The 54,849-nt window shown below is 70.2% G+C and carries 52 protein-coding genes, 4 tRNA genes, 1 other RNA gene and 1 pseudogene (1 of these 58 only partly in view); 27 read left to right on the forward strand and 31 right to left on the reverse strand.

Translation table 11 applies throughout. The features are described 5' to 3' along the window. Positions 1-255 precede the first annotated feature (255 nt). Positions 256-1,011: an IS21-like element helper ATPase IstB gene (gene istB / locus KBZ08_RS13495; RefSeq protein ID WP_254973648.1), complete on the reverse strand. Its 756-nt coding sequence runs from the start codon at positions 1,009-1,011 to the stop codon at positions 256-258. Further along, complete coding sequence (gene istA / locus KBZ08_RS13500; protein WP_254973649.1) at positions 938-2,536, reverse strand: IS21 family transposase; 1,599 nt, start codon at positions 2,534-2,536, stop codon at positions 938-940. Before istA ends, istB begins: the two co-directional genes overlap by 74 nt. Positions 2,537-2,918: 382 nt before the next feature. On the opposite strand from istA, the gene KBZ08_RS13505 reads away from it, so the two are divergent. Continuing rightward, the gene (locus KBZ08_RS13505; RefSeq protein ID WP_254973651.1) at positions 2,919-5,051 is read left to right on the forward strand and encodes a hypothetical protein; all 2,133 of its coding nucleotides are present in this window, start codon (positions 2,919-2,921) and stop codon (positions 5,049-5,051) included. A 928-nt stretch (positions 5,052-5,979) separates the two neighbouring features. Beyond that, positions 5,980-6,666 (forward strand): recombinase family protein, encoded by a 687-nt coding sequence (locus KBZ08_RS13510; RefSeq protein ID WP_254973653.1) that lies wholly within the window; start codon positions 5,980-5,982, stop codon positions 6,664-6,666. Positions 6,667-6,686: 20 nt separating this feature from the next. Here the strand turns inward: KBZ08_RS13510 and KBZ08_RS13515 are convergent, their stop codons facing one another. Then, the gene (locus KBZ08_RS13515) at positions 6,687-7,898 is read right to left on the reverse strand and encodes a hypothetical protein (RefSeq protein WP_254973654.1); all 1,212 of its coding nucleotides are present in this window, start codon (positions 7,896-7,898) and stop codon (positions 6,687-6,689) included. A 75-nt stretch (positions 7,899-7,973) separates the two neighbouring features. Here KBZ08_RS13515 and KBZ08_RS13520 point away from each other — a divergent pair, with 75 nt between their 5' ends. Beyond that, positions 7,974-9,137 (forward strand): aminotransferase class V-fold PLP-dependent enzyme, encoded by a 1,164-nt coding sequence (locus KBZ08_RS13520; protein ID WP_254973656.1) that lies wholly within the window; start codon positions 7,974-7,976, stop codon positions 9,135-9,137. Between the two features lie 48 nt (positions 9,138-9,185). On the opposite strand, the gene KBZ08_RS13525 is transcribed toward KBZ08_RS13520, so the two are convergent. From KBZ08_RS13525 to yidD, 5 genes are all read right to left on the reverse strand, one after another. Continuing rightward, complete coding sequence (locus tag KBZ08_RS13525; protein ID WP_254973657.1) at positions 9,186-9,992, reverse strand: mechanosensitive ion channel family protein; 807 nt, start codon at positions 9,990-9,992, stop codon at positions 9,186-9,188. Between the two features lie 178 nt (positions 9,993-10,170). After that, entirely contained in the window at positions 10,171-10,893 is a 723-nt protein-coding gene (gene aqpZ, locus KBZ08_RS13530; protein ID WP_094585402.1) for an aquaporin Z, read from the reverse strand. 68 nt (positions 10,894-10,961) lie between these two features. Then, positions 10,962-12,491, reverse strand: a complete 1,530-nt coding sequence (locus KBZ08_RS13535) for a UDP-N-acetylmuramoyl-L-alanyl-D-glutamate--2,6-diaminopimelate ligase (RefSeq protein WP_254973781.1) — start codon at positions 12,489-12,491, stop codon at positions 10,962-10,964. Between the two features lie 55 nt (positions 12,492-12,546). Next, positions 12,547-12,813, reverse strand: coding sequence for a glutaredoxin family protein (locus KBZ08_RS13540; protein ID WP_254973659.1), 267 nt, complete (start codon positions 12,811-12,813; stop codon positions 12,547-12,549). Beyond that, a complete protein-coding gene (yidD, locus tag KBZ08_RS13545) occupies positions 12,813-13,145 on the reverse strand; it encodes a membrane protein insertion efficiency factor YidD (protein WP_254948272.1) in 333 nt (110 codons plus the stop codon). The genes KBZ08_RS13540 and yidD overlap by 1 nt, the downstream gene beginning before the upstream one ends. 65 nt (positions 13,146-13,210) lie before the next feature. Between yidD and rpsD the strand changes: the two genes are divergently transcribed. Together rpsD and KBZ08_RS13555 are read left to right on the forward strand one after the other, a co-directional pair. Further along, positions 13,211-13,819 (forward strand): 30S ribosomal protein S4, encoded by a 609-nt coding sequence (gene rpsD / locus KBZ08_RS13550; protein WP_094585400.1) that lies wholly within the window; start codon positions 13,211-13,213, stop codon positions 13,817-13,819. A gap of 108 nt (positions 13,820-13,927) precedes the next feature. Further along, entirely contained in the window at positions 13,928-14,731 is an 804-nt protein-coding gene (locus KBZ08_RS13555; RefSeq protein ID WP_254973660.1) for a class I SAM-dependent methyltransferase, read from the forward strand. A 39-nt stretch (positions 14,732-14,770) separates the two neighbouring features. Here KBZ08_RS13555 and trpC read toward each other — a convergent pair whose 3' ends face one another. The 5 genes from trpC to KBZ08_RS13580 all read right to left on the reverse strand — a co-directional run bounded on the left by trpC (position 14,771) and on the right by KBZ08_RS13580 (position 18,363). Further along, positions 14,771-15,655, reverse strand: a complete 885-nt coding sequence (trpC, locus tag KBZ08_RS13560) for an indole-3-glycerol phosphate synthase TrpC (protein ID WP_254973662.1) — start codon at positions 15,653-15,655, stop codon at positions 14,771-14,773. Position 15,656: 1 nt separating this feature from the next. Next, positions 15,657-17,144: a dihydrolipoyl dehydrogenase gene (locus tag KBZ08_RS13565; protein WP_254973663.1), complete on the reverse strand. Its 1,488-nt coding sequence runs from the start codon at positions 17,142-17,144 to the stop codon at positions 15,657-15,659. 21 nt (positions 17,145-17,165) lie between these two features. After that, on the reverse strand, positions 17,166-18,023 hold the full coding sequence (locus KBZ08_RS13570; protein WP_254973783.1) for an RNA methyltransferase: 858 nt from the start codon (positions 18,021-18,023) through the stop codon (positions 17,166-17,168). Next, positions 18,020-18,268, reverse strand: a complete 249-nt coding sequence (locus tag KBZ08_RS13575) for a hypothetical protein (protein WP_106220599.1) — start codon at positions 18,266-18,268, stop codon at positions 18,020-18,022. The genes KBZ08_RS13570 and KBZ08_RS13575 overlap by 4 nt, the downstream gene beginning before the upstream one ends. An 11-nt stretch (positions 18,269-18,279) precedes the next feature. Next, positions 18,280-18,363, reverse strand: a tRNA-Leu gene (locus KBZ08_RS13580). Between the two features lie 177 nt (positions 18,364-18,540). Between KBZ08_RS13580 and murA the strand changes: the two genes are divergently transcribed. From murA to KBZ08_RS13605, 5 genes are all read left to right on the forward strand, one after another. Beyond that, complete coding sequence (gene murA, locus KBZ08_RS13585; RefSeq protein WP_106220598.1) at positions 18,541-19,848, forward strand: UDP-N-acetylglucosamine 1-carboxyvinyltransferase; 1,308 nt, start codon at positions 18,541-18,543, stop codon at positions 19,846-19,848. Positions 19,849-19,860: 12 nt separating this feature from the next. Continuing rightward, positions 19,861-19,942: transfer RNA gene (locus KBZ08_RS13590), tRNA-Leu, on the forward strand. 38 nt (positions 19,943-19,980) lie between these two features. Then, entirely contained in the window at positions 19,981-21,159 is a 1,179-nt protein-coding gene (locus KBZ08_RS13595; RefSeq protein WP_254973666.1) for an aspartate aminotransferase family protein, read from the forward strand. An 11-nt stretch (positions 21,160-21,170) separates the two neighbouring features. Next, positions 21,171-22,499: a folylpolyglutamate synthase/dihydrofolate synthase family protein gene (locus KBZ08_RS13600; RefSeq protein ID WP_254973668.1), complete on the forward strand. Its 1,329-nt coding sequence runs from the start codon at positions 21,171-21,173 to the stop codon at positions 22,497-22,499. Then, positions 22,496-23,044 carry a pentapeptide repeat-containing protein gene (locus KBZ08_RS13605; protein ID WP_254973670.1) on the forward strand — a complete coding sequence of 183 codons (549 nt, stop codon included), beginning with the start codon at positions 22,496-22,498 and terminating at the stop codon, positions 23,042-23,044. Before KBZ08_RS13600 ends, KBZ08_RS13605 begins: the two co-directional genes overlap by 4 nt. Positions 23,045-23,060: 16 nt before the next feature. Here the strand turns inward: KBZ08_RS13605 and KBZ08_RS13610 are convergent, their stop codons facing one another. The 3 genes from KBZ08_RS13610 to KBZ08_RS13620 are packed head-to-tail and all read right to left on the reverse strand — an operon-like array spanning position 23,061 to position 26,216. Continuing rightward, entirely contained in the window at positions 23,061-24,461 is a 1,401-nt protein-coding gene (locus KBZ08_RS13610) for an FAD-binding oxidoreductase (protein WP_254973672.1), read from the reverse strand. Next, entirely contained in the window at positions 24,454-25,728 is a 1,275-nt protein-coding gene (locus tag KBZ08_RS13615) for an amidohydrolase family protein (protein WP_254973674.1), read from the reverse strand. Before KBZ08_RS13615 ends, KBZ08_RS13610 begins: the two co-directional genes overlap by 8 nt. Before the next feature lie 53 nt (positions 25,729-25,781). Next, the gene (locus tag KBZ08_RS13620) at positions 25,782-26,216 is read right to left on the reverse strand and encodes a DUF4359 domain-containing protein (RefSeq protein WP_106220594.1); all 435 of its coding nucleotides are present in this window, start codon (positions 26,214-26,216) and stop codon (positions 25,782-25,784) included. 47 nt (positions 26,217-26,263) lie between these two features. On the opposite strand from KBZ08_RS13620, the gene KBZ08_RS13625 reads away from it, so the two are divergent. Further along, positions 26,264-26,336 (forward strand) — tRNA-His (locus KBZ08_RS13625). A gap of 14 nt (positions 26,337-26,350) precedes the next feature. Here the strand turns inward: KBZ08_RS13625 and KBZ08_RS13630 are convergent. Both KBZ08_RS13630 and KBZ08_RS13635 read right to left on the reverse strand, forming a co-directional pair. Continuing rightward, a complete protein-coding gene (locus KBZ08_RS13630; protein WP_254973675.1) occupies positions 26,351-27,430 on the reverse strand; it encodes a DUF1611 domain-containing protein in 1,080 nt (359 codons plus the stop codon). Beyond that, the gene (locus KBZ08_RS13635) at positions 27,417-28,496 is read right to left on the reverse strand and encodes a dipeptide epimerase (RefSeq protein WP_106220593.1); all 1,080 of its coding nucleotides are present in this window, start codon (positions 28,494-28,496) and stop codon (positions 27,417-27,419) included. Before KBZ08_RS13635 ends, KBZ08_RS13630 begins: the two co-directional genes overlap by 14 nt. 79 nt (positions 28,497-28,575) lie before the next feature. Here KBZ08_RS13635 and miaB point away from each other — a divergent pair, with 79 nt between their 5' ends. From miaB to ftsZ, 5 genes are all read left to right on the forward strand, one after another. Then, positions 28,576-29,985, forward strand: coding sequence for a tRNA (N6-isopentenyl adenosine(37)-C2)-methylthiotransferase MiaB (gene miaB / locus KBZ08_RS13640; RefSeq protein ID WP_254973677.1), 1,410 nt, complete (start codon positions 28,576-28,578; stop codon positions 29,983-29,985). A 26-nt stretch (positions 29,986-30,011) separates the two neighbouring features. After that, positions 30,012-31,124 (forward strand): D-alanine--D-alanine ligase family protein, encoded by a 1,113-nt coding sequence (locus KBZ08_RS13645; RefSeq protein ID WP_254973679.1) that lies wholly within the window; start codon positions 30,012-30,014, stop codon positions 31,122-31,124. After that, positions 31,121-31,531: a hypothetical protein gene (locus tag KBZ08_RS13650; protein ID WP_106220590.1), complete on the forward strand. Its 411-nt coding sequence runs from the start codon at positions 31,121-31,123 to the stop codon at positions 31,529-31,531. Before KBZ08_RS13645 ends, KBZ08_RS13650 begins: the two co-directional genes overlap by 4 nt. Beyond that, positions 31,528-32,457, forward strand: a complete 930-nt coding sequence (locus KBZ08_RS13655; RefSeq protein WP_254973681.1) for an FtsQ-type POTRA domain-containing protein — start codon at positions 31,528-31,530, stop codon at positions 32,455-32,457. Before KBZ08_RS13650 ends, KBZ08_RS13655 begins: the two co-directional genes overlap by 4 nt. Positions 32,458-32,684: 227 nt before the next feature. After that, positions 32,685-33,773 carry a cell division protein FtsZ gene (ftsZ, locus tag KBZ08_RS13660; protein WP_015108978.1) on the forward strand — a complete coding sequence of 363 codons (1,089 nt, stop codon included), beginning with the start codon at positions 32,685-32,687 and terminating at the stop codon, positions 33,771-33,773. A 69-nt stretch (positions 33,774-33,842) separates the two neighbouring features. Here the strand turns inward: ftsZ and ffs are convergent. After that, positions 33,843-33,939, reverse strand: an RNA gene (ffs, locus tag KBZ08_RS13665) — signal recognition particle sRNA small type. 44 nt (positions 33,940-33,983) lie between these two features. Here ffs and panB point away from each other — a divergent pair. After that, positions 33,984-34,826 carry a 3-methyl-2-oxobutanoate hydroxymethyltransferase gene (gene panB, locus KBZ08_RS13670; protein ID WP_106220742.1) on the forward strand — a complete coding sequence of 281 codons (843 nt, stop codon included), beginning with the start codon at positions 33,984-33,986 and terminating at the stop codon, positions 34,824-34,826. Here the strand turns inward: panB and hemW are convergent. Next, on the reverse strand, positions 34,738-35,976 hold the full coding sequence (hemW, locus tag KBZ08_RS13675) for a radical SAM family heme chaperone HemW (protein ID WP_254973683.1): 1,239 nt from the start codon (positions 35,974-35,976) through the stop codon (positions 34,738-34,740). The genes panB and hemW overlap by 89 nt on opposite strands. Positions 35,977-36,069: 93 nt before the next feature. Between hemW and KBZ08_RS13680 the strand changes: the two genes are divergently transcribed. The 6 genes from KBZ08_RS13680 (at position 36,070) to cbiB (ending at position 41,812) form a co-directional block, all read left to right on the forward strand. After that, positions 36,070-37,233 (forward strand): PIN/TRAM domain-containing protein, encoded by a 1,164-nt coding sequence (locus tag KBZ08_RS13680; protein WP_106220587.1) that lies wholly within the window; start codon positions 36,070-36,072, stop codon positions 37,231-37,233. A 31-nt stretch (positions 37,234-37,264) separates the two neighbouring features. Continuing rightward, entirely contained in the window at positions 37,265-37,936 is a 672-nt protein-coding gene (locus KBZ08_RS13685; RefSeq protein WP_106220586.1) for an ATP-dependent Clp protease proteolytic subunit, read from the forward strand. Positions 37,937-38,011: 75 nt separating this feature from the next. Next, a complete protein-coding gene (locus KBZ08_RS13690) occupies positions 38,012-38,623 on the forward strand; it encodes an ATP-dependent Clp protease proteolytic subunit (RefSeq protein WP_106220585.1) in 612 nt (203 codons plus the stop codon). Between the two features lie 75 nt (positions 38,624-38,698). Next, positions 38,699-39,694: a ketol-acid reductoisomerase gene (gene ilvC, locus KBZ08_RS13695; protein WP_106220584.1), complete on the forward strand. Its 996-nt coding sequence runs from the start codon at positions 38,699-38,701 to the stop codon at positions 39,692-39,694. A 10-nt stretch (positions 39,695-39,704) separates the two neighbouring features. After that, positions 39,705-40,802, forward strand: a complete 1,098-nt coding sequence (locus KBZ08_RS13700; RefSeq protein ID WP_254973686.1) for a hypothetical protein — start codon at positions 39,705-39,707, stop codon at positions 40,800-40,802. After that, positions 40,799-41,812: an adenosylcobinamide-phosphate synthase CbiB gene (cbiB, locus tag KBZ08_RS13705; RefSeq protein WP_254973688.1), complete on the forward strand. Its 1,014-nt coding sequence runs from the start codon at positions 40,799-40,801 to the stop codon at positions 41,810-41,812. Before KBZ08_RS13700 ends, cbiB begins: the two co-directional genes overlap by 4 nt. Before the next feature lie 25 nt (positions 41,813-41,837). Here the strand turns inward: cbiB and KBZ08_RS13710 are convergent, their stop codons facing one another. Then, positions 41,838-42,554, reverse strand: coding sequence for a sugar transferase (locus KBZ08_RS13710; protein WP_106220581.1), 717 nt, complete (start codon positions 42,552-42,554; stop codon positions 41,838-41,840). 65 nt (positions 42,555-42,619) lie between these two features. Continuing rightward, positions 42,620-43,813 carry a glycosyltransferase gene (locus KBZ08_RS13715; RefSeq protein WP_254973690.1) on the reverse strand — a complete coding sequence of 398 codons (1,194 nt, stop codon included), beginning with the start codon at positions 43,811-43,813 and terminating at the stop codon, positions 42,620-42,622. Positions 43,814-43,920: 107 nt separating this feature from the next. Between KBZ08_RS13715 and KBZ08_RS13720 the strand changes: the two genes are divergently transcribed. After that, positions 43,921-44,163, forward strand: coding sequence for a hypothetical protein (locus tag KBZ08_RS13720; protein ID WP_015108989.1), 243 nt, complete (start codon positions 43,921-43,923; stop codon positions 44,161-44,163). Positions 44,164-44,206: 43 nt separating this feature from the next. Here the strand turns inward: KBZ08_RS13720 and KBZ08_RS13725 are convergent. Continuing rightward, positions 44,207-44,291, reverse strand: a tRNA-Ser gene (locus KBZ08_RS13725). 37 nt (positions 44,292-44,328) lie between these two features. Next, positions 44,329-46,377: a ComEC/Rec2 family competence protein gene (locus KBZ08_RS13730; protein ID WP_254973693.1), complete on the reverse strand. Its 2,049-nt coding sequence runs from the start codon at positions 46,375-46,377 to the stop codon at positions 44,329-44,331. Between the two features lie 65 nt (positions 46,378-46,442). Between KBZ08_RS13730 and KBZ08_RS13735 the strand changes: the two genes are divergently transcribed. Further along, complete coding sequence (locus KBZ08_RS13735; RefSeq protein WP_254973694.1) at positions 46,443-48,128, forward strand: mechanosensitive ion channel domain-containing protein; 1,686 nt, start codon at positions 46,443-46,445, stop codon at positions 48,126-48,128. An 18-nt stretch (positions 48,129-48,146) separates the two neighbouring features. Here the strand turns inward: KBZ08_RS13735 and KBZ08_RS13740 are convergent, their stop codons facing one another. The 5 genes and pseudogenes from KBZ08_RS13740 to KBZ08_RS13765 all read right to left on the reverse strand — a co-directional run bounded on the left by KBZ08_RS13740 (position 48,147) and on the right by KBZ08_RS13765 (position 52,378). Further along, entirely contained in the window at positions 48,147-49,031 is an 885-nt protein-coding gene (locus KBZ08_RS13740) for a bile acid:sodium symporter family protein (RefSeq protein ID WP_254973696.1), read from the reverse strand. 5 nt (positions 49,032-49,036) lie between these two features. Continuing rightward, entirely contained in the window at positions 49,037-49,423 is a 387-nt protein-coding gene (locus KBZ08_RS13745; RefSeq protein WP_015108993.1) for a YidH family protein, read from the reverse strand. Further along, complete coding sequence (locus tag KBZ08_RS13750) at positions 49,424-49,846, reverse strand: DUF1622 domain-containing protein (RefSeq protein ID WP_254973699.1); 423 nt, start codon at positions 49,844-49,846, stop codon at positions 49,424-49,426. 3 nt (positions 49,847-49,849) lie between these two features. Next, a pseudogene (locus KBZ08_RS13760) lies at positions 49,850-50,847 on the reverse strand (formylglycine-generating enzyme family protein). 25 nt (positions 50,848-50,872) lie between these two features. Further along, entirely contained in the window at positions 50,873-52,378 is a 1,506-nt protein-coding gene (locus tag KBZ08_RS13765) for an arylsulfatase (protein ID WP_106220575.1), read from the reverse strand. A 195-nt stretch (positions 52,379-52,573) separates the two neighbouring features. On the opposite strand from KBZ08_RS13765, the gene KBZ08_RS13770 reads away from it, so the two are divergent. Both KBZ08_RS13770 and KBZ08_RS13775 read left to right on the forward strand, forming a co-directional pair. Beyond that, positions 52,574-53,479 carry a helix-turn-helix domain-containing protein gene (locus KBZ08_RS13770; protein ID WP_146134576.1) on the forward strand — a complete coding sequence of 302 codons (906 nt, stop codon included), beginning with the start codon at positions 52,574-52,576 and terminating at the stop codon, positions 53,477-53,479. A gap of 26 nt (positions 53,480-53,505) precedes the next feature. After that, positions 53,506-54,531: a hypothetical protein gene (locus KBZ08_RS13775; RefSeq protein ID WP_254973705.1), complete on the forward strand. Its 1,026-nt coding sequence runs from the start codon at positions 53,506-53,508 to the stop codon at positions 54,529-54,531. 18 nt (positions 54,532-54,549) lie between these two features. Here KBZ08_RS13775 and KBZ08_RS13780 read toward each other — a convergent pair whose 3' ends face one another. Together KBZ08_RS13780 and glyQ are read right to left on the reverse strand one after the other, a co-directional pair. After that, positions 54,550-54,732 carry a hypothetical protein gene (locus KBZ08_RS13780; protein ID WP_106220573.1) on the reverse strand — a complete coding sequence of 61 codons (183 nt, stop codon included), beginning with the start codon at positions 54,730-54,732 and terminating at the stop codon, positions 54,550-54,552. Next, positions 54,729-54,849 carry the final stretch of a glycine--tRNA ligase subunit alpha gene (gene glyQ / locus KBZ08_RS13785; RefSeq protein WP_254973707.1) on the reverse strand. Its footprint extends 758 nt past the window's final position, so the window shows 121 of its 879 coding nt (coding positions 759-879); its start codon lies off the right edge, out of view; its stop codon occupies positions 54,729-54,731. Before glyQ ends, KBZ08_RS13780 begins: the two co-directional genes overlap by 4 nt.

A 54,849-nucleotide genomic window follows, 5' to 3' on the forward strand; every position in this document is an offset into this window, starting at 1 on the left:
GGCTGTCCCGTGTCAATCAGGTTGACGGGTGGCGTCAATCTGGTTGACCGGTTGAGTCGCTTGTTCGGAGGTCCTCCGGAGCCTGAGATGGCAGTGGGAATCGGGATCGTGACCAGGCTGTCGCCTCGCGTCAATCAAGTTGTTGTTCCGGCGTCCATCTCAAGGCGGGTGGGCCAGTTTTCGTGTCGCCGCCATGCTTCTGGTGCCTTGAGTGGTTGCTGGCCTCGATCGTGACGGCCATGGCGCCCGCGTCAATTACGTTTGCGGGTCAGCGGCATCGCTGGAAACCCTTGCTGCTGCTTGCTTCTGCCGGTAGCTCTCGCCCTTGATGCCCACGATGTGGCAGTGGTGCACCAGCCGGTCCACAGCAGCCACGGTCATCGATCCGCTGGGGAAGATCTCGTCCCACTCCCGGAACGGCTGGTTGGAGGTCACCAGCAGCGAGCGGCGCTCGTAGCGGTGGCAGATCAGCTCGAACAGCACCGAGGTCTCCAGCTCACTGCGCCGCACGTAGCTGATGTCGTCGATCACCAGCAGGGCGTAGCGATCCAGCTTCTGGATCAGGGCTGGGAGCTCAAAGCTGGCTTTGGCCTTCTGCAGCAGCTGCACCAGGGCGGTGGCCGGGAAGAAGCAGCAGGCCTGGTCCTGCTCGATCATCGCCATCGTGATGGCGATGGCCAGGTGGGTCTTGCCCACGCCGCTGGGACCGAACAGCAGGAGGTTCTCGGCCTGCAGCAGCCAGGTGTGGCTGCGGGAGAGCACCTGCAGCTCCTGCCAGTGCTGGGGCTCAAGGTGCTGGTGAACAAAGCCATCGAGGCCCTTCTGCCAGGGCAGATGGGCGTCGCGCAGCAGGCGTTGGCGCCGTGCGATCTGGCGGTGGTCGACCTCCTGCTCACAGAGTGCATAGAGGAACTGGCCCGGGCTCCAGCCCTCCGCCTCAGCCTGCTGCGCGAGAGGTTGCCAGTGGCTGCGGAACCGCGCCAGCTTGAGCTGTTTGAGCAGCAGCGGCAACGCCGCTTCCACCGCTGCTGAGCGGGGTACCGGGGAGGAGGTGGTCATAGGAGGCCAGCAGATGTTGGGGAATGACGGGATCAGGCAGGGCGCTGCGGCGCGGCGGCACCCGGAAGCGTTGCTGCAGACCAGAGAGGGACAGGGTTTGGCGCTGCTGCGCCTGCTGCAGAAAGGCGAGCACCAGCTCAAAGGACGCCACCCGCACCGCCACGTACAACGCCTCGACCATCAGCCGGGCCGCCGCGTCACGGTCACCGCTGGCCAGCAGGCGCTGCCAGAAGTTCCACCAGTGCTCATCCGGGAAGAGGTGGCGCTGATAGCGGCAATGGAGCAGGGCCCGCGGCTTGGCGCGCAGGCCATCGATCAGGTGCTCCAGATCGATGCACCAGGCCCGCGGGCCATGGCGGCCGGTGCCATAGACGCGAGGCAGCTGGCAGACCCAGTCACTGCCGAGGTAGACGATCAGCCGGTCGTGGTGCAGCCGCACCGTGACCGGACGGCCGATCAGGGTGGGCGGCACCGAGTAGATCACCTGCCGCACCTCGATCGTGCTGGTGCTGCGCACCCGCACCGATAGGAGCTCGTAGTCGGCAAAACGGAAGCTGGGCAAGGCCATCAAATGCTCAAGCTCCTGCTCGTAGCGCCGCTGGCGCGGGGCATTGAGGGCACTGAACACCTCAGCGAGCAGCGCGTCGTACTCGGCCGGCTCGTCGAAATCACAGCTGCCACGCAGCAGCAGCTTCTGCTCCAGCCGCCGTTTCACATGGCCGTGCGGTGCCTCGACGATGCCGTTCTCATGGGCCACCCCCCGGTTGTTGCGGCTGGGGGAGAGGCCGTAGTGGGCGCAGAGGGCCTGGTAACGGGTGGTGATGTCGAGGGCATAGCTGCCGTCGCGGTTGCGGCTGGCGGCCGAGAGCCGATCGGTGCGCAGTTCCCGGGTCACGCCACCACAGGCGGCCAGGGCGTTCTGCAGCCCCTCGGAGAGGGCGACAAAGCTCTCGCCGCCGTGGATCACCTGGCCATAGGCCCAGCCGCTCCAGGCCAGGCGGTAGTGAAACAGCAGATGCGGGAACGGCTCTCCCCGCAGGGTGATCGCCACCCGCTTGACCTTGGTGAAGTCGCAGAAGCCGATCTCTCCGGGCTGATACGCCAGCGAAAACATCACCTCCGGCGTCGGGCCATGCAGAGATTTCCAGTGCTGCACCCGCCGCTGCAGGGTGCGTTTCAGCGAACTCCAGTCCTGATCTGGCTTTTGCTCCTGCAGGTGCTCCAGCAAGGTGGTGGGCGTCAGGGAGGGATGGCGCTCCAGCAGCGGCAGCAGCAACGGCTCCCACACTTCCGCCAACGGGTCAGGGCGACGCCGACCACGGGGTTTGGCAGCTTGGGGTTGGAGGCGCCCTGAGTCGATCCGGTGAGCACTGCTCACCGAGATGCCCGCCGCTGCGGCCGCCACCTCCTGGCGGCTGCCGGCTCGTCGTTTGGTCATGTACAGCGCAATCTGTTGAGCGGTGAGGGGAGCAGGCATGGCCCGGTGCCCTGCGCATGGCAACCGGATTCAGCGCAGCCCCTCAAGAGCGGTCAACCTGTTTGGCGCGACCCCTCAACCAGATTGTCGTCGGACACGCTGGCCGTTACCCGACAGATCGTCGAAGGAACGAACAATCACGCACACACTTTCTCAGATCAACAATGCAGACCGACCATTCCAAGCGTCTCCAACCAGCCGAAGACTTGGTAGGAGCCCTTCAACAGATCAACTCGACCTTACGGAAGATCGCCCATCGACTTGAAGATACCACTGAGCTTCTCAAGCAGGGCAGGGAAGGTATCTCCGTCAGGAGTGTCGGAGGACAGGTCAAGAAATGACATCGACATCATTCCATTCAACCAATCACTCACACCAACCAATGAAGACCACCACCTCTACCACCACTACCACCCCCACGACCCGTACCCCTGTTCTGAAGCGCAGGAGGTCGGACGATTACCACGAGATCGACCCGACCACAGCCATTCGGATCAAGGGCGATGCCTTTGGGGAGGAACCGCCTCCTGCACCTCCCGATCTCGCTAACACTCCCAAGATCGAGGAGAGCTGGTTCATCGAGGACATGGCAGACGTATGGACCAGCAGAGGGAACGAAGTCTCTGCTGAGCTTATCGAAGAATGGAGGGTGCTCCTGGAAGCTTTCAACAACTCTCTGCTAGACACCACCGGAACGGTCTACACCTACAACGGGACCTGTGGGATCGGAAAATCTCAAGCTGCCCAGGTGGCCTGTGCTGATCTAGCGGCCAACTACTACCATCCTGGCTTCACCCGAATCAATTCCAGTTGGGGAGCCATCCTCATTGTTGAGCGGATTCAGACAGCCGAAGAAACTGCCAAGCAGATCAACCTCCTTTATCAGGACATCACCGGCAGGACTGACGCCTGTGCAATAGCTAAACACTCCCAGTCCGACGTCAGCTTCGATGACATCTATAACTTCCCGATTCTGGTGATCTGCCATCAGGCCTACAGCAACTCGCTGCAAAGGCTGAGTGATGGCAACGACACAACCATGAGGTCCTTTACCAAGTGGAGGTATGGACAGCGAAGGCTTGTCATCGTTGACGAATCCATCAACCCCATCACCGAGTATCAGCTGACCCTTCAGGACTACAACAGGGTTCATGGCTACTTCGTTCAGAACGGAGTCATCCCCCGACTGAAGCAGCAGCACCCTCAGGAGTGGGCTGTGTTTGAAGCGATTGGTCCAGTCCTCGAACAGATCGAACTGGAAAACAAGGCCATCACGATCAAAAGTGACAGCTTCAGGCAGATCCTTGAGAATGCCCCCTCTGCCAACCTGCAGCGGCTCTACGACACCCTCCTAAAGGACTGTGCCTGGGATCTGATCACCACCGGACGAGAGAGCGCATCACTAGCCCGAGATGTTAGGTCCAATATCAAGACCTGCCTTCAGGCCATTGATCGGCTGGTCACCGACTGGTCCTACTCAACCAAGTCTGGGAAGTTCCAAAAGACCAACGCGGCTAACTGGCTGATCTCAGATGAGGTGGGAAGCATGGTCATCCTGGATGGCACTGCTGCCCAGGACCTGACCTACACACTCTTCCCCAAACGGGTGGAGGTCAAATCCAACAAGGCTCTCAGGAACCTTGAGAATGCCACGCTTCACAGCAAGCGCACCAACGCCAACCTTGGGAAGTCTGGCTTCTCTGATGCATCAATAAGAGTTGCCCGTGCTATCGAGCTGTACGAATGGTTGAAGACCAATCTCGACCCAGATCGCAGGGTTCTAGTGGTCTCTCACCAGAACCTCGAAACCGTCCTGATGGATCTCTCAATCGCAGACCCACACTTCCAACAGTTCGACACGACACACTGGGGAGCTACGACCGGAGAGAATCGCTGGTCCGACTTCGACACCGTAGTAATCGCTTCTTGCTTCTATCGACCAAGGGAGTGGGCTGCTAACGCCATCTGCTCTCAGCCTGGCCTCGCTGAAGGTTTGGAACACCTGAACCATCGTGAGAAGACCAGCCTTGTCGAATCCATGGTCAACAGCAAAGTGGCTGTGGAGATGATCCAGGCCTTCTATCGGTGTTGCATCCGCAGGGTTATTGACGTAGAGGGTCGATGCCACAAGGCTGATCTCTTCGTGCTCCTTCCAAGTGATGAGCGGGGTGATCAGATCGAAGAGATGATCCTTGCTGAGCTTCCGAATGTGAAGGTCTCAGACTGGATATTCTCTGGCTTTGAGCAGACTCGCAAACCGAGGGGAACTGACCAACTCAAAGAAGCTGCTTTCCTTCGAGCCCTGGAGGATCTTCCTACTGGCAAGACTCCCCTTGGGGAGTTCCTTGAGCTGGTGGGGATCTCCAGCCGGGCTTGGAAGAAGACTTGGCGTTGTCGGTTTACTGGCGATCATCCGATCTCAGACAAGGCCAGGAGTCTTGGCATCAGCCTGACCTACAGCGGTTTTGGCAGGGCTCAGAAAACCTTCCTAGAGAGGTCCGAAACTCAACCCTAGTGTTTGCAACGGTTCTCGGCTAATCCTACCCCCACAACCTCTAAAGGGTTCTTTTAGAGACTATGGGGGACCGATTAGCTGAGATCCATTGATATGACTAGGATCCTAAGGAATTGCGTTTTGGGAGGAGTCGGTTTTCGTGTGGCGAGGACCCACTGTTGATCAGCTGGACAAGTCTCAGCTACCAGGAGAGACGATCCAGAAGTTGGAGTCAGATTCCTACGGTGGAGATTCTGAAGGCTTGCTCCCCTCCGTTTCCTCTCCGGCAGACGCTCGCCAGGGCTGACGCCCGCTCGCTGCCTCCGAGAGAAACGTCGGTTGTTGGGTTGGGGTTGATTGGTGTCAACCAGCTGGGGAATGCACTTAGCCCAACCTCTTTGGAAGGACCTAGGAACCACACTCCTGTGTCGGCTAAGGCTGGACCCTGCTAACCAGCACGGGACTGAACTAAGGTCAATCGATGTCGAAAGAGTTCATGGCACTGAACCTAGGTCTATCAGGTGTCGTGCATCCATCTTCCTAGACCTCTCTGAGACCCCTCTATACGCCCCTGCAAGGCCTCTCTAACCGTCCTTAGGTAGTCCTACATGGTCGAGCCTCTTTCCAAGGGTTCTAGGCTAATTTCTGGGATGATCTGATCTTCGGAGTATTCACCGCAAAAATTCGTTCCCTCATACGCAGAGGAGCTCGACTGGCTGACCCCCCATAGGGGGTGGTTGCTCGCCCCAGCGGGCAAGCGATCTTTCCACCTAGGTGAGCCATGGTCCCTTGTCAGGCCTGATGCCGACCCAACCAGGGTGGGCGCTAGCGCACCCACTTGAGCCTGAGGCCCCTCCATCCTTCGGTGACAACTGGAAAAGCGCCCAGCTCCCACCTCCTGTACCGCTCACTACGACTGTAGCCTGTTGGTACAGATGGGCATGGACCCATGGATTTGGTCGCTTACTACAGGGTCTCTACCGACCGACAGGGCCAGAGCGGTCTTGGCCTGGAGGCCCAGCGGGAGAAGGTCAGCCAGCTCGCTGCAGAGCGTGGAGCCGTGGTCGTGGCTGAGTTCGTCGAGGTGGAGTCGGGTCGGAAGACCGATAGGCCTGAGCTGGCCAAGGCCCTGGTGGAGGCTCGGAAGCGGAAGGCTGCCATCACCGTGGCCAAGCTGGACAGGCTGGCTCGTGATGCTGAGTTCGTCCTGAGGCTCAGCCGAGAGGCAGAGACCAACGGGCTTGGGGGATTCATCTTCTGCGACCTCCCCGACGTAGACGCCACCACCTCAGCTGGTCGGCTGATCCTGTCGGTCATGGCCTCTGTGGCTGAGTTCGAGAGCCGCCGGATCAGTGAGCGCACAAAGGACGCTCTGGCTGCTGCCAAGGCCCGTGGGGTGAAGCTTGGCGGCCTGAGGCCAGGAACCCTCCGTCACAACACTGCGGCCAAGGAGAGGGCCACCAGGGAGGCCGAGAAGCTCAGGGGTGTCCTTCGCCCCATGGCTGCAGCTGGGCTATCTCTGAGGGACATGGCGGCTGCTCTGGAGGGGGCTGGGAAGACCACCAAGGCTGGGAACCAGCTCAGCCCGACTCAGGTCAAGCGGCTTCTGGAGCGGCTGGGCATCGAGGTGGGCTAGGGGGGATCTGTCCCCATTGTTCATCCAAGAGCTGCCACTGCCTCAACCAATCTTTCCCAAGGAACCGCCCCGTAACTCCCAGTGATCGTGGCTGGTGAGTGGCCAAGCAGCCGGCCAATGACAGCCTCGTTGAATCCCGCCTCTCTGAGAGTGGTTGCAGCCCTATGCCTCAGTGCCTTCGGGTTGATACCTGTGATCCGCCGACAGGGCTTGGCAAGGTTCACGCCCCACCTATTCCCATTGCGGAGATTCGGCCACAAAGGTCCCGAATGACCTTTCGCCAAGGATTGAAGATATTCTAACTCTGGATGCAGGGGAATAACTCTGGTTGAGACATCAGTTTTGATCGTCCGATCTTGCTGTGGCCGAATCAAGAGCCTATCAGCCCTGACATCTTCCGCGTGAAGCCCACATATCTCTCCAAGGCGGCATCCAGTCAGCAAGATCGCTTTGAAAATCATGATGTGCTGAGGGTTACCCTCCCAAAGTTCAGGCGACTTGAAGCTCTCTGCTTCTTCCATCCTCTGCGACTCAGCATTGGTTCTTATCCTCAGACGCTTAGTCAGCCCTTTGAAGATGTTCTCCTGCATCGGGTTGATTTCCTCCATGAGCGCCCAAAGCCCAGCCAAGGTAGATAGAGTTGTCACCACGGTGCTGACAGCCAACCTTTCTAGCAGGTGGCCTCGATAGGCAACAGCGTGATCTCTTGTTGCAGCGGTTGGGTAGGTGACATTGGCAAACTGCAAGAAGGATTTGAGCGATGCTTCCCACTTCTCAAAGGTTCTTGGCGCTGGTGTCTTGATCCTTGCAGCCATTTCCAAGAATTCAGTTGCCGTCAGGAACTTGCGGGGGTCCTCTTGTCCTCTAGCTATCCGAATCGCCCGATCTGCTTGCTCATTGGTGTAGGCCCCGTTCACTCGGAGCATTTCAATCCCAAGGACAAGATCCTCAACTTCCTGCTTGGTATCAAGCCTGAATGCCTTGGGGATGAGATCAATCACCTCCTCAGTGGACAGCCGATCCTCCCCCTTTGCCTCTGCGATGAGCTGGTCTGTACGGGCCAGGAAGCCCGACACACGGGCCTGTGCCTCCCTCAGGGTGGCTCCCCCTGGCTCTTTCCACTGGGTACGCCCGAGATGGCCTTGGAGGGCCTTGGGGACGCCTCTCTGGAGCTGGTAGCCAGCCCTCCCCTTGCGGATGTAACTGGCATGCTTCCTAAACGCCACGATCACCTCGGCATGACCGACCTTGGGCCACATCTTAGGCCACGCTCAGAGCCACAGAGCCCAGTCCCCTTGCGGGATCTGATGCCAGCCCTGGGCAACAAGACGTACTTCAACTACGGCGGCCAGGGGCCCCTGCCCTCCCCGTCGTTGGCGGCGATCAGCGAAGCCTTTGCCACCATCCAGGAGCTGGGCCCCTTCAGCGACAACGTCTGGCCCTACGTGAACCGCACGGTGGGGGGGCTGCGGCAGCGGCTGGCGGCCTGGTTCGGCGTGGCGTCGGAGCGGGTGGCCTTCACCGAGAACGTCACCTCGGGGTGCGTGCTGCCCCTCTGGGGCCTGCCCTGGGAGCCGGGCGATGAGCTGCTCGTCGGCGATGCGGAGCACTACGGCGTGGTGGCCGCCTTCGAGGAGCTGGCCCGGCGCCACCGGCTGCGGATCACCTCCCTGCCAGTGGCCGATCTCACCGGTGACGCGGCCGCCGCAGCCGCGGCGGTGGGCGAACGGCTGGAGGCGGCCCTGACCCCCCGCACCCGGCTGGTGGTGCTCTCCCACCTGCTCTGGAACACCGGCCAGACGATGCCCATCGCAGCGGTGGCGGCCCAGCTGGCCGGCCATCCCCGCCACCCCTGGCTGCTGGTGGATGCGGCCCAGTCTCTGGGCAGCCTGCCGGTGGCCGAGGCGGCCGCCGCCGCCGACATCTACGCCTGCACCGGTCACAAGTGGTGCTGCGGCCCCGAAGGGCTAGGTGCGGTGGCCGTCTCCGAGCGGCTGCTGGAGGCGAGCAGCCCCACCCTCATCGGCTGGCGCACCCTGGAGCACGACGGCCCCGGTGCCGGCGGCTACCACCGCGACGCCCGCCGCTTCGAGGTGGCCACCTCCTGCACGCCCCTGTTCGCCGGACTGGATCGCTCCCTGCAGCTGCTGGAGGCCGAAGGCGATGGCGACGCCCGGCTGGCGGCGATCCGGGAGCGCAGCCGCCAGCTGTGGGAAGGTCTGCAGCGGATTGGCGTGGTCCGGACCCTGCTGGCGGTGCCCCCGCCGGCGGGGCTGGTGAGCTTCACGATGGCCGATCCCGGGGGAGACCCCCTGGATCCGGCCGCCATTGTGAAGCGGCTGGGGGATCGGGACACCTGGCTGCGAACCCTGGAATCCCCCCGCTGCGTGCGGGCCTGCACCCACCTGGTCAGCACGGCGGAGGAGGTGGAGCGGCTGCTGGATCAGCTGACTCAGCTTTCGGTGGGCTGAAGGGCGACCCTACGGAAGTTCAGCCCTGGAGAGTCCCGGGGGGGGAACTCAGTTCCCGCCCTGGGCCATGCCGACAGGAATCCGCGGCACCGGGAATCCATGTTTGCCAAGGACCTCCACGATCATGCGGTTGGTATCGAAGTAAACCTGCCAGTAGTGGTCGGTGTGGGTGTAGGGACGCACCGCCAGCCGGGGGCCCCGCTCGCTGAACTCGAGCACTTCGATGTCGGCCGGGGTGTTGGGATCCTGGTTGGGAACGGCCTTGATCCCTTCCTTCAGCAGGGAGATGGCCTTGCCCACGTCGGCGCTGTTGTCGAGCTGGGCGACCAGATCGACCCTGCGGTAGGGGTGGGAGGAGAAGTTCTGGATGGTGTCGGAGAACAGCTTGCCGTTGGGGACGATGTTGCGAACGCAATCCAACGCCTGGATGGTGGTGACGAACATGCCGATCTCCTCCACCGTTCCCGTCACACCACCGGCGGTGATGAAGTCGCCGACACTGAATGGACGGAAGACCTGCAGGAACACCCCGGCCGCGAAGTTGCTCAGCATGCCGCTCCAGGCGGCGCCGATGGCCACACCGGCACCGGCCAGAAGGGCGGCGAAACTGGCGGTCTGGATGCCGAAGAAGCCCAGGATCGCGACCACCAGGATGACCCGGAGGACCGCCCCCAGAATGTTGATCAGATAGCCGATGACCGTGGGGTCAAGGGTGCCGGCGGACAGCCCTCTCTTGAGGATGCGAAGGGCAAACCTGATGCACCAGCCACCGGCAATCCAGAGGGCAACGGCACCGGCGAACTTGAACAGAAAGGGGATGACGACACTCGCCACCAGAGCCAGGTTTGTCGGCATCAGACCAGAGACGGCGCTCAATTCCGGATCAACGTATCAACGCCGTTGCAGAGCGGCAGTGATTCCTCCGGAAATCTTCCGACATCCCCCACACCATCGATCCCCTTTCCCTGACAGGGTCCATCCCGGCGCCAAGGGGGAGGGCGCCGAGGCGAGGGCGCCGGGAAGCGGATGCCGATCAGTGCTCCCCCGCCTCCAGCAGATGGCGCTGCACCCAGCCCGCCAGGAGCGCGCCCACGATCGGGGCGACCCAGAACAGCCACAGCTGACCGATGGCCTCACCCCCCACCCAGAGGGCCACGCCGGTGCTGCGGGCCGGATTCACCGACGTGTTGGTGACGGGAATGCTGATCAGGTGGATGAGCACCAGGGACAGGCCGATCGGGACCCCGGCGAAGTCCTTGATCGCGTCCCGGTGGGTGGCGCCCAGGATCACCAGCAGGAAGAAGAAGGTCAGCAGCACCTCGATGATCAGGGCCGCCCAGAAGCCGTAGCCCCCCGGGGAATGGGCGCCGAAGCCGTTGGTGGCCAGGGGGTTGCTGCCGATCAGCTCAAACCCCTTGCGGCCGCTGGCGATGCCGTAGAGGAGCCCGCCGGCCAGGACACCGCCGAGCACCTGGGCGACGACATAGGGCAACAGGGCCGAGCTGGGGAAGCGGCCGCTGGCCCAGAGGCCGAAGCTCACCGCCGGATTGATATGGCACCCAGAGACATGGCCGATGGCGTAGGCCATCGTCAGCAGGGTCAGGCCGAAGGCCAGCGCCACCCCGACGAATCCCAGACCCAGCGGATTGGTGTCCCCCTGGCCGTAGGGGAACACGGCCGCCAGGACCGCACTGCCGCAGCCGCCGAACACGAGCCAGAAGGTGCCGAGCAGTTCCGCCAGGAACCGCTTCGGCATCGGAACGGGAGCAGACATGGCTGGGAATGGCCTGAGGACGCCTCACTATCCCCCGCCGTCCCCCCGGCTCAGCCGCCGGCGCGGGCCATCAGGGCCCTGGCGGCCTCCTCCCGATCATCGAAATGCACCTTGGTGGTGCCGAGGATCTGATAGTCCTCGTGCCCCTTGCCGGCGATCAGCACCAGGTCCTCCGGCGCCGCCGCGGCGATGGCGGCGGCGATCGCCGCGGCCCGGTCCCCTTCCACCACCAGCTCGGTGCCGGCTGGGATCCCCGCCACCACGTCCTCAAGGATCCGCTGGGGGTCCTCGGTGCGGGGGTTGTCCGAGGTCACCACCACCGCGTCGGCCAGGCGGGCGGCGATCGCCGCCATCAGGGGCCGCTTGGTGCGGTCCCGGTCACCGCCGCAGCCGAACACGCAGATCAGGCGCCCCTGGCTGAAGGGCCGGCAGGCCGCCAGGGCATTGGCGAGGCCGTCGGGGGTGTGGGCGTAATCCACCAGCACCGATGGCAGGGGCACCCCCGCCGGCCCGCCGACCCGCTCCATGCGTCCCGGCACACCCCGGAAGCTGGCCAGGCCGTCGAGCAGGGGCGGCAGGGCCAGACCCTGCTGCAGCAGGGCCCCCACCGCCTCCAGCAGGTTCATCAGGTTGAAGCGTCCCACCAGGGGCGAGCGGAAGGTCCCCTCCCCCAGCGGGCTGTGCAGGCGGCCGCTCACCCCGTCGGCGCCCATCACCAGATCACTGATGTGCAGTTCCACCGCCGGATCCTCCAGGGAGCTGCGCCAGCAGGGGCCGGCGCCGGATCCCCGGTCGGCCGTCCGCAGCCGCTCGGCCAGGCGGGCCCCCCAGGGGTCATCGACGTTGACCACGGCGCCCCCGTCGAGCAGATCCGAGGCGAACAGCTGCGCCTTGGCCTCGAAATAGGCCTCCATCGACGGGTGATAGTCGAGGTGGTCCTGGGTGAGGTTGGTGAACACCGCCCCGGCGAAGCGGCAACCGGCCACCCGCCGCTGATCGAGGGCGTGGGAGCTCACCTCCATGGCACCGATGCTGCTGCCGGCCGCCACGGCCTGGGCCAGATCGCCCTGTAGCAGATCGGCGAAGGCGGTGGTGTGGGTGGCTGTGGCGCTGTAGCCGGGCCAGCGGTTCTGCAGGGTGCCGAACAGGGCCGACGGGTGGCCCGCCGCCGACGCCAGATGCTCGATCAGGTACGTGGTGGTGGTCTTGCCGTTCGTGCCGGTGACACCGATCAGGGCCAGACCCCGGCTGGGCTGGCCCCAGAATTCCGCCGCCAGCCGGCCGGCCCAGAGGGCCAGGGGCGGCTCCACCACCAGCACCGGATCGCCGGGGGCCGGGGGCCGGGCGGCGGCCGCCGCCGGCCCGATCACCGCCGCCACCGCGCCGGCGGCCAGCACCTCGGGCCAGAAGCTGCCGCCATCCACCGCCGTGCCGGGCAGGCCCACGAACAGGGTGCCGGGGCCGACGCGGCGGGAATCGCAGCTGACGCCGCTGACCACCGCCTGGGCCAGGGCGCCGGTGGGGTCGGGCAGCGGCGGCAGGCCCACCTGATGCAGGAGCGGCTGAAGCAGCGGGGACATGGCGGCGCCGGCGGCGTCCGGCGGGACGAAGCTGGCGCCTGTCATAGCGGAAGGTTCAGCGCACGCCCTGCTTGATCAGCCAGGCCTGCAGCTGGGCTCCCGCCAGCCGGGGGGACACCCGCGGAAGCTCCCGCAGGGGGCCTTCTGCAGCGGCCGCCACCGCCAGCACGGGCACGGCCAGCCCGTAGCGCCCCTGCAGGGCCGGGTCGGTGTCCACATCGATCACGTGCAGGGGCTGGGGGGGATCCAGGGCCCCCAGCTTCTCCTCGAGGCCTTCGCACAGGCAGCAGCCCTGGCGCGTGAACAGCAGCAGTTCCTGCATCAGTCCGGGACCGGGTCGCAGCCGCAGGGGGTGAAGGGATGGCAGCGGCAGACGCGCTTCACGGTCAGCCAGCCGCCGCGCCAGGGCCCGTGGCGGCTGATGGCCTCCAGCCCGTAGGCGCTGCAGCTGGGAATGAAGCGGCAGCGGGGGCCCAGCAGGGGGGAGATCCAGCGCCGGTAGGCGCCGATCAGGGCCAGCAGCAGGGCAGCCACGGCGGCCGACAGGGGTGAGGCCGGAGGAGCCGGTAGGGCGCCCTGGAGGAGGCCGGGACCGTCGCCGCCTAGGGTGGGTGGTTGGCGCAGCACGCGCGGGCATCCGGGTTTCCCCAGCATGCCGCAAACGTGAACCACGCCGTCCGGCCTCCGGGTCGCACCATCCACCTCCGATACCTTCCCTTATGTCTCGCTACCGCGGCCCTCGCCTGAGGATCACGCGGCGCTTGGGGGACCTTCCCGGTCTCACCCGTAAGGCCGCCAAACGGTCTTATCCCCCCGGTCAGCACGGCCAAGCCCGTCGCAAGCGCTCCGAATACGCGATCCGTCTCGAAGAAAAGCAGAAACTGCGCTTCAACTACGGCATTTCCGAACGTCAGCTGGTGCGCTACGTGAAGAAAGCCCGAGCCCAGGAGGGTTCCACCGGAACCAACCTGCTCAAACTGCTCGAGAACCGCCTCGACAACATCTGTTTCCGTCTCGGCCTGGGCCCCACCGTTCCCGGCGCCCGCCAGCTGGTGAACCATGGCCACGTCACCGTGAACGGCCGTGTGGTGGACATCCCCAGCTACCAGTGCAGGGCCGGCGACGTGGTCGCCATCCGCGAGCGCAAGTGCAGCAAGGCCCTGGCCGAAGCCAACCTGGCCTTCCCCGGCCTGGCGAACATCCCGCCCCACCTCGAGTTCGACAAAGCCAAGATGACCGCCAAAGTGGGCGGCCGCATCGAGCGCGAATGGGTCGCCCTCGAGATCAACGAACTGCTGGTGGTGGAGTTCTACAGCCGCAAGGTCTGAGCCCCGTCCCCCTGCCACAGCCGCCGCCGGTTCGCCTGCGGCGGTGAGCCGTCCGCGTCCGCTGCCGCTAGGTATGGACGCGGACGGCTTTGTTCTGAGGCCAGGCAGATGAGCGGCAGCTTCACCGACCACTTCGGCTCCGTCTCCGGGGCCTACGCCCACTACCGGCCCACTTATCCGGCGCCCCTGTTCACCTGGCTGGCCGGGGTGGCCCCCACCCGCCGGCAGGCCTGGGACTGCGCCACCGGAACGGGCCAGGCCGCCATCGCCCTGGCCGACCATTTCGACGCGGTGGTGGCCACCGATGCCAGCGCCGGCCAGCTCGCCGCCGCCCGCCCCCACCCCGGCGTGCACTACCGGCAGGCGCCGGCGGAGAGCTCCGGCCTCGAGACCGACAGCGTGGACCTGGCCACGGTGGCCCAGGCGCTGCACTGGTTCGATCGGCCCCGGTTCTTCGCCGAGGTGGAGCGGGTGCTGCGCCCCGGCGGCGTGCTGGCGGTATGGAGCTACGGCATCCCCCACCTGGAGGGCGAGGCGCCCGATGCCCTGCTGCAGCAGTTCTACGCCGACATCGTCGGGCCCTACTGGCCCCCCGAGAAGGCGCTGGTGGAGAACGGCTACCGCGACCTGGCGCTGCCCTTCACGGCCCTGCCGGCCCCGTCGTTCGCCATGGAAGCCGACTGGACCCTGGAGCAGCTGCTGGGCTACTGCGCCAGCTGGTCGGCCAGCGCCCGCTACCGGGCCGCCCTCGGCCGCGACCCCCTGGAGCTGCTGCGTCCGGCCCTGGCGGCCGCCTGGGGAGCACCGGAGACTCCGCGGCGCCTGCGGTGGCCGCTGACGATCAAGGCCTCACGACGGGTTGGGGCGTCAGGGTCCGGCAGCGGGCCCGGATCGGCTGTGGACACCCCCTGATGGATCGGCCCCATGCACGAACCGGCCATCCGTTTCCGCTCAGCCCCCGATCAGGTTCTCCAGGGCCGCCGTGACATCGTCCTGGCGCATCAGCGCCTCCCCCACCAGCACCGCATCGGCGCCGGCGCCGACGGCCCGATCCAGGTCCTGGCGGCTGAACAGGCCCGATTCGCTCACCAGCAGGGCACCGCGCCCGCGCACCCGCTCACCGAAGGCGGCCACCAGTTGTTCGGTGGTGGCCAGATCCACCGTGAAGCTGGCCAGGTCGCGGTTGTTGATGCCGATCAGGGTCACACCCTCCAGCTGCAGCACCCGCTCCATCTCGGCCGCGTCATGCACCTCCACCAGCACCGCCAACCCCAGGCCGCGGGCCACCTTGAGCAGGTAGGCCAGATCCTGGTCGGTGAGGATCGCGGCGATCAGCAGGGCGGCGTCGGCCCCGGCGGCCCGGGCCTGGAACAGCTGGTAGGGGCTGAGGATGAAGTCCTTGCAGAGCAAGGGGAGTTCCACCGCCTCCCGCACCGCCACCAGCACCTCGAAGCCCCCCTGGAAGAAGCGCTTGTCGGTGAGCACCGACAGGCAGCTGGCACCGCCGTCGCGGTAGCCGCGGGCGATGGCGACGGGGTCGAAATCCTCCCGGATCACCCCCTTGCTGGGGCTGGCCTTCTTGATCTCGGCGATCACCGCCGGTTTGCGGCAGCTGGCCCGCAGGGCCGCCACGAAATCCCGGGTGGGGGGCAGGTCGGCCACCTGCTGCTTGAGGGACTCCAGGCTCACCCGTTCCCGGGCGGCCGTCACTTCCCGGTCCTTCTCCCAGACGATCTCCTCGAGGATGTGGCGGGGGCTCTCCTCGGGATGGGGGGTGCCGAATTCCAGGTGGGCCACCCGCACCGAGGGGTTGGGGGGCCGGCGACGGATCTCCATCTCAGGCACCCACAGGCGTGGCCAGGCTGGCGGCCGCCTGCTTGTAGGCCACTTCCACCACCTCGGAGAGGGTGGGGTGGGTGTGCACCTCGCTGGCCAGCTGCCGCACCCCCTGGCGCCGGGCCACCGCATTGGCGATCTCCTGGATCAGGTCAGCGGCATGCAATCCATAGATGTGGGCCCCGAGCACCTCGCCGGTGTCCTTGCGGAACAGCAGCTTGAGCAGGCCGTCGCTCTCCAGTTCGGCCAGGGCCTTGGAGTTGGCCTTGAAGTAGCTGCGCACCGCTCCCAGCTCGAAGCCCTCGGCGGCGGCCAGCTCCCTGGCGTCGGCTTCCGACAGCCCCACCGAGCTGATCTCCGGGTGGGTGAAGGTGGCGGCGGGGATCGAGCGGTAATCGATGCGGCGGGCGTGGCCGAGGATGTTCTCGATCGCCACCGTGCCCTGGGCGGCGGCCGTGTGGGCCAGCATCATTTTTCCGGTCACGTCACCGACGGCCCACAGGTGGGGCACGGGCGCCCCGTTCGCCAGCACCCGCAGGCCGTCGTCCACGGGGATGAAGCCCCGGTTGGTCTCCACCCCCACGCTGGCCAGGTTGAGGTCCTTGCTCACGGGCACCCGGCCGGTGGCCACCAGCACCGCGTCCACCTCCAGGGTCTCCACCGGCTCGCGGGTGGCCATGTCCACCAGTTCGATCCTCACCGGGCAGCCGGGGGTGATCTTGCTGGCGAGCACGCCGGAGCGGGCATCGATGTCGCGGCCGTCGATCAGGTGGCGAGCGGCGATCTTGGCGATGTCCGGGTCGAAGGTGGGCATCACCCGATCGAGCGCCTCGATCATGGTGACTTCACAGCCCAGGGCGGTGTAGACATCGGCGAATTCCAGGCCGATGTAGCCGCTGCCGATGATCGTGATCCAGCGGGGCAGCCACTCCAGGTTGATGGCCTCGTCGCTGGTGAACACGGTGCGGCCATCGGTCTCGATGCCGGGCGGCACGAAGGGATCCGAGCCGGTGGCGATGATCACCTCCCGGGCCGCATAGACCCGCTCCACGCCGCTGGCCTCGCGCACCGCCACCCGCTGGGGGCCATCGAGGCGGCCCTTGCCCCGCAGGATCGTGGCGCCGGCGCGCTCCAGGGTCTTGGTGAGGTTGGTGCGGATCGTGGCCACCAGCTGGGCGGCATGGTCGGCGATCTTCTGGCGCTCGAAGCGCACCGGCGCCGCATGGATGCCGAACCCCTTGAGGTGCTCGGCGTCGGCGAGTTCCCGCACCCGGCCGCTGGCCGCCAGCAGGGCCTTGGAGGGGACGCAGCCCCGGTTGACGCAGGTGCCCCCCATGTCGCGGGATTCCACGATCGCCACCTTCAGGCCGTGCTCGGCGCCGTGCTTGGCCGCATCGAAACCGCCATAACCGGCACCGATCACGATCACATCGAAATCGAACCCGGAGGGAGGGGAGACGGGTGCTGCGGTCACCGGACGGGGCTGCATGGGTAGCGGCATTCTCCCCTGTCAGGCCCCGGGCCGGCCGTGGGCCTGCCGGGGGCGCTCCAGCAGCAGCAAGGCGGCCGCGGCCGCCACATTGAGCGATTCCACCGCCCGGCTGTGGGGGATCGTCACCCGCCGGTCGGCCAACCGGGCCAGCGCCGGCGCCAGCCCCGCCCCCTCGTTGCCCAGCAGCAGGGCGGTGGGGCGACACCAGTCCAGTTCCCAGTAGGGCTGGGCAGCGCCGTCCGCCTCGGGCACCACCGCCGCCACCAGCTGCACGCCCCGCTCCCTGGCCGCGGTCAGGCGGGCGGGGACGTCGGTGGCCGCCATCCGTTCGATCGGCAGGGCCAGGGCCGCGCCGCTGGAGGCGCGCAACACCTTGGGCTGCAGGGGGTCAGCCCCCTCCGCCAGCCACACCTGCTCCACCCCCGCCGCCAGCGCCGTGCGCAGCAGGGTGCCCAGGTTGCCCGGATCCTGGAGCCGGTCGAGGACCAGCAGGAAGTCCGGCGCCGGCAATGGGACGGGGAGATCGGCCGCCTCCAGGGTCAGCAGCACCCCGTCGGGGTGGCCGGTGGTGGCGGCGGCGGCCAGAACCTCGGGGCTGGCGAGCCGCAGCCGGCCCGGATCCGGCAGCCGCTCGAGCAGGTCAGCGTGGCGGGCCATCCAGTCGGCGGTGGCCAGCAGCTGGCGGGGCCGCAGGCCCAGCGCGAGGGTCTCCTGGAGCAGGTGGGTGCCCTCCAGCAGGATCAGGCCCTGCTCGCTTCGGCCAGTGGGCCGGTGCAGGCGCCGCAGGGCCTGGACGAGGGGATTGCGGACGCTGCGGATCGGCTCGCTGCCCGCTGCGAGGCCGTGCTGGTCAGGGGAGGGGCCCGGGACGGTCAGATGGTCTTGCGGCGCCGGAGCTTGAGGTGCTCATGAATGACCAGGTCGTCCTCGCTGAAGTCAAGCCCCTTGAAGGCCGCCACCTCACCGCGGATGCCTTCCGCCTTGAGGTTGGCCACCAGCCGGTCGATCACGATGTCCTCCACCTTGGTCTGGTCGTAGCCGTCAGGGGTGAGGCGCTCCAGGAAACGGCCGATGTTCGCGGCAACGACATCGGAGGCGTTGGTGATCTTGAGGACAATCATAAAAAAATTGATGCGGATGGGGAGACTTGAACTCCCACGACATTGCTGCCACTAGTACCTGAAACTAGCGCGTCTACCAATTCCGCCACATCCGCGGGCGTTTAGCCGCCACGGAGTCCGCGGCGCTGAAGGGAGCATAAATCATCACCGGCAGCCCTCCCCTCGGGACGACGGCGTCACGGGGCGCCAAGACAGTTTGAGCGGCGACCCCCTAGACGACGGGATCATTCGTTGTCAAGATGCCCCCGAAATTGATACCAGGACTCCTGTCCATGACCGTATCCCCCATGCCTGTCAAGGCCATCGCCGGCACCAGGCTGGAGATCAGTGGTGGACGGCGTCTGGACGGGGAACTGCGGGTCAGCGGTGCCAAGAATTCGGCCCTGGTGCTGATGGCCGCCTGCCTGCTCACCGAGGACGGGCTGCGGCTCAGCAACGTGCCTCCCCTGACCGACATCACGGCCATGGGGGAGATCCTCTCGGCCCTGGGCGTGCGGGTGCAGCGCGGCGGTGACGCGATCGTGCTCCATGGCGACCACATCACCACGGCCGCCCCGCCCTATGAGCTGGTCAACAGCCTGCGGGCCAGCTTCTTCTGCATCGGTCCCCTGCTCGCCCGCATGGGAATGGCCCAGGTGCCCCTGCCCGGCGGCTGCCAGATCGGCACCCGGCCGGTCGTGGAGCACGTCAAGGGACTCAAGGCCCTCGGCGCCCAGGTCACCATCGAGCACGGCGTGGTCACCGCCGTGGTGCCGGGCCGCCAGCGCCGCCTCACCGGCGGCCACATCCACCTCGACTGCCCCAGCGTCGGCGCCACCGAGACCCTGATGATGGCGGCGGCCCTCGCCGACGGCGAGACGGTCATCGACAACGCCGCCCAGGAGCCGGAGGTGATCGACCTGGCCCGGCTGCTGCTGGCGATGGGCGCCAAGGTGCGCGGCGCCGGCACCCCCACCATCACCATCGTCGGGGTGGAGCGGCTGCACGGCGCCGACTACGCCGTCATCCCCGACCGCATCGAGGCCGGCACGTTCCTGCTGGCGGGCGCCATCACCCGCTCCCGGCTGCGGGTGTTCCCCGCCCTGCCCGAGCACCTCGGTGCCGTGATCACCAAGCTCGAGGAGGCGGGCTGCCGCATCGAGGCCGATGGCCAGGGCCTGATCCTCACCGCCAGCAAGGTGCGGGCCGTGGATCTGCGCACCCAGCCCTTCCCCGGCTTCCCCACCGACCTGCAGGCCCCCTTCATGGCCCTGCTGGCCACCGCCGAGGGCACCAGCATGGTGGTCGAGAACATCTTCGAGAACCGCCTCCAGCACGTGGCCGAACTGCAGCGCATGGGTGCCTCGATCCGCATGCAGGGCAACACCGCCTGCGTCGAGGGGGTGGCCCGCCTCAGTGGCGCCCCCGTCCACGGCACCGACCTGCGCGCCTCCGCCGCCATGGTGCTCGCCGGCCTCGCCGCCGACGGCATCACCACCGTGCGGGGCCTGGAGTACCTCGACCGGGGCTACGCCGATCTGGAGGGCAAACTCAACGCCGCCGGCGCCTCCATCCGCAGGCTGCCCACCGCCGCCGCCTAGAGTCCTCCCTTCGGGAGCGTGCCGGAATTGGTAGACGGACTCGACTCAAAATCGAGCGCCTTCGGGCATGTGGGTTCGAGTCCCACCGCTCCCATCGAGCCGGCACCCGTCGCGCCGCTTTCCTCCCCGGTGATGGACACCTACGGGCGCTACCCCCTGGCGCTGAGCCGGGGCCGCGGCGTCTGGCTCTGGGATGACCAGGGACGGCGCTATCTGGACATGGTGGCCGGCATCGCCGTCTGCACCCTGGGCCACAGCGATCCGGTGCTGCAGCGGCGGCTCTGCCGGCAGCTGGGCCGGCTCCAGCACGTCTCCAACCTCTACCGGATTCCGGAGCAGGAGGCCCTCGCCGCGGCCATCACCGCCCGCAGCTGCACCGACCGGGTCTTCTTCTGCAATTCCGGCGCCGAGGCCAACGAGGCGGCCATCAAGCTGGCCCGCAAACATGGCCACCAGGTGCGCGGCATCGCCGATCCGCTGATCCTCACCGCCGAGGCCAGCTTCCACGGCCGCACCCTGGCGGCCGTGACCGCCACGGGCCAGCCCAAGTACCACCAGGGGTTCGAGCCCATGGTGTCGGGCTTCCGCTACTTCCCCTACAACGACACGGCCGCCTTCGAAGCGCTGCTGGCCTCCTGTGAGGCCGATGGGCCCCGGGTGGCGGCCGTGCTGCTCGAACCGATCCAGGGTGAGGGCGGGGTCAACCCCGGCGATCCGGCCTTCTTCCGACGGGTGCGGGAGCTCTGCGATGCCCACCGGATCCTGCTGATCTTCGACGAGGTGCAGATTGGCGTCGGCCGCAGCGGCCACTGGTGGGGCTACCAACAGCTCGGGGTCGAGCCCGACGCCCTGACCATGGCCAAGGGCCTCGGCGGCGGCATCCCCATCGGTGCCCTGGCCGTGAAGGCCGTGGCCGACCACTTCCGCCCCGGCGACCACGCCAGCACCTTCGGCGGCAACCCCTTCGCCTGCCGCGCCGGCCTCACGGTGATCGAGGAGATCGAACGCCGGGGCCTGCTGGAGAAGGTGGGCGCCCACGGTGCCCTGCTCCAGTCCCTGCTCCAGGAGCTGGTGGTCCGGCACCCCGGGCAGCTGGCCGGCGAGCGCGGCTGGGGCCTGCTGCGGGGCCTGGTGCTGCGCGAGGGCGGACCCACCCCTCCGGAGATCGTCAAGGCGGCCATGGCGGAGGGCCTGCTGCTGGTGCCGGCCGGCCCCGGTGTGGTCCGGTTCGTGCCGCCGCTGGTGATCAGGCCCCGTCACCTGCGCAAGGCGGTGAAGCGCCTGGAAAAGGCCCTGCGCAGCCTGGCCTGATCCCTCCGTCCGTGCCGTCCCCGCTGCCCCCCCCGGTCGACCTGGGCGACCTGCTCGAGCCCTTCGCCCGCCGCGGCGTCGACCTGGGCCTGGAGCGGCTGGCCGGCGCCCTGGCCGAGGGGGGCCACCCGGAGCGGCGCTTCGCCGCCGCCCAGGTGGCCGGCACCAACGGCAAGGGCTCGATCTGCACCTTCCTGCATGCGATCCTGCGGGCCGCCGGCGTGCATGTCGGCACCTACCGCTCCCCCCATCTGGTGAGCTGGTGCGAGCGCATCCAGGTCGATGACGCCTGGATCACCCCTGCCACCCTGCGGGACGACCTGGCCCGCTGGCAGCCCATCGGCCGCCGCCTCCGGCTCACCCCCTTTGAGCTGATCACGGCCGCGGCCTTCGATCACTTCGCCCGTGAGCGGGTGGATCTGGCGGTGCTGGAGGTGGGCCTGGGGGGTCGGCTCGATGCCACCACCGCCCACCCCCGCCGCCCCGTGATCGGCTTCGGGGCCATCGGCCTCGACCACCGCGAACACCTGGGCGACACCCTGGCCGCCATCGCCGCCGAGAAGGCCGCCGTGATGGGACCGGGCTGCCGGGCCTTCAGCACCGCCCAGGAGCCCGAGGCCCGTCGGGTGCTGGAGGCGGAGGCGCGCCAGCGCGGCGCCAGCCTGCAGTGGCTGGAGCCCCTGCCCGCCGTGGCCGACGGCGGGCCCCACCTGGGGCTGGCGGGGGAGCTGCAACGCCACAACGGCGCCGTGGCGGTGGCCATGGCCCGGGCCCTGACCGCCCCGGACGGCCCCCTGGCCGGCACACCCCTGGACGCGGCGGCCATCCGCGCCGGCCTGGCGGCGGCCCGCTGGCCCGGTCGGCTGGAGCGGCACCGCTGGCGGGGCCGCGAGCTCCTGATCGACGGGGCCCACAATCCACCGGCGGCGGCCACCCTGCGCCGCGAACTCGACCGGCTCGACGGGGGTGCCCAGGGGGACGTTGAGGGGATCCGGCCGCGCCGCTGGCTGCTGGGCATCCAGCGCCACAAGGAGGGGGCGGTGATGCTGGAGCAGTTGCTGCGCCCCGGCGATCGGGCGGCGGTGGTGGCGGTGCCCGAGCACGCCAGCTGGACGCTGGAGGAACTGGCGGCCGCCTGTCCGGGGAAGGCCGACCAGCTCGAGCCGGCCGGCAGCCTGGCCGCCGGACTGGACAGCCTGCTGCCAGGCGGGCCGCTGCCGGTGGTGGCCGGCTCCCTGTTCCTGCTGGGGGCCGTGCTGCCCCTGTTCGACGCCCCCGAGGCTGACGAAGTCCCCGGGTCGGGCCAGCCTGGAGGGGTCCCCGGCAGCCCCGGCCCATGACGACGGCCCCCGCCTCCGATGCCCCCCGGCCCGCGGGCAGCCCCCGCCGGCCGTCCCTGCACCTGGCCGGCGCGCTGCTCGGCCTGCTGCTGGGCCTGCTGCTGCTGGCCCCCTCCGGCGCCCTCGCCGACTTCCAGGACCGGGTCGACTACACCCTCACCAACCAGAGCGGCAAGGACTTCAGCGGCCAGCAGCTGGCCGGTAGCTCCTTCGCCGGGGCCACGGGCCGCCAGGCCCGCTTCCGGGACGCGGATCTGCACGGGGCGATCCTCACCCAGGCCGCCTTTCCGGAGGCTGACTTCCATGGCGCCGATCTCAGCGACGCCCTGATGGACAAGGTGGACATGAGCGGCACCGACCTGACCGGGGCAGTGCTGCGCGGAGCGATCGCCTCCGGCAGCAACTTCACCGGCGCCACGGTCACCGATGCGGACTTCACCGATGCCCTGCTCGACCGGGTGGACCAGCGCAACCTCTGCCGCGAGGCCCGGGGCACCAACCCGGTGACCGGCGCCGACACCCGCCTGAGCCTCGACTGCCGCTGATCGCACGGGGCGTTCCCTAGCCCATCCAGCCCCGCAGCTTGCCCGGGTTCATCAGTCCGGCGGGGTCGAAGGCGGCCTTGGCCGCCACCTGATCGGCGTCCACCACCCCCAGACCGCCATCCTCGACGGTGATCACATGGGGATCGAAGGGCACCGCCCCCAGCTCGCGACACTGGGCGACCAGGTCGGCGAGGGCCTCGGGCCCCTTCCAGCGCACCAGGGGCAGGGCCGTCAGCCGGAGCGCCCCCAGGTGGCGCACCGCCTCCAGGTGCCAGAGCACGTCGGTGCCCCAGCGCCCGCGCACCGCCTCCAGCAGGGGCGCCTCCGGCCGGGGCAGCAGCAGCTGCAGGTAGGTCCAGTCGGGGGCCTGGGCCCGCCAGTGCAGGGTGGTGTGGTTCCAGGTGAGTTCCCCCAGGGGCAGGCCCCGCCCCCGACCCGGCTCCGGCCGCCGGCCCTGCCAGAGGATCCGGCCGCCGCGGGTCGCCAGCCAGCCCGGCAGGGCCTCGAGGCTGTCGGGGGCGGCATGCAGCAGCAGCCGGTGCTCGCCGGCACTGGCGGTGGGGCAGCCGGCCGGCCAGGGCATGGCCGCCGCCACCGGGGCCTCCAGCAGGCAGAGGGCATTGAGCAGCAGGGCGGTGGTGGGCAGAAGCCGGGAGGCCTCCAAGGCCTCCTCCCAGCGGGCGAACCCCACCACCAGCTGCTCCCAGGCCACCGCTTCGGTGGTGGCCATCCGCAGGGCGGTGATGATGCCGTTGGTGCCGTAGGCGTGGTTGAGGGCGGCGCTGGCGGCGGCGTCGAGACGCAGCAGGCGCGGCTCGGCCTCCAGCGTCACCACCTCCAGCCCCAGCAGGTGACCCGGATCGCGCAGGAATCCCCAGCGCAGGGACCCCAGGCCGCCCGATCCGCCGGCGATGAAGCCCCCGAGGGTGGCGCTGCGGTAGGTGCTGGGCGCCAACCGCAGGGCCCGGCCGTGGGCCACCAGCTGACCATCGAGGTGGGCCAGGATGCAGCCTGACTCCGCCTCGATCACGCCGCTGTCTGGGTCCAGCGACCGCAGCCGGTTCAGACCGCCCATGTCGAGCACCAGGCCCCCGGCCAGGGGCACGCACTGGCCGTAGTTGCCGGTGCCGGCACCCCGCAGGGTCAGCGGCACCCGGTGGCGGGCGCAGGCCCCGGCCACGGCCATCACCTGCTCCACGCGCTCCACCTTCACCACCAGCTGGGCACGGCGGCCCTTGAGCAGCGGCTCCAGCACAGGGGAATAGTCGTGGAAGTCGGCCGAGAGCCGCCCCAGTTCGGCGGGGGCGAGGATCGGCGTCAGGCCCAGCGGGCTGGCAGCGAGCTCGGCGGCCAGGGCCTGGATCCGTGCCGGATCGGGCGCTGCGGGGAGCCTCCCCGGGATGGCGGTGTCAGGCATGGCAGGCGGCCAGGGGTGGGGAGGGGTCTTCGCAGGGGGGCGGCTCCAGCCAGCGGCCGGCCCGCAGCACCCGCCGTCGGGGTGGGCGGGCCAGCAGTTCGGTCCAGGAGGTGGCCCCCAGCACGACGAGATCGGCCGGGGCCCCCTTCCGCAGCACCCCGTCCCACTCCAGGCCCAGCAGCTGGGCCGCAGCGGTGCTGAAGGGGCTCAGCCCCAGGCGCCGCCAGGGCATCAGGTGGCTGGCGGCCAGGCTGAAGCGCAGCAGGGCGATGGGATCGAAATCCCCCCCGGGAAACCAGGGATCCTGGACATTGTCGGCCCCCACGGCCACGGTCACCCCGGCCTCCTGCAGCTGGCGGATCGGGGCCTGGGGCCGCAGGGACGGGGTGCGGCGCTGGTGCTTGCCCAGCAGCCAGAGATTGGTGCTGGGCAGGGCCACCACCCCCACCGCCGCATCCGCCATCGCCTCCGCCAGGCGGCGGCAGGGGCGGTCGGCCAGCAGCCCCATGCTGCTGGCGTGGCTGCAGGTGAGCGGCACCACGATGCGGTGCCGCAGCAGCAGCTCGCTCACCAGGGCCACGCCCCGGCCGTGGTCGTCGGCGCTCTCGTCGACGTGCAGATCCACCCCGCAGCCGAGGCGCTGCGCCAGCCGCAGCAGGGCCAGCAGGCCGGCTCGGTCGGCCGGTGTGGAGCGGAAGGGGGCACCGAGCACCCCCCCCAGCAGGCCGCCGCGGGCGGCGACCCAGGCGGCGAAGGCCTGCCCCTCGGCGGTGCGCCAGTGGCCCACCGGCACCAGGGCCACCAGCTGCAGTTCCACCCGGCCGCGCCAGCGGTCGCGCAGCTCCAGCAGCACCTCCCAGCTGGGCCTGGCCCAGGGGCCGAGGCTGTCGATGTGGCTGCGGATCGCCCGCAGGCCGTAGCGCCAGGCCTGATCCAGGGCCCGCTCCCCCCGCCGCCGCACCGCCTCGGCCTGCCGGACGGTCGCCTCCCGGCCGTTCGCCGCCATGGCACCCGCCATGGTGCCCTCTGGGTTGGGGAACGCCTCAGCGCTGAAGGCCTTGTCGAGGTGGGCATGGGGCTCCACCAGCGGCGTGAGCGCCAGGGGCGCCGGTGCGCCGCCCTCCCCGTCACCGCCGCAGCCGGTGGCCAGCCCGTGGATGGCCCGGATCCGGCCCTCGCCATGCTCCAGCCGCACCGTCACCAGCCCATGGTCGTCCGCGGCCGGCAGGGGGGCACAGGGGTCGAGCAGGAGCCTGGGGATCCGCATGGGCGGCAGCTGGCCGGGCGGAAGGGGCGGGCGGCCGGGCGGCGGCGCCCCGGTCACGGCATCGGACTCCCCGGCGCGCTCTCACCGGCGCTGAGGAGCACGAAATGCCCAGCCATCGCCAGGGTGACGGCGTCGTACCGGGGGATGCTCCAGTTGGGCAGCACCTTCTCACCCCCCAGCCGGGTGCCGTAGATGCTCAGCAGGCCGAAGTTGTAACGGCGTGAATGCTCCCGGGCCAGGCGGCCCAGCACCTTCCGCTGGGAGCGCACCAGCTCCGGACAGTTCTGGATCAGCAACCGGGCCAGCAGCGGCAGCCCCTCGTTGCGGCACAGCTCCTCGCTGGCCAGTTCGGTGAGCTTCTCGGCGGCGAAGTCCTCGAAGGCCGCCGGGCCGGGGTTGGTGACGGCAAGGCCGATCAGGCCCCCCGCGACGGCGGTGAGGCCCAGGAGGCCGGAAACGGTGCGGGTGGCGGTGGTCGGCGGTGGCAAGAGGGGGGGGGCCGGCAGGCTCGCTTGATACATTGGCAAAGACCGCGGCGGGCGTCGCCAAGTGGTTAAGGCAGTGGCTTGTGGCGCCACCATTCGGGGGTTCGAGTCCCCTCGCTCGCCCTTCAGGCCCGGCGCTACGGCGTCGGGCTTCTTTCTTGGCTGAACAGCAGCTCCAGCAGGGCCTCGCCACCCTGCCGCACCGGATCGAGGCAGGGGAGTCCCGTCTCCCTGGCGGTGGCCACCAGCGCCGCCGCCGCCGAGGGCCCGTCCAGGTGGGCGGTGTTCAGGGCGATGGCCGCCACCCTGGGGGGTGGAGCGGATCCCGCCGGCCGGCCCAGGGCCGTCAGCGCCTCGACGCCGGCGATCACCCGGCCGAGGGGGGGGAGGGGGAAGTCCGCCAGCCGCTGGATCGTGCGCTGGCCGGCGCGGTGCACCAGCAGCAGATCGGTGGGCTGGCTGCCGCGGATCAGGGGCAAGGTGGCGCTCGATCCGGGGTGGCAGAGGGAGCCCTGCCCCTCGACCAGCACCAGGGTCTCCGGGCCGGCCCCTTCGGCGGCGGCCAGCACCGCCGCCTCCACCGCTCCGGCCGCGTAGTCGATGCGCACGGCATCGAGGGCCACACCGCCGCCGCTGATCAGGATGCCGGCCTGGCCGGTGCCGACGAAGCGGGCGTCGCGGCCGCGGCGCCGGGCGGCGGCCAGCAGCTCCAGGCAGGCGCTCATCTTGCCCACCGACATGTCCGTCCCCACCGCCAGCAGCCGGCGGCCCGGCAGCGCCGCGGCCCGGCCGCAGCCGACGCTCAGGCCGGGGGGCTCCCGGCGCAGATCCCAGATCCAGCGGCCCGGCCGCACCAGGGCCGCCAGGGCCGGATCGTCCGCCAGGCGGCTGTGCAGACCGCTGGCCAGCGACAGCCCCGCCGTCAGGGCGGCTGCCACGTCGGCGCCCATGGCCGGCGGCAGCCGGCCGCCGGAGGGGGCGAGGCCCACCACCGCCACCTGGGGAGCGAAGGGCAGAGCCTCCGCCAGGGACCCCACCACGGGCACGGCCCGCTCGATGCCGGTGAGCGCCCGCAGGTCGGCGCCGCGGTGGTCCGGATCCACCACCGCCACGATCGGGCCGTGGCGGTATCGCAGCATCGCCAGGCCCGTCTTGCCGCTCAGGTTGTCGAGGCCGCCGTGCTGCAGCAGCACGATCGGGTCATCAGAGCCGAGCACGGCCCACCCCCAGTCCCGGGGACGCACCGGGCACCAGCCGATCTCCCACCAGGGCCGGACCCACGAACGGGTCGTCCACCAGGTTGAGGTGGCTGTCGAGATCCGGCCAGCGCACCAACGGCAGCAGCTGGGCGGCGGCCCCGTTGAGCAGGGCGCTGTCGGAGTAGCAGCCGAGCATCACCCCCAGGCCCAGGCGCCGCGCGGCCCTGGCCATCAGCAGGGCCTCCGCCAGCCCGCCGCTCTTGAGCAGCTTGATGTTCACCCCGTCGACGTAGGGGGCGAGCCGCACCAGGTCGGCCAGGTTCCAGCAGCTCTCATCGGCCACCAGGGCGATGGGGCAGTCGAGCTCGAGGGCGGCGAAGGCGGCGCAGTCGGCCTCGGGATCCTCCAGGGGGGCCAGGGGCTGCTCCACCAGCACCACCCCCTGGGCGTCGAGCCAGCCCAGCATCGGCAGGGCCTGCTCCAGGGTCCAGCCGCCGTTGGCATCCACCTGCAGCTCGCCGGCCAGCCCATGGCTCTGGTGGCGCCGCTCCAGCGCCTGGGCCACCGCCCGCACCAGGGCCCGGTCGTGGTCGAGGCCCTCCGGGCTGCCGAGCTTGAGCTTGATGCGGCTGGCGGGCAGCTGCTGCCACCAGCGCTCCAGGCGCTCCAGCACCGCCGCCTCGCTGCCCAGTCCCAGGGTCACGCTGGTGGGAACGATCGCGCCGTCATCGAGGCCCCAGAGCCGCCACAGGGGCTGGCCCAGCCGCTGCCCCCACCAGTCGTGCAGGGCGAGGTCGACGGCGCAGCGGGCCGGGGGCGAGAGGCTGTCCAGCAGGGGGTCGAGGGCCTGAAACGGCTCCGGGGTGGCGCGCTCGAGGGCCGGCAGGACGGCCTCCAGCTCGGCGGCCAGATCGTCGGTGCGGAAGGCCCGGTGGCCGGTGTCGAAGCCGCCGGTCTCGCCGCGGCCGGTGGTGCCGTCGTGCTCGAGTTCCAGCAGCAGATGCTCGACGGCGGCCGTGGTGCCGCGGCTGATGGCCAGGGGCACCGCCTTGGTGAGGGGGAAACGGCTCAGGCGGCAGCGCATGCCAGAAAGGGGCCGGGAGGTTCACGCTGCCACAGCCGCCGCGTTGGCGCCGGTGGGGCGATAGCGGAAACTGGATCCCATGACAGCCACCGTTTCCGGCCCCCAGGCCGACCAGGCGCCGTCGGCACGGCGCGGCAGCTACTGGATCACCACGTTCGGCTGCCAGATGAACAAGGCGGATTCCGAGCGCATGGCCGGCATCCTCGAAACCATGGGGTACACCCCCGGCAGCGACGAGCACAGTGCCGATCTGGTGCTCTACAACACCTGCACGATCCGGGACAACGCCGAGCAGAAGGTCTACAGCTATCTGGGGCGGCAGGCCCAGCGCAAGCGGGCCAATCCCGGCCTGACGCTGGTGGTGGCCGGCTGCGTGGCCCAGCAGGAGGGGGAGTCCCTGCTGCGGCGGGTGCCGGAGCTGGATCTGGTGATGGGCCCCCAGCACGCCAACCGGCTCGAGGCGCTGCTCACCCGGGTGGAGACCGGCCAGCAGGTGGTGGCCACCGACGAGCACCACATCCTCGAGGACATCACCACCGCCCGGCGGGACAGTGCCGTCTGCGCCTGGGTGAACGTGATCTACGGCTGCAACGAGCACTGCACCTACTGCGTGGTGCCCTCGGTGCGGGGCCGGGAGCAGTCGCGCCTGCCCGAGGCGATCCGCCTCGAGATGGAGGGGCTGGCGGCGCGGGGCTACCGGGAGGTCACCCTGCTGGGGCAGAACATCGATGCCTACGGCCGCGACCTGCCCGGCATCACCGCCGAGGGTCGCCGGGCCCACACCCTCACCGATCTGCTGCGGTCGGTCCACGACGTGCGGGGCCTCGAGCGGATCCGCTTCGCCACCAGCCACCCCCGCTACTTCACCGACCGTCTCATCGACGCCTGCGCCGACCTGCCCAAGGTCTGCGATCACTTCCACATCCCCTTCCAGAGCGGTGACGACGACGTGCTGCGGGCCATGGCCCGGGGCTACACCGTGGAGCGCTACCGACGGATCATCGATCGCATCCGCCAGCGCCTCCCCGATGCGGCCATCAGCGCCGACGTGATCGTGGCCTTCCCCGGCGAAACCGATGCCCAGTTCCGCCGCACCCTGGCGCTGATCGCGTCGATCGGCTTCGACCAGGTCAACACCGCCGCCTACTCGCCACGGCCGGGCACGCCGGCGGCCGACTGGCCCGACCAGCTGCCGGAGGCGGTGAAGGTGGAACGGCTCCAGGAGCTCAACGCCCTGGTGGAGCGGGTGGCCGCAGAGCGCAGCGCCCGCTACCTGGGGCGGCGGGAGCAGGTGCTGGCCGAGGGGGTCAACCCCCGCGACCCGGGCCAGCTGATGGGTCGCACGCGCACCAATCGGCTCACCTTCTTCGCCGCCGACCCCGGCGATGGCCGCCCCTTCGCCCCCGGCGACCTGGTGGACGTGGAGATCGAGACGGTGCGGCCGTTCAGCCTCAGCGGCCGGCCCCTGGGCCGGGGCGGGATTCGCTGATACGTTTGGCCCTCTTCCCTGTGCCGATGGCTCCTCCCCCCACCCGCGTCGGCCTGGTGTTCGGGGGAGCCTCCGGCGAGCACGCCGTCTCGATTCTCTCCGCCCGCACCGTGCTGCGGGGACTGCGCAGCGGGGGCAACGCCGAGCGCTACCGGGTCAGCAGCTTCTACATCGATCGCGGCGGCCGCTGGTGGCCCGACGCCGTGGCCACCGCCGTGCTGGAGCGGGGGGTGCCGGCCGAGCCCGGGGATCTGCCGGGAGCGGCGGAGCCGGGGGGCTTCCGGGGCTTTCCCGAGGGCGCTCTGGAGATCGAGGTGTGGTTCCCGGTGCTCCACGGCCCCAACGGGGAGGACGGCACGATCCAGGGACTGTTCACCCTGATGGGGGTGCCCTACGTGGGCTCCGGGGTGCTGGGATCGGCGCTGGGGATGGACAAGCAGGCCATGAAGGCCGCCTTCGCCGCCGCCGGCCTGCCCCAGGTGCCCTACGCCTGCGTCGCCGCCCACGAGCTGGGCGCCGCCGGCGGTCCGGAGGACCTGCTGGAGCGGCTGGAGAGCAGCCTCGGCTACCCGTGCTTCGTCAAGCCGGCCAACATGGGCTCCTCGGTGGGCATCAGCAAGGCCAGCGACCGTGCCGGCCTGCTGCGGGGCCTTGAGCTGGCCGCGGACCTCGACCGGCGGCTGGTGGTGGAGCAGGGCGTCCGGGCCCGGGAGCTCGAATGCGCCGTGCTGCGGCGGCCCGGTGGACCCGGCGACGGCCTCAGCGCCTCGGTGCTGGGGGAGATCCGCTTCGACGCCGACTGGTACGACTACGAGACCAAGTACAGCGAAGGCCACAGCCACACCGTCATCCCCGCGCCCGTGGACGAGACGGTGAGCGAGCGGGCGCGGGCCATGGCGCTGGCCGCCTGCCGGGCGGTGGACGCCGGAGGGCTGGCCCGGGTCGACTTCTTCTACGACGAGGCCACCGGCAATCTCTGGCTGAACGAGATCAACACACTGCCGGGCTTCACCAGCCAGAGCATGTACCCGATGCTGTGGGAGGCCAGTGGATGTCCTCTCCCCGACCTGGTGCACCAATTGGTGCAGGGCGCGGGAGGATCGGAGCTCCGGATGAACGTGGAAGGAACGGCGCCGTGATCCATGGCCTGCTCTGGCTGCCCCTGCTGGGCGCCTTCGTGCTCCTGGTGGCCCTCGGCTGGGTCGAGCGGCGGCGCCAGCAGCTGTTCCGCGACTGGGCCAGCGGCGCCGAGCTTGCCAAGCTGGACGGCTGCGGGGCCGCCCGGCTCGTCGACGGGGAGCTGAGCTGGAGCAAGTTCGTGGCCGGCAGCTTTCAGCCGGTGGGACGCTTCACCATCAAGCAGCTGGAAATGGTCGAGCTGCTCTCCCTCAGCTCCGGGGAGGCCCCCCTGACCGAGGAGAGCGAAGGGGCCTGCCGCCTGCGGCTGGTGGGGGGCGGCCAGCAGGAGGAGCTGCCCTTCTCCGATGCCCGCCGGGCGCGCACCTGGATGGATGAACTCATGGCCCGCTCCCGCTGCGAGCTGTGAAGCGGATCCCCTCTTCGCGGGGAGCCCCCCCCTCGCCGGGAGCGCCGCTGCCGCCGGGGGTCCTGCGCCGCAAGGAACTGCGCCGTCAGCGCCGCAGCGAGCGGCTGCGCCAGCTGTGGCGGATCCTGGTCTTCAGCGGCATGTCCGTCGGCCTGGGCTACCTGCTGCTGCGGCAGGGCTGGACCCTGCGGGAACCGAATCAGGTGGAGGTGCTCGGCAGCGCCGTGGTCAGCCGCGACCAGGTGATCGCGGCGGCGGGCCTGCGCTTTCCCCAGCCCCTGATGGGCCTCCAGCCCCGTCTGGTGGCCAGTGACCTGATGGGGGCCCTGCCGGTGGAGCAGGTGAAGGTGAGCCGGCTGATGCTGCCGCCGCGGCTGCGGGTGGAGCTGAAGGACCGGGAGGCGGTGGCCCGGGCGGTGCGGCGCACCGACCGCGGCCCGGAGATGGGCTTCGTCGACGGCCTCGGCAACTGGATCAGCATCCGCCAGCACATGGGCATCCGCAGCCAGGGGGACCTGTCCCTGCTGGTGGTCGGCTGGAACGCCCGCCACCGGGCCGTGCTGGCCCAGGTGCTCAAGGAACGGGAGGTGCTCGGCCCCGGCCTGAAGGAGATCCGCTTCGAGCCGGACGGCAGCCTCTGGCTCAGCACCACCCAGCTGGGCCGGGTGCGGCTGGGCCCCCCGGACGCCCGGCTGCCCCGGCGACTCGAGGTGGTCGCCCACCTCAGCCGCACCCTGCCGGCCACCATGAAGGGTGCCCGGCCCCAGCTGATCGACCTGACCGACCCGGAGCAACCGGAGCTCAGCCTGGGGGCCCGGGGGGCGAGCGGTTCAGCGGCCTGGCCGGCACCTCCCGCTCCCCCGGCGCCCCGTCCCGCCGGAGCCGCCGCCGAGGCGCCACGCCCGGCTCCCGCCGGCACCCAGTGAGACCGCCGCTGGAGCCGGCGGCAGCCCGAAACGCCGCCAGACAATCCTCACAGGCCGTTGCGCCCTGCTGAGATTCGGTCCAATGTGATCTATCGGCAACTCTGGCTGAGCTGGCCACCGACATAATGCAGCCGCAGATCAACGGCCACACTCCCCCTCCCGCGATGTCGCGCGATCAGGACCGCCCTTACCACGTCGATCTTTCGTCCCCGCAGGAGCCCCACGCGATGAGCCAGATCTCGCCCAGCAGCAACGGGATCGTCCCGAGCCAGTCGGCCCGGATCGAGGTGATCGGCGTGGGGGGAGGCGGCAGCAACGCGGTCAACCGGATGATCGCCACCGACCTCAACGGGGTGGGCTACCGGGTGCTCAACACCGACGCCCAGGCCCTGCTGCAGTCGGCGGCGGGCCAGCGCATCCAGCTGGGCCAGAAGCTCACCCGGGGCCTGGGGGCCGGCGGCAACCCGGTGATCGGCCAGAAGGCGGCGGAGGAGTCCCGGGCCGACCTGCAGCAGTCCCTGGAGGGGGCCGACCTGGTCTTCATCGCCGCCGGCATGGGCGGCGGCACCGGCACCGGGGCGGCGCCGATCGTGGCCGAGGTGGCCAAGGAGTGCGGCGCCCTCACCGTGGGCATCGTCACCAAACCCTTCGGCTTCGAGGGCCGCAAGCGGCTGCGCCAGGCGGAGGAAGGCATCGCCCGCCTGGCCGAGCATGTCGACACCCTGATCATCATTCCCAACGACCGCCTGCGGGACGCCATCGCCGGCGCGCCGCTCCAGGAGGCCTTCCGCGCCGCCGACGATGTGCTGCGGATGGGCGTCAAGGGCATCACCGACATCATCACCAGGCCCGGGCTGGTGAACGTCGACTTCGCCGACATCCGCTCGGTGATGGCCGATGCCGGCACCGCCCTGCTGGGCATCGGCGTGGGCTCCGGCCGTTCCCGGGCCATCGAGGCGGCCCAGGCCGCCATGAGCAGCCCCCTGCTGGAGTCGGCCCGCATCGACGGGGCCAACGGCTGCGTCATCAACATCAGCGGCGGCAAGGACATGACCCTGGAGGACATGACCACCGCCTCGGAGGTGATCTACGACGTGGTCGATCCCGACGCCAACATCATCGTGGGGGCTGTGGTGGACGAATCCCTGGAGGGGGAGATCCACGTCACGGTGATCGCCACCGGCTTCCAGAGCGGCGGTCACTACCGGCCGGAGCGTCCCGCCGCCAGCTTCGCCGACACCCTCACCCACACGCCGGAGGAGCGGGGAGCCATGATCCCGCCCTTCCTGATCAACCGCCAGAACCGGGTCGACTGAGCCACCAGCGGGCCCCGGAGCCGGTCAGCGCAATGGTTCAGCGCGGCTTGAAGGGGTTCATTTGAAGAGGGTGACCCGGAATCCACGCCTGCCCTGAGCATCCCGTGTGGCTGCTCCCTTCCGGTCCTGACCAGATTTGGGCGTCAGAGCCGCGTGGGTCCGAGTCAGGTCGATGCTAGCAATGCCCCCTGCGAACCCCGTGCCGTGCCCCTGCGACCCGCTGATCTGACACGGCGCAAGCAGGCGGGCCTGCCGATCACCGTGCTCACCGCCTGGGACGCCCTCTCCGCCGCCGTGGTGGCCGGGGCCGGGGTGGATGCGGTGCTGGTGGGCGACTCCCTGGCGATGGTGGTGCTCGGCCACGCCACCACCCTGCCGGTGACCCTCGAGGAGATGCTCCACCACTGCCGCGCCGCCGGCCGGGGGCTGGCGGCGGCGGCGCCCCAGGATCCGCCCCTGCTGATCTGCGACCTCCCCTTCCTCAGCTACCAGTGCGGCGCCGATGCGGCCGTGGCGGCGGCGGGCCGGGTGCTGAAGGAGACGCCCGCGGTGGCGGTCAAGCTGGAGGGTGCCGAACCCGAGACCCTGGCCGTGATCGACCGGATGGTGCGCAGCGGGATCCCGGTGATGGGCCACCTGGGGCTGACCCCCCAGTCGGTGCATCAGCTGGGCTACCGGCGCCAGGCCGGCGATCCGGTCAGCCAGGAGCGGCTGCGGCGGCGGGCCCGGGCCCTGCAGGAGGCCGGCTGCTTCGCCCTGGTGCTCGAGCACGTGCCGGCGGAGCTGGCCGCGGAGCTGAGCGGCGCCCTGGCGGTGCCGGTGATCGGCATCGGCGCCGGCGACGGCTGCGACGGCCAGGTGCGGGTGACGGCTGACCTGCTGGGGCTCACCACCCGCCAGCCCCCCTTCAGCCCGCCGCTGATGCAGGGCCGGGCCCTGGCGGTGGAGGTCCTGGGCCGCTGGGTCAGGGAGCAGGGGCCGGCTGCGCCCGGGGCGAGGTCTGTTCCAGCTCCTGCCACCAGGCCAGCATCTCCCGCAGCACCCCATTGCTGAGGGCCAGCCCCTGCGGATCCGCCAGCCGCCAGCGGGGCCCCTCGACGCGCAGCAGGCCGCGCCGCTCATAGTCCCCGAGCCGCGCCCGCAGCCCGTCGAGGAGCGCGGGCGCCAGGCGCTCCTGCCGGGCGAGCCGCTCCAGGTTCACTCCTTCGCGGCAGCGCAGGCCCACCATCAGGCGCTCGTCGAAGGGCATGCCCTCCCCCTCCTCGCCCCCCGTCTCCACGCCTCGCTCCGCCACGCCCCCTTCCCCGGCGCCGACCGCCTCGGCGTAGCCGGCCCGGGTGCGGGGATGGGCCCGGCGGCGACCACGGGGGGCGCCGGTGGCGCCCATGCCGAACCCCCACCAGCCGGCACCGCTCCAGTAGACGCGGTTGTGGCGTGAGGCGTGACCGGGCAGGGCGTAATTGGACACCTCGTAGTGGCCGAAGCCAGCGGCGCTGAGCCGGCTCCAGGTCAGGTCCATCAGGTCGGCGGCCAGATCCTCCGGCGGCAGCTCGAGCTGCCCCAGGGCCAGGCGCCGCTCGAAGACGGTGCCCGGCTCGATGCTCAGGTCGTACACCGACAGATGGGGGGGCTCCAGGGCGATGGCCTCGGCCAGCTGGCCGTCCCAGTGGGCCAGGCCCTGGCGGGGCAGCCCCTGGATCAGGTCCAGGCTCCAGCTGGCCAGATGCCCCCGGCGGCGGGCCTGGCGCAGCCAGCCGGCCGCCTCCCGCAGGTCGGCCCGCCGGTGGCGCCGGCCCAGTTCCGCCAGCACCCGGTCATCGAAGCTCTGGCCCCCCAGGCTGACCCGGTTGATGCCGGCGGCCAGGTAGTCCGCCAGGCGGTCCTGATCGAAGCTGGCCGGATCCAGCTCCAGGGTCAGCTCCGCCCCCGGGGCCAGCCCATAGCGACACTCCAGCGCCTCCAGGATGCCGGCCACCTGGGCGCCGGTCAGCATCGAGGGGGTGCCGCCCCCGAGGTAGACGGTCGCCAGTGGCGGGCCGGCCGGGGAGCTGGCGATCTCCCGGTGCAGCAGGGGCAGGTAGGCGGCGATGGAGCCGGAGGAGGCCCCGTCGGCCCGGTCCCCCAGGGGCACCACCGGGAAATCGCAGTAGAAGCAGCGCCGGTGACAGAAGGGAATGTGGACGTAGGCGGATCGGGGATCCATCACGGGCGGTAATCCCTGGGACCCAAACGGCGGAAGATCGGCCAAGCTTCTTTCCATACCTGCCGGGCGGCCGAGGCGTCGGGACTTCGAAGCATGGTGGACACCCTCATCTTGCTGCTGTTCCTGATCTCAGGGGCAGCCACCGGCTGGCTCGGGGTTGACCTGCTGCCGGAACAGCTGCTGCTGGAGGTGACCAACCAGGAAGGCCTGCGTTCGGTGATGGGGGGCTTCGGCGCCTTCTTCGGCCTGATCGCCGGCATCTTCTTCCAGCAGCTGCGGCGGCGCCTGATGGCCCAGGTGCGCAGCATGCCCACCGACCTGCTGATCAGCCGGGCGGTGGGACTGATCCTGGGCCTGCTGGTGGCCAACCTGCTGCTGGCGCCGATCCTGCTGCTGCCCCTGCCCTGGGAGGTGGTGCTGGTCAAGCCGCTGGCGGCGGTGCTCAGCAACGTCTTCTTCGGGGTGCTGGGGTACAACCTGGCGGAGGTCCACGGCCGCACCCTGCTGCGCCTGTTCAACCCGGCCAGCACCGAGGCCCTGCTGGTGGCCGACGGGGTGCTGCTGCCCGCGACCGCCAAGATCCTCGACACCAGCGTCATCATCGACGGGCGCATCCGCGGCCTGCTGGCCTCCGGGCTCCTGGAGGGCCAGGTGATCGTCGCCCAGGCCGTGATCGACGAGCTCCAGGCCCTGGCCGACTCCTCCAACGGTGAGAAGCGGGCCAAGGGGCGGCGGGGCCTGAAGCTGCTCACCGAACTGCGGGAGAACTACGGCCGCCGCCTGGTGATCAACAGCACCCGCTACAGCGGCAACGGCGCCGACGACAAGCTGCTCAAGCTCACCGCCGACACCGGCGGCACCCTGCTCACCGCCGACTTCAACCTGGCCCAGGTGGCCCAGGTGCAGGAGCTGCGGGTGCTGAACCTCAGCGAACTGGTCATCGCCCTGCGGCCCGAGGTGCAACCGGGCGATGGCCTGCAGCTCAAGATCGTGCGCGAAGGCAAGGAGGCCGACCAGGGCGTCGGCTACCTGGAAGACGGCACCATGGTGGTGGTGGAGGATGCCCGGCGCCGCATCGGCGAGCGGCTGCCCGTCACCGTCACCGGCGCCCTGCAGACCCCCACCGGCCGCATGGTCTTCGCCCGCTGCGACCGCAGCCCCGAACGGCCCGCTGAACGGGGCAACGGCCGGGCTGCCGACAAGCAGGGCGGGAAACCCGTCGCCCTGCAGGAGCACCAGCCTCCTGGCCCCGGCTAGGCTCCTGCCTCACGACTGCTGGTGAGCGCGGATGACGGTGTCGGCCCCCTATTACGGCGATTCCGCGGTGATGCGCACACCGCCGCCGGATCTGCCGTCCCTGCTGCTCAAGGAGCGGATCGTCTATCTGGGGCTGCCCCTCTTCTCCGACGACGACGCCAAGCGCCAGATGGGCATCGACGTCACCGAGCTGATCATTGCCCAGCTGCTCTACCTGGAGTTCGACAACCCGGAGAAGCCGATCTTCTTCTACATCAACTCCACCGGCACCAGCTGGTACTCGGGCGATGCGATCGGCTTCGAGACCGAAGCCTTCGCCATCTGCGACACCCTGCGCTACGTCAAGCCGCCCGTGCACACCATCTGCATCGGCCAGGCCATGGGCACCGCCGCCATGATCCTTTCGGCCGGCACCAAGGGCCAGCGGGCCGCCCTGCCCCACGCCTCGATCGTGCTGCACCAGCCCCGCTCCGGTGCCCGCGGCCAGGCCAGCGACATCCAGATCCGGGCCAAGGAAGTGCTGCACAACAAGCACAGCATGCTGGAGATCCTCTCGGAGAACACGGGCAAGAGCATCGACGAGCTCTCCCGCGACTCCGACCGCATGACCTACCTCACCGCCGAGGAGGCCATGGCCTACGGCCTGATCGACCGGGTGCTGACCAGCCGCAAGGAGCTGCCGACGGCCGCCCCAGTGGGCTGAGCACCGACCCCCGGCCACCGGCCACCCCTCTCCACCTCCTCACTCTCTCCGGCTCCGAACGGGAGCCTTCCCGCCATGCCCATCGGCACCCCCAGCGTTCCCTACCGCCTCCCCGGCAGCCAGTACGAGCGCTGGGTCGACATCTACACCCGCCTCGGGGTGGAGCGGATCCTGTTCCTCGGCCAGGAGGTGACCGACGGGATCGCCAACAGCCTGGTGGCCCAGATGCTGTACCTCGACTCCGATGACAGCTCCAAGCCGATCTACCTGTACATCAACTCGCCGGGTGGCTCGGTGACCGCCGGCCTGGCGATCTACGACACCATGCAGTACGTCAAATCCGACGTGGTGACGATCTGCGTCGGGTTGGCGGCCTCCATGGGCGCCTTCCTGCTGGCGGCCGGCACCAAGGGCAAGCGGCTGGCCCTGCCCCACAGCCGGATCATGATCCACCAGCCCCTGGGCGGCACCAGCCAGCGCCAGGCCAGCGACATCGAGATCGAGGCGCGGGAGATCCTGCGCATCAAGGACATGCTCAACCAGTCCCTGGCCGGGATGTGCGGCCAGTCCCTGGAGAAGGTCACCAAGGACACCGACCGCGACTACTTCCTCAGCGCCGCCGAAGCCAAGGATTACGGGCTGATCGACCGGGTGATCGCCCACCCCTCGGAGGCCTCCGGCGGCTGAGTCGCCGGGCGAGGACGCCAGGGGCCCGCGCGGACGCACACCTAAAGTCTGCGTTTGCCCTGCCCGCCGCCCGGAATGGCCCAGCTCTTCTACGACTCCGACGCCGACCTCAGCCTGCTGACCGGCAAGACGGTGGCCATCATCGGCTACGGCTCCCAGGGCCATGCCCACGCCCTGAACCTCAAGGACAGCGGCATCAACGTGGTGGTGGGCCTCTACGACGGCAGCCGCTCGGCCGCCAAGGCCCGGGCCGACGGCCTCGAGGTGCTGAGCGTGGCCGACGCCTGCGCCAAGGCCGACTGGATCATGGTGCTGCTGCCGGATGAGGCCCAGAAGGCCGTCTACGCCGCTGAGATCGCCCCCCACCTCAGCGCCGGCAAGGTCCTGAGCTTCGCCCACGGCTTCAACATCCGCTTCGGGCTGATCCAGCCCCCCGCCGACGTGGACGTCGTGATGATCGCCCCCAAGGGCCCCGGTCACACCGTGCGCTGGGAGTTCCAGAACGGCCAGGGCGTGCCCGCCCTGTTCGCCATCCAGCAGGACGCCTCCGGAAACGCCCGCGCCCTGGCGATGGCCTACGCCAAGGGCATCGGCGGCACCCGCGCCGGCATCCTGGAGACCAACTTCAAGGAGGAGACCGAAACCGACCTGTTCGGTGAGCAGGCGGTCCTCTGCGGCGGTCTGAGTGAACTGGTGAAGGCCGGTTTCGAGACCCTGGTGGAAGCCGGTTACCAGCCCGAGCTGGCCTACTTCGAGTGCCTGCACGAGGTGAAGCTGATCGTTGACCTGATGGTCAAGGGCGGCCTCACCGCCATGCGCGACTCGATCTCCAACACCGCCGAGTACGGCGACTACGTCAGCGGCCCCCGGCTGATCACCGCCGACACCAAGGCGGAGATGCGGCGCATCCTGGCCGACATCCAGGACGGCACCTTCGCCCGCAACTTCGTGGCCGAGTGCGAGGCGGGCAAGCCCGAGATGGCCAAGGCCCGCGAGCGCGATGCCGCCCATCCGATCGAGCAGGTGGGCAAGGGTCTGCGCTCCATGTTCAGCTGGCTCAAGGCGGCCTGATCCCCAGCCCATGCAGCGGCGCCTGCTGACCCTCGCCTGGAGCAGCGGCCAGGCCAGCGGCACCCTGGCCATCGGCGCCACCGCCTGGCTGCTCAGCGGCCTCACCCCGTCGCCGCTGGTGAACGGGGTGCTGCCGGCCCTGGCCACCCTGCCAATGCTGCTGCCCCTGCCCCAGCGGATCCGCCCCGGCTACCTGCTCCAGCTGCTCAGCCTGCTGCTGCTGTTGGCGGTGGCCGCCGGTGGGCCGGGCACCTCCGTTCTGGCCCCCCTGCTCGGCATCGCCCTGCTGGCGGTGGGCCTGCGCCTGGCCCAGGACCCGCTGCAACGCCGGCTCCATGGCCACTGGGGGGTGCCGATCGGCGAGCTGCGGGCGGGAGCCGAGGCGGGCCGCCTGGCGGGCAGCCTGCTCACGGCCCTGCTGTTTCCCATCGGCAAGGCCCTGCTCCAGTTCGGCAGCGCCCTGGTGCTGCTGCTCCCTTTGGCGCCGCTGGTCGGGGCCCTGCGGGCCAGCGGCCACCGGATGGAGCAGGGCCAGGGTGATGCGGCAGCGGCGACCACCGCAGCAGCGACCACAGCAGCAGCGACCGCCGAGGTGGAGCAGCCCCCCTGGCGCCTGGAGCCGGGCGGGGTGCTGCAGGGGTTGCTGCTCGGCGGCCTGTTCGCCCTGCTGCCTCTGTGGGTACGTCAGCAGGCGGCGGGCAGCTGCTTCGATTTCGGCCTGCTGCTGACGGCCTACGGCCTGGGGCGGACCGGCGCCGAAGCCTGGGGCCTGCGGCTGCCGCCGCGCCTGCCCTACCTGCTGATGGCCGCCCTGCTGCTGGCGACCCAGTTCGTCGGCGGCTGGGGGGCCGTGCTGCTGTTCGTGCCCTTCGGCCTGCTGGCCGCCGTGGCCGATGCCCGCCTGGCCCTCGGCGTCGATCCGGCCGGCGACCTGCAGCAGAACTGGAGCGTCCTGGAGCGGTCCTCGGCCCTGGGGGGCCTGGCCGGCAGTCTGGGGATGGGCCTGATCGCCCAGCTGATCGGCCTGGGCGGCAGCCTGCCGATCCAGCTGGCGGCCTTCCTGGGGGCGGGTGTGCTGCTGCCCCTGCTGCAGCGCCGCCGGCCTTGAGCCTCGCCCTGCTTGTGCTGTTCGCCTGCGGGCTCGACCGGCTGCTGGGGGACCCCCTCTGGTCGCCGCACCCCGTCCAGGTGATGGGCGCCGCCATCACCGGCCTGCGCCGGGCGGTGGAGGCCTGGGCCGGCGACGCCCCCCGACGCCTGCGGCTGGGGGGTCTGCTGCTCACCCTGCTGGTGGTGGGCGCCAGCGGCCTGGCGGGCTGGGGCCTGGAGGTCCTCGCCCGGCGGATCCCTGTCGTCGGGGTGCCCCTGCTGGTGCTGGGCCTGGCCAGTGCCCTGGCGGGGGGCAGCCTGGGGCGGGCGGTGCGGGCCGTGCTGGTGGCCCTGCCCGACCTGCCCCTGGCCCGGGCCCGCCTGGCCCGGATCGTGGGTCGCCAGGTGAGCCACCTGCCGGAGGCGGAGATCCTGCGCGCCGCCGCCGAGACCGCCGCCGAAAACGCCGTCGACGGCCTGTTCGCCCCGCTGTTCTGGATGCTGGCCGGGGCGGCGCTGCTGTCGCTGGGGCCGGCCCCGCCTGCGTCACCCCTGCCCGGCCCCCTGGCCCTGGCCTGGGGCTTCAAGGCCGCCAGCACCCTCGATTCGATGCTGGGTTACCGCCACGGGCGGCTGCGCTGGCTGGGCACCGCCGGTGCCCGCCTTGACGACCTGCTCACCTGGCTGCCCACCCGGCTGGTGGCCCTGAGCCTGCCCCTGGCGGCGGGCCGGCCCGGGCGGACGCTCCACTGGCTGCGGGCGGCCCTGCGGGACGGGGCCCCTGACCGTTCCCCCAATGCCGGGGTTTCGGAAGCGGCCTTCGCCCACGCCGCCGGCGTGCGCCTGGGCGGGGCCAACACCTACGCCGACGGGGTGCGCATCAAGCCGATCCTGGCCGCAGGGGGCCGCCCCCCCGACCGGGCCGGAGTGGAGCGGATCCTGACCCTGGGCGATCGGCTGGAACTGCTGTGGCTCCTGCTCACCCTGCCGGCCCTGGCCCTGCTCGGTGCTGGATGGCCCCCCGGCTGAGGCGACGGGGGCGGAGCTCCGGCGTTCAGTAGGCGCCGCGGTCGCGGGGGTCGAGCATGACGCCGATGGTGCGCAGGATGATGCGCAGATCCATCAGCAGGGTGCGACGGCGGGCGTAGCGCACATCCAGCCGGACCCTCTCGGGGTAGCTGAGGTTGTTGCGGCCGGACACCTGCCACAGGCCCGTCAGGCCGGGACGCACCGACAGCACTTCATCCATGCGGCTGCCGTAGCGCTCCAGCTCGCTCTTCACGATCGGACGGGGGCCCACCACGCTCATCTCACCGCGGAGCACATTGAGGAACTGGGGCAGTTCATCAAGGCTGGAGCGGCGCAGGAACTTGCCCAGGCGGGTGATGCGCGGGTCGTTCTTGAGCTTGAAATCGTTGCGGTACTCCTCATCCAGATCCGGGGATTCGGCCAGCAGCTTGGAGAGCAGGCGATCGGCATCCCGGCGCATGGTGCGGAACTTGATGCAACCGAAACTGCGGTAATCGCGGCCCACCCGTTGCTGCACGTAGAACACCGGCCCGCGGGAGGTGACCTTGACCAGCAGGGCCAGGGCCAGCAGCACCGGCGAGCCGAGGGTGAGCACGGTGAGCGAGAAGAGGATGTCACCGGAACGCTTGACAATGCGATCGCGCTTCGACTGAAAGGCGATCAGCTCTTCCGCGGTGAGCACCTGCGCCGGAGCCGTCACAAGCTGCCCTGAGGCGTAGGGGGTCCCGATGGAAGAGAGCATGGGGGACGGGTTCGTTAGAAGAAGTTAAGGATCAGCCCGTGCGGAACTCCATGCCGCGGGGCCACTCAGATCAGAGGCACAGGACGGCGAAGGCGGCGACGGTGCTGCTGCCACAGCTGGTCGAGCAGCGTTTCCATGCGGCTTCGGAAGACCGCCGGGGCGAAACCCTCCGCCCGTTGCCGCTGCCCTTCCGCCGGCAGGGATCGCCACAGCCGGCCCGCCTCGAAGTGCTCCAGGGCGGCCGCCAGGCTGGCGGGGGTCTGCTCCGGAAACAGCAGGCCGGTGGGGGAGGCGTTCCCGTCGCTGAGGCAGCGCACGCTGTCGAGCACCCCCCCCTGGCCGAAGGCGATCACCGGGGCACCGGCCGCCATCGCCTCCACCGGCGCAATGCCGAAATCCTCCAGGCCGGCATACACATAGGCCCGCGCCCGCTCCAGCCAGGCGGCGGTCTCCTGGTCCGGCAGGCGACCGAGGAAGCGGGTGGCCGGGCCCGCCATCGCCTCGAGCCGGCGCTGCTCGGGACCATCGCCCAGCACCACCAGGGGCAGACCGGTGCGCCGGAAGGCCTCCACCACCACATCCACCCGCTTGTTGGGCACCAGCCGGCAGAGGCTGACGTAGACGTCGTCCCGGGGCTGGTCCCAGCGGAAGCGCTCCACCGCCACGGGGGGCGGCAGCACATGGGCGCGCCGGCGCCAGAAACAGCGGATGCGGCGGGCGGTGAAGCGGGAGTTGGCCACCAGGGCATCCACCCGGGCGCTACTGACCACATCCCACTGGCGCAGCTGGTGCAGCTGCAGCCGCACCAGGGGGCCGAGGGGCCCGCGGGCCAGGGCCGAGCGGGCCAGGTAGGTGTGCATCTGGTCCCAGGCGTAGCGGGCCGGGGTGTGCACATAGCTGACGTGCAGCTGGTCCGGACCGGTGAGCACCCCCTTGGCCACCAGGTGGCTGCTGCTGATCACCAGGGGGTGGCCGGACAGGTCGAGCTGCTCGATCGCCAGGGGCAGGAGCGGCAGATACTGCTGCACGTGGCTCACCCCCCAGGGCAGGCGCTGGATGAAGCTGGTGCGGATGCGGCGGCCGGTCAGCCAGCTGCCCGGGCGGGAACTCTCGCCATCCACCAGGGCGAAGAGGGACGGGGGGGTTCCCCGGCCGGCGAGCAGCCGGTCGAGCTCCACCACCACCTGCTCGGACCCACCCACCGAACGGGGGGTGAACCACTCGTGCACCAGGGCGACTGGGCTGGGAAAGGCCTCCATGGCAGGCACCGTAGGCGCCAGTATCACGAAAACTCTCAGCCGATTGCCCTGGCCGGGGTCTCTGCCGAAGCTAAGGCGACGACTGGGATGGCGAGAGCCGGGACACGATGGCGATCCGCGAGCTTCTCGAAGACGCCCTGCAGGAGCCTTCCATCGGGACAACACCCTGCTTCCGCTGGCATGCCACCTCCGTGGGGATTGCGGCCCTCTGGTGTGACGGCAAGCCGCCACCGGCGCCGCCCTTCGATGTGGCGCTCAAGGAAGGTCTGCAGGTGGGACTGGATCTGAGCCGCGAGGAGAGGGAGTTTCACCAGGTGAAATCCGGCCTCGTGCTGCTGTTCCATTCCTGAGGTCCCACGCCGGCCATGCCGGCGGCAAGCCGGCCTGGGAAAACGGAGAGGGTGGGATTCGAACCCACGGAAGGTTGCCCTTCAAACGATTTCGAGTCGTTCGCTTTCGACCACTCAGCCACCTCTCCACACCCCTGATGCCATCGCAGCAGGAACGCGCTCACTTTACGGAGCGGTCAGCGCGCCGCTGGTACCACTGGCCCGCCACCCCCGCGGCAGGGGCGCGCCGGCCGGCACGGCACCGCTGAGCCACACCCGGGGCGGGCCGCGCTCCAGCAGGGCCCGCTGCTCGGCGGGCCGGGGCCGGACCCCGAGCCACACACCCTCGCCGGCAGCCGGACGGTCCAGCCGCCAGGTGGTCAGCGCCTGGCGGTCAGGCAGCAGCAGCCAGCGGTGGCGCCCCAGCTGCAGGTGCAGGGCGTGGCTGTCCATGGCCAGGGCCTCCACCGCCAGCCCCCGGCTCGCCAGCCGCTGGCCGGCGGCCAAGGGCGCCGCCCCGCCCCCGTAGGCCAGCACCCGCCCGGCCTGGCGGCTCCAGCAATCCGGATCGTCAGCGGCCACCGGATCCAGCAGCAGGGTCCAGTCGAAGCGGGCCACCCCCAGGGCCTGGGCCAGCTGGCCGGCCTGGCGGCAGCTGAACCCGTCGGCGCGGGTGCTGACCAGGGCGGCGCGGCCCCGGTGTCGGGCCAGCAGCAGGTCGCGGGGGGGACCACCTTCCCCCTGGTGGACCAGCAGCAGCTGGTCGCCGCCCAGCAGCACCAGGTGGACCACCAGCACCCCGACCCCCAGGCCCGCCGCCAGCCCTCGAAGGCGCCGGCCCGTCCCGGGCAGCACCAGGCCCAGCAGGGCCAGGGTGAACAGGAGCACCAGCAGCGGCAGGGGCCGGCCGCTCTGCCACTGGGCCAGGGGCAGACCGGCGACCCCATCGGCAAGCAGGAGCAGCAGCTGGGCCAGCCAGCCCAGGGGCACCAGCAACGGGGCCAGCAGGGCGGGCACCAGCAGGGCCACGGCTGCCAGGGCCATCGCTCCGAGGGTGAGGGGCGTGAGCAGCGGGGCCGCCAGCAGGTTGGCCGGCACGGCGTAGAGGGGCACCACCCCGAAGTGGAGCAGCTGCAGGGGCAGGGTCCAGAGGCTCGCCGCCACCGGCACCGCCAGGGCCGGGGCCAGCCAGCGCCGCCACCAGCCCGCCGCCCCGGGGGGGCCACCGGGTGGCAACCCGGCCAGGGCCTGCTCCAGGGGCCGCGCCGTCAGCACCAGGCCGGCGGTGGCGGCGGCGCTCAGCTGGAAGCCCACGTCGTGCAGCCAGGCCGGCCGCAGCAGCAGCATCCCCGCCAGGCTCAGGCCCAGAATCCCCAGAGGGCGGCCGCGGCGACCGCTCTCCAGCAGCACCAGGGCGATGGCCCCCATCAGGACCGCCCGGATCACCGAGGGCTGGGGCCCCGCCAGCAGCAGGAACACCACCATCGCCCCGGCGCCAAGGGCCAGCCGCGCCCAGCGGCCGAGCTCCCGGCCGATGGCCAGCACCGCCCCCAGCAGGACCGTGAGGTGGAACCCCGAGGCCGCCAGGGCGTGGGACAGGCCGGCGACGCGGAAGTCGGCGCGCAACTCGGCGGGCAGGGGCACCACGGCACTGCCCAGCACCAGGGCCGCCAGCAGACCGCCCCGCTCCGGACCCGCCACGGCCACGAAGCGCTCGGCGATGCCGCGGCGCAGATCGGCGATCGGGGTGGCGGGCCGGCGGAGCACCTCCAGCCGCTCCACCGCCAGGCGGGTCCAGGCCCCCTGGCGGGCCAGGCGTTCCGCCGGCCCCGCCAGCAGGGGGTGGGGGGCCGGCCGGGGGCGGCGCAGCAGCCCCGTCACCCGCACCCCCCAGCCCTCCCGCAGCTCCGGACAGGTGGCGAAGCCCAGCTCGCTGCGGCCTCCCGCCGTCTGCAGCAGCACCCGGCAGGGACCCGGACTCGACGCCGCTGCCGCTGGGGCCGCCGCCACCGGGTCGGCCAGCAGACGGCCCTGCAGGATCACCGGTTGCGGCCCATCGCCACCGGCGAGCAGCCGCAGCGGATCGGCCGGTCCGGGCCGGAGCGGCCGCAGCTGGGCCTGGACCAGCACCACGGTCAGCAGCAGCAGCGGCAGCAGGGGGGAGCGGAGCATGCTCCAGGGTTCCCGCCGGCGGCCGCCGGCCCCCGGCGCCATCGACACCGGTGGCAACACCACGGGACAATCCCCTCGGCGGAACCCGGCGATCGGTGATGCAGCGGCAGAGATTCACGTGGCGGCCGTTGACCCTTGGACGGCAGATCGCCCTGCTGGCGCTGCTGTTCTGCCTCGGCCTTGGTCTTGGTCCTGGTCTTGGTCCTGGTCTTGGGACAGGGCTGGGGCTGGCCCTCGATCCGTCGAGTCCAGCCTGGGCCGGCGAGGGAGGCGCCACGGCGGCGGCCGCGCAGGGCTGCGCGACCACCCCTCTCTTCATCGGCCTCGATGGCCGCCGCGACCTGGAGATCCGCCGGGCCCCCGCCGCCCAGCGGCTCGACGACTACGTGCGCCGCGCCAATGCCCGCCTGCTGGAACTCGCCCAGGATCACACCGTCCAGCCGGGCCAGCTCGTGGTGCAGGACGAGGCCCCCTTCTCCCTGGTGGGCGTCAGGGAGCAGGACGGTCGTTTCTCGCCCGAACTGGCCGTGGGCGATCGCGCGGCGGCCTGCTTCGGGTTGACGCGGCAACAGCTGGCCGTGCGCTACCGGGACGGCATGCGGCGGGCGATCACCAGCTACCGGGGCAGTCACACCCTCGCGTCCTGGTTGAGGGGAACGGCCCTGGCGGCGCTGGTGCTGGGGTTCTACATCCTGTGGCTGCGGGTTCAGGGGGAGCTCAACAGGCGGGTCGAGCGGCACTTCGCCGAACGTCCCCGCTTCGTCATGCAGGAGCTCAGTCGCCTGGGCCTGGGCGGGTTCGTCGAGCTGGACCATGTGCGACAGCTCATGCAGTGGCTGCGCCAGGTGGTGCACTGGTCGCTGGTGCTGGTGATCAGCTACCTGCTGATTCCCCTGCTGCTGGGTTTCTTCCCACCCACCGAAGCCATCGCCGAAGGTCTGCGGGGACAGATCAGGACGGTGGTGCTGGGTTTCCTTGGCGGCATCGTGCAGGCGATCCCCAATCTCGTCTCGATCGGGGTGATCCTGGTCATCACCGTGCTGGCGATCCGGGCCAGCCAGTCCTGGTTCCGGGCCATCGACCACGGCCGGATCCGGTTGCCCGGCTTCTACCAGGAGTGGGCCCTGCCGACGGCCCGGCTGGTGGCGATCCTGCTCTGCCTGGCCGGCCTGGCGGCGGCCTTCCCGTACATCCCCGGCTCCGGCAGCAAGGTGTTCCAGGGGGCCGGACTGTTCATCGGCGCCCTGGCCGCCCTGGGCTCCAGCGCCATCGCCAGCAACATCATCAGCGGACTGATGCTCATCTACACCCGGGCGTTCCGGGAGGGCGACCGGGTGGAGATCAACGGGGTGGTGGGGGTGGTGCAGGACCGGGCCCTGCTGGTGACCCGCCTGCAGACGCCGCGCAACGAACTGGTGAGCATTCCCAATGCCAGCGTGATCGGCGCATCGGTGGTGAACTACAGCTTCTCCCGCCGGGAGATCAGCCAGCCGGTGGCGATCGCCACCACGATCACCATCGGCTACGACGTCCCCTGGCGCCAGGTGCAGGAGCTGATGCTGGCGGCGGCGCGGAGCGTGCCGGGCATCACCGACGAGATCGAGCCGTTCGTGCTCCAGACCTCCCTCAACGACTTCCACATCAGCTACGAGCTCAATGCCTTCGTGCGCGAGCCGGGCACCTACCGTCAGACCCTCTCGGAGGTGCTGGCGGCGCTTCAGGATCAGTTCGCCGCCGCCGATGTGGAGATCCTCTCCCCCGGCTACCACGCCATCCGCAACGGCAACCGGAGCACCGTGCCGAAGAGCGGCTGACGGATCCGGCCGGTACGGTCAGCCGGAGGGGGCCAGCTGGCGCTGCTGCCAGCGCAGGAACAGGGTGGTCACGATCACGGTGATCAGCACATAGGCGAGCAGGCCGGGGATCAGGCCCGCCAGCCCCTTGCCGTAGGAAAGGGCGAGCTGGGCCGCCAGTCCGGTGTTGCGCATGCCCGTCACCAGAGCCACGGTGCGCCGTTCCAGCGGGTCGGGTCCGGCCAGGGCGTAGCCGATCGCCAGGCTGAGCGCGCTGAGGACAGCCATCCCCGCCAGACCCACCAGGTTCTGCTGCAGGAAGGGCAGCAGCTGCCGGCCACTGAGCAGCAGCAGGGCCACCAGCATCACGATCAGCAGCACGGTGGCCAGGGCCCCGAGGGCCCGACTGCAGCGGCTTGCCAGCCCAGGCTGCCACTGTCCCAGCAGCACCCCGGCGACCACCGGCAGCACCTGCACCTTCAGCACCTGGCCCGCCACCTGGCCCGGACTGATCCCCCAGCCGGCCACCTCCCAGCCCCGCAGGCCGGCGGCGGCGCGGAAGATCACCTCCATGAGCGGAACCGTGACGATCGCCAGCAGCGCCGCGCCGATCTGCAGCCGGGCGGCCAGCTCGGCGGTGCCGCCACTGCTGCGCACCCGGAACAGGATCAGGGGGGCGCTGGGGCAGGCCAGCATCAGGGCCATCGCCACCCAGGCGGGCCGACTCAGCTGGCCATGGAGGGGCAGCAGCACCAGGGCCAGCCCGGCCAGGGGCACCAGCACGCCGGTGCCGAGCAGCACCCGCCAGAGGAAGGCGGGGCGATCCCGGAGCAGCAGGAATGGATACGGCTTCAGCCCCAGGCCCAGGCTGAACATCAATGTGACGATCGTGGTCGTGGCCAGAACGCCGGCGGCTTCGCGCATGGGAATCAACCGAGAGGGGAACCCATCACCAGCAGCACAAAGGCGAAGACACCGATGAGGGTGAGGGCCATCGCCGTGATGGTGCTGATCGAACGCTGATCGGCATAGAGAAAGTCGTCGCGCCGGATCAGCTTGAGCGTGCGCAGGTGCTGGCGGGTCGCCGCGGCCATCGCCAGGATGCCGACCAGCACGAAACCGATCGACACCAGCCGCACGCTCAGGCCGGCATGGGCGCTGCGGTCAAAACGGCTGCTGTTGATGGCACCGATGATCTTGTCGAGCCCGAAGCCGAAGCTGATCAGTGAGAGACAGGTGCGGATCCAGGCCATCAACGTGCGCTCAGCGGCCGCCCGGTTGCGCTCCTTGGCCAGTTCGTTGTTGAGGTTGGCCATCTAGGGCGAAAGGGATTCGGTGGTGGAACGCAGCTCACGCTGCTGGCGCTGGGCCTCCTCGAGCTTCATCTCCAGCTCCACTTCCCGGCCCAGGAAGACGTTGAGGAAGGTGCGGATCACGGCGATGACACCCAGCTGGATCAGGTTCTGGTTGGAGGGGGCGGTGGTGGTGGCGACGATGTCGGCGGCCAGCTGGAACTCCAGGGCCATCGACAGCCAGCTGCCGAAAGTGAGGCGGAGGCCGTTGAAGCGCCGGCTGATGGGTTCGCGGCGGTGGCGGCCGGGGCCCAGCCTCTGGCGCACGGCCTGGAGCAGGGTGGCCGCGAAGCCCAGCGCCACGCACACCAGCGAGACGCCCTCGAGCACGAAGCGCAGGCCGACGGCGAACCGATCGAGCCACTCCACCAGGGGAAGGGCCGGCATGGATCAGCTCCTCACGACGCAGCGGAAGCCCATGTGGCAGGTGGAGGTGTCGACGCCCTGGGCCATGCGCGCCGCGGGCCGGTAGCGGCGGCAGTAGCTGGGGGCGCACAGAAAGGAGCCACCCTTCACCACCTTGCGCGGCTGGTGACCGTGCTGGGAGCCAGGATCGATGCTGGCCTCCCGCTCCGCCCCGCGGGGGCTGTCGATGGTGCAGCAGCCGCCGGCCCCCTTGTGCGCCAGCACGGCGGCCGCATGGCCGCCGTACCAGTCGTCGGTCCACTCCCAGACGTTGCCGATCATGTCGAACAGGCCGTAGCCGTTCGGCGGGAAGGCCCCCACCGGGGAGGTGCGCTCCCAGCCGTCGAGGAGGCTGTTGTGGTGCGGGAAATCTCCCTGGAAGGTGTTGGCCATGGGCCGGCCGCCGGGGTGGAGCTCATCCCCCCAGGCGAACTCCCCCCCTCCCGGCCGCCACGGGCGGCCCGTTCCCACTCGGCCTCGCTGGGCAGCTGCTTGCCGGCCCAGGCGGCGTAGGCCGCCGCGTCCCCATGGGCCACGTGCACCACGGGGTGGTGCTCCCGAGTCCGGATGGAACTGCCGGGGCCCTCGGGATGGCGCCAGCTGGCCCCCGGCCGGTACTGCCACCAGCGATAGGGATCACCGGTGCCGATGGGCCCGGGCGGCGGCACGAACACGATCGAAGCCGGCGCCAGCCGTTCCGGCAGGGCTCCCGGATAGTCGGCCGGATCGGCCGGCCGTTCCGCCAGGGTGATGTGCCCCGTGGCCTTCACGAACTTCTGGAACTGGGCGTTGGTGACCGGGGTGCGGTCGATCCAGAAGCCCCCCAGCGTCACCCGATGGGCTGGGGCCTCCTCCGGGTAGTGGTGGTCGGAGCCCATCGCGAAGCTGCCCGGGGGAATCCAGACCATGTCCCGTGCCGGCGGGCGTCCCGGCCGGGGGGCCGGGGCGGATCGCGTCGGGGAGGGGGGGCGCTCCGGGGTCATGGCGGGGGCGGCGGCGGCGAGCCCCTCAGTGGCCGCCGCTGGCGGCGGCGGTCATCTTCTCGATCACATCCTCCAGGGAGAAGCTGGCCGCCTTCTGGCGGGGCGGAAAGTCCTGGAACGTGGCCAGGAACCGACCCGCGATCACCTGGGCGGGCACCAGGGCGAAGGCATGGTCGAGCATCCAGTCCCAGTAGGTGTTGGAGGTGATGTCGGCCCGCTCGTAGGGATCGGTGAGCAGGTTGAAGATCTTGGGCACCCGCAGCGGCGTGAAGGGCTCGGCCCAGACCTGCAGCGTGCCGGTGGCGCGCTGCTCCATGAACACGAACTTCCAGTTGTCGTAGCGCAGGCCGGTGAGGTCGCCGTCGTCGGAGAAATAGAAGAATTCCACCCGGGGGCTCCTGTCGCTCTGGCCGGTCCAGTAGTCGAGCATGTTGTAGCCATCCAGGTGGATCCGGAAGGTCTTGGAGCCCACCGTGTGGCCCTCCAGCAGCTTCTCCTTGATCTGTGGCTCCCCAGCGGCGGCCAGCAGGGTGGGCAGCCAGTCGAGATGGCTGACGATGCCCGTGTAGAGGGTGCCGGGGGCGATCTTGCCGGGCCAGCGCACCAGGGCCGGCACCCGGTAGGCCCCTTCCCAGTTGGAGTTCTTCTCGTTTCGGAACGGGGTCATGCCGGCATCGGGCCAGCTGTTCATGTGGGGCCCGTTGTCGGTGCTGTACATCACGATCGTGTCATCGGCGATGCCCAGCTCATCGAGCAGGTCGAGCATTTCGCCGATGCAGTTGTCGTGATAAATCATCACGTCGTGGTACTCCGACTGCCAGCGCCCCGCCTGGCCGATGTCCTGGGGACGGGCATGGGTGCGGAAGTGCATGTGGGTGGTGTTGAACCACACGAAGAAGGGCTCTCCGGAAGCGACGGCGTCACGGATGAAGCGCTTGGCCTCGGCGAGGAACTCCTCATCGCAGTTCTGCATCCGCTTCTTGGTGAGCGGGCCGGTGTTCTCGATGCGCTGGGTGCCATCACCGTTGGCCCAGGTGTGCAGCACACCGCGGGGGCCGAAGTTCTTCTGGAAATCGGGAAAGTCTTCCGGCTTGGGATAGTCGGGCAGCTCCGGCTCCTCCTCGGCGTTGAGGTGGTACAGGTTGCCGAAGAACTCATCGAAACCGTGCATCGTCGGCAGATGCTCGTCGCGGTCGCCGAAGTGGTTCTTGCCGAACTGGCCGGTGCGGTAGCCCAGCGGCTGCAGCAGCTCGGCAATGGTGGGATCCTCGGCGCGGTAACCCAGCTCGGCGCCCGGCAGCCCCACCTTGCTGAGGCCGGTGCGGAACACGCTCTGGCCGGAAATGAAGGCCGCCCGGCCGGCGGTGCAGCTCTGCTCGGCGTAGTAATGGATGAAGCGGCCGCCCTCGCTGGCGACCCGGTCGATGTTGGGGGTCTGGTACCCCATCAGACCGTCGCTGTAGCAGCTGAGGTTGCTCTGGCCGATGTCATCGCCCCAGAGGATGAGGATGTTGGGCTGGCCGTTGGGCATGGCGGGGAACACCCGGCGGGTGAGGGAGTGGGGTAGGAAGAGGGTTCTGGGACCCCTTGTCACGTGACGGTCGCCACGGATCCGGAGGACACGCCCCCAAAGGATGCACAGAGCCGAACGATCCGAACACTCAGAAAGTGCGGTTCCACTGCTCCCTTCTCCCGTTCCATCCAGGACATCGCCCGCTTGGAGAGGGTGCTCAACCCCCTGCTGCCCGTGCAGCTCACCCAGCTCGCCGGAGGTCTGCTGAGCAGTGAGCTCCTGGCGATCGACCTGGGTGCGCTCCAGGTCCTGCGGCTGCACTTCGATCGCCCCCTGCACGGGGGTGGGGCCAAACCCGCCGGCCGCCAGCTGATCGCCCTCGACCTGGAGGAGAGCCCGGGCCGCCCCGTGATCCGCTCCCACGGCCTGGAGCTGCCGGCCACGGCGTTCTTCGGCCTGGCCGCAGGCGGTGAGATCCACCTCACCACCCCCGAGCGCTGCACCCTGGCGGTGCTCAGCCTGGAGCGGGACCGGTTCCTGCAGTGGGCCCGGGAGCTGGGCGGGCCCGGGCTGGAGGAGCCACTGGAGGGTGTCAACTGGGAGGCGATCGATCCGCTGCGCTTCCAGGGGGTGAGGGCCTGCCTGCGCCGGATCTTCCGCCTGGCCGAGCGGTCGCCGGGCCTGCTGGCGGATCCGGCGATCCGCCGGCGGCTGGGCGGGGATCTGGTGCCCCTGCTGGTGGAGGCCCTGGTGCACCGCACCGGCCATGGCGAGCGGCTGGCCCGGCCGCCGGCCCGGATCGAGCTGGTGAAGGCTGCCCAGGCCTGGATGAGGGAGCATCCCCAGGAACCGATCAGCCTTGATGGGCTCTGCCGCCAGGTGGCGGCCGGTCGGCGCAGCCTGCTGCAGGGGTTCCGGGAGCACCTGGGGATGGGTCCGATGGCCTACCTCAAGGTCCGTCGCCTGCACGGCGTGCGGCAGGCCCTGCTGGCCGCCGATCCCCAGGCCACCACGATCGCCGAGCTGGCCGCTGCGTGGGGATTCATGAACGCGGGGCACTTCGCCCGCGATTACCGCAGCCTGTTCGGCGAACATCCCCGCACCAGCCACCGGACCTGAGCGTCCTGACCAACCCTCCCCACCCCATGAACGCGCGCACGCCCCGCCCGCTGCACGTCCTGGCCGGCCTGGCCCTGGTGCTGCCGGCCCTGGGGCCCTCGGCCAGCCTGGCCGACCCGACCCGGGGCCGGGCGCCGGAGGTCCCCTGGATCGGCCAGGAGCTGCGCCTGCCGCCACCGGCCCCTGCGGTGACGCCGGAGTTGGCGGCCGCACCAGAAACAGCCCCGGCGGAGACGGTGCCCGACCCCGCCTGGAGCGGCACCCTCGAGCTCTACGGCTTCGCACCGCTGCGCACCACCGGTTTCACCACGATCCGCGGACGGCAGGCCGACGTCGACCTGGGGCTGGGGCAGATCCTGGATGCCCTGCGCTTCAACGCCTCCGCCCGCGGCAGCATCGAGAAGGGCCGGCTGGGGCTCCAGGCCGATCTCTGGTATGTGAGCCTGGCCGACCAGACGGGACGTCTGGACCTGCCCAGCCGTCAGTTCCTGGGCGCGAGCGCCAGCGTGGGGCAGCAGCTGGGCGTCTACGATCTCGCCCTGCGCTGCCGGTTCGGCGAGCAGGAATCGGCCCTCGGCCGGCCAGGCGCTGTGACGGTGATTCCCTATGCGGGGGTGCGGCTGATCTCCGGCCAGCTGAGTCTGGCGGCCGGCGTCGAGGGGCCCTTCGGACGAACCCTGCTGGAGCCCACCCGCGACTTCCGGCGCACCTGGGTGCAGCCGCTGGTGGGCACCCAGGCCACGGTGTTCCTGTCGCCGCGGCTGCGGGCCTTCGCCCGCGGCGACATCGGCGGCTTCGGCCTGGCCGGCCAGCAGGACCTCAGCGGCAACGCCCAGGTGGGCCTGGGCTACGCCATCGGTGACAACACCGACCTGAACCTGTCCTGGCGCCTGATGGGCCTGACCTGGGACAACGGCGGCGACCCTGCCAACGCCTTTGCCACCTACCAGAACGGCATCGAGGTGGGCGTGAAGGTCTTCTTCGGCGGCGCCCCCAAGGGCCGGGCGGTGGCCGCCGCGCCGGCCAGCCAGGCCACGCCGCCGACACCCTGATCAGAGGAGCCCGGGCCTTCAGAAGCTCGGCAGCTTGAGCATCAGCTCACAGAGCTGGGGGCTGGGCAGCTCCTGACCCACCAGCGGAGCGACCAGGGCCGCCAGGGGCCGCAGCCGGCAGGGCCAGATGGCCCGCTCGGTGAGGCGGCCGGCCTGGAAGGCGCCCAGCACCAGCACCGCCACCAGCAGGGTGCGCTTCACGCCGGCGGGGCGTCCAGCAGGGGGAAGCCCAGGGCGCGGCGCTCCTCCAGCCAGGCTTCGGCCACCTGCCGCGCCAGGTGGCGGATGCGGCCGATGGTGGCGGTGCGCTCGGTCACC

The organism is Cyanobium sp. Candia 9D4, from assembly GCF_024346155.1.
GTDB lineage: Bacteria > Cyanobacteriota > Cyanobacteriia > PCC-6307 > Cyanobiaceae > Cyanobium > Cyanobium minutissimum.

Excerpts from the sequence above, each read along its gene's own strand:
- rpsD (WP_094585400.1), top strand. The coding sequence starts at position 13,211 with ATGTCTCGCTACCGCGGCCCTCGCCTGAGGATCACGCGGCGCTTGGGG.
- KBZ08_RS13715 (WP_254973690.1), bottom strand. The coding sequence starts at position 43,813 with ATGGAGGCCTTTCCCAGCCCAGTCGCCCTGGTGCACGAGTGGTTCACC.
- KBZ08_RS13700 (WP_254973686.1), top strand. The coding sequence starts at position 39,705 with ATGCAGCGGCGCCTGCTGACCCTCGCCTGGAGCAGCGGCCAGGCCAGC.
- KBZ08_RS13645 (WP_254973679.1), top strand. The coding sequence starts at position 30,012 with ATGGCTCCTCCCCCCACCCGCGTCGGCCTGGTGTTCGGGGGAGCCTCC.
- murA (WP_106220598.1), top strand. The coding sequence starts at position 18,541 with ATGACCGTATCCCCCATGCCTGTCAAGGCCATCGCCGGCACCAGGCTG.
- hemW (WP_254973683.1), bottom strand. The coding sequence starts at position 35,976 with ATGGATCCCCGATCCGCCTACGTCCACATTCCCTTCTGTCACCGGCGC.
- aqpZ (WP_094585402.1), bottom strand. The coding sequence starts at position 10,893 with ATGCCGAAGCGGTTCCTGGCGGAACTGCTCGGCACCTTCTGGCTCGTG.
- KBZ08_RS13605 (WP_254973670.1), top strand. The coding sequence starts at position 22,496 with ATGACGACGGCCCCCGCCTCCGATGCCCCCCGGCCCGCGGGCAGCCCC.
- KBZ08_RS13740 (WP_254973696.1), bottom strand. The coding sequence starts at position 49,031 with ATGCGCGAAGCCGCCGGCGTTCTGGCCACGACCACGATCGTCACATTG.
- ilvC (WP_106220584.1), top strand. The coding sequence starts at position 38,699 with ATGGCCCAGCTCTTCTACGACTCCGACGCCGACCTCAGCCTGCTGACC.
- KBZ08_RS13555 (WP_254973660.1), top strand. The coding sequence starts at position 13,928 with ATGAGCGGCAGCTTCACCGACCACTTCGGCTCCGTCTCCGGGGCCTAC.
- KBZ08_RS13565 (WP_254973663.1), bottom strand. The coding sequence starts at position 17,144 with ATGCAGCCCCGTCCGGTGACCGCAGCACCCGTCTCCCCTCCCTCCGGG.
- KBZ08_RS13710 (WP_106220581.1), bottom strand. The coding sequence starts at position 42,554 with ATGCTCTCTTCCATCGGGACCCCCTACGCCTCAGGGCAGCTTGTGACG.
- KBZ08_RS13615 (WP_254973674.1), bottom strand. The coding sequence starts at position 25,728 with ATGCGGATCCCCAGGCTCCTGCTCGACCCCTGTGCCCCCCTGCCGGCC.
- KBZ08_RS13540 (WP_254973659.1), bottom strand. The coding sequence starts at position 12,813 with ATGCAGGAACTGCTGCTGTTCACGCGCCAGGGCTGCTGCCTGTGCGAA.
- KBZ08_RS13525 (WP_254973657.1), bottom strand. The coding sequence starts at position 9,992 with ATGCCGACAAACCTGGCTCTGGTGGCGAGTGTCGTCATCCCCTTTCTG.
- KBZ08_RS13765 (WP_106220575.1), bottom strand. The coding sequence starts at position 52,378 with ATGCCCAACGGCCAGCCCAACATCCTCATCCTCTGGGGCGATGACATC.
- KBZ08_RS13595 (WP_254973666.1), top strand. The coding sequence starts at position 19,981 with ATGGACACCTACGGGCGCTACCCCCTGGCGCTGAGCCGGGGCCGCGGC.
- KBZ08_RS13520 (WP_254973656.1), top strand. The coding sequence starts at position 7,974 with ATGCCAGCCCTGGGCAACAAGACGTACTTCAACTACGGCGGCCAGGGG.
- KBZ08_RS13720 (WP_015108989.1), top strand. The coding sequence starts at position 43,921 with ATGGCGATCCGCGAGCTTCTCGAAGACGCCCTGCAGGAGCCTTCCATC.
- KBZ08_RS13745 (WP_015108993.1), bottom strand. The coding sequence starts at position 49,423 with ATGGCCAACCTCAACAACGAACTGGCCAAGGAGCGCAACCGGGCGGCC.
- istA (WP_254973649.1), bottom strand. The coding sequence starts at position 2,536 with ATGCCTGCTCCCCTCACCGCTCAACAGATTGCGCTGTACATGACCAAA.
- ftsZ (WP_015108978.1), top strand. The coding sequence starts at position 32,685 with ATGAGCCAGATCTCGCCCAGCAGCAACGGGATCGTCCCGAGCCAGTCG.
- trpC (WP_254973662.1), bottom strand. The coding sequence starts at position 15,655 with ATGGAGATCCGTCGCCGGCCCCCCAACCCCTCGGTGCGGGTGGCCCAC.
- KBZ08_RS13685 (WP_106220586.1), top strand. The coding sequence starts at position 37,265 with ATGACGGTGTCGGCCCCCTATTACGGCGATTCCGCGGTGATGCGCACA.
- KBZ08_RS13575 (WP_106220599.1), bottom strand. The coding sequence starts at position 18,268 with ATGATTGTCCTCAAGATCACCAACGCCTCCGATGTCGTTGCCGCGAAC.
- KBZ08_RS13610 (WP_254973672.1), bottom strand. The coding sequence starts at position 24,461 with ATGCCTGACACCGCCATCCCGGGGAGGCTCCCCGCAGCGCCCGATCCG.
- yidD (WP_254948272.1), bottom strand. The coding sequence starts at position 13,145 with ATGCTGGGGAAACCCGGATGCCCGCGCGTGCTGCGCCAACCACCCACC.
- KBZ08_RS13635 (WP_106220593.1), bottom strand. The coding sequence starts at position 28,496 with ATGCGCTGCCGCCTGAGCCGTTTCCCCCTCACCAAGGCGGTGCCCCTG.
- KBZ08_RS13535 (WP_254973781.1), bottom strand. The coding sequence starts at position 12,491 with ATGTCCCCGCTGCTTCAGCCGCTCCTGCATCAGGTGGGCCTGCCGCCG.
- KBZ08_RS13690 (WP_106220585.1), top strand. The coding sequence starts at position 38,012 with ATGCCCATCGGCACCCCCAGCGTTCCCTACCGCCTCCCCGGCAGCCAG.
- KBZ08_RS13510 (WP_254973653.1), top strand. The coding sequence starts at position 5,980 with ATGGATTTGGTCGCTTACTACAGGGTCTCTACCGACCGACAGGGCCAG.
- KBZ08_RS13505 (WP_254973651.1), top strand. The coding sequence starts at position 2,919 with ATGAAGACCACCACCTCTACCACCACTACCACCCCCACGACCCGTACC.
- KBZ08_RS13680 (WP_106220587.1), top strand. The coding sequence starts at position 36,070 with ATGGTGGACACCCTCATCTTGCTGCTGTTCCTGATCTCAGGGGCAGCC.
- miaB (WP_254973677.1), top strand. The coding sequence starts at position 28,576 with ATGACAGCCACCGTTTCCGGCCCCCAGGCCGACCAGGCGCCGTCGGCA.
- KBZ08_RS13775 (WP_254973705.1), top strand. The coding sequence starts at position 53,506 with ATGAACGCGCGCACGCCCCGCCCGCTGCACGTCCTGGCCGGCCTGGCC.
- KBZ08_RS13750 (WP_254973699.1), bottom strand. The coding sequence starts at position 49,846 with ATGCCGGCCCTTCCCCTGGTGGAGTGGCTCGATCGGTTCGCCGTCGGC.